Source organism: Nocardia sp., from assembly GCF_025465275.1.
Lineage (GTDB): Bacteria > Actinomycetota > Actinomycetes > Mycobacteriales > Mycobacteriaceae > Nocardia.
In genome coordinates this window covers 1-55,830 of record NZ_JAODNK010000063.1, presented here as the reverse complement: position 1 = coordinate 55,830, position 55,830 = coordinate 1, and the positions used below count along the sequence as shown (strand labels likewise).

Annotated in this window: 55 protein-coding genes and 3 pseudogenes (1 of these 58 only partly in view); 34 read left to right on the top strand and 24 right to left on the bottom strand. The window is 66.9% G+C overall.

The features are described 5' to 3' along the window. The 3 genes in view from JWN03_RS14475 to JWN03_RS14465 are tightly spaced (each overlapping or abutting the next) and all read right to left on the bottom strand, a layout consistent with a single transcriptional unit that may run on beyond the window. Positions 1-11, bottom strand: the 5' end (the start) of a protein-coding gene (locus JWN03_RS14475; RefSeq protein ID WP_297614620.1) for an NlpC/P60 family protein. 1,171 nt of this gene lie to the left of the window's left edge; 11 of the gene's 1,182 nt are visible here — the first part of the coding sequence; its start codon is at positions 9-11; the stop codon falls past the left edge of the window. Further along, entirely contained in the window at positions 8-202 is a 195-nt protein-coding gene (locus JWN03_RS14470) for a hypothetical protein (RefSeq protein WP_297614618.1), read from the bottom strand. Before JWN03_RS14470 ends, JWN03_RS14475 begins: the two co-directional genes overlap by 4 nt. Then, entirely contained in the window at positions 199-522 is a 324-nt protein-coding gene (locus tag JWN03_RS14465) for a type VII secretion target (protein WP_297614616.1), read from the bottom strand. The genes JWN03_RS14470 and JWN03_RS14465 overlap by 4 nt, the downstream gene beginning before the upstream one ends. 138 nt (positions 523-660) lie before the next feature. Between JWN03_RS14465 and upp the strand changes: the two genes are divergently transcribed. Continuing rightward, positions 661-1,284 carry a uracil phosphoribosyltransferase gene (gene upp / locus JWN03_RS14460; protein ID WP_297614614.1) on the top strand — a complete coding sequence of 208 codons (624 nt, stop codon included), beginning with the start codon at positions 661-663 and terminating at the stop codon, positions 1,282-1,284. Positions 1,285-1,312: 28 nt separating this feature from the next. Here upp and JWN03_RS14455 read toward each other — a convergent pair whose 3' ends face one another. The 3 genes from JWN03_RS14455 to JWN03_RS14445 all read right to left on the bottom strand — a co-directional run bounded on the left by JWN03_RS14455 (position 1,313) and on the right by JWN03_RS14445 (position 4,249). Then, positions 1,313-1,675: a hypothetical protein gene (locus JWN03_RS14455; protein ID WP_297614612.1), complete on the bottom strand. Its 363-nt coding sequence runs from the start codon at positions 1,673-1,675 to the stop codon at positions 1,313-1,315. A 104-nt stretch (positions 1,676-1,779) separates the two neighbouring features. Then, positions 1,780-3,327, bottom strand: coding sequence for a phospho-sugar mutase (locus JWN03_RS14450; protein WP_297614610.1), 1,548 nt, complete (start codon positions 3,325-3,327; stop codon positions 1,780-1,782). A gap of 139 nt (positions 3,328-3,466) precedes the next feature. After that, a complete protein-coding gene (locus JWN03_RS14445) occupies positions 3,467-4,249 on the bottom strand; it encodes a purine-nucleoside phosphorylase (protein WP_297614608.1) in 783 nt (260 codons plus the stop codon). Between the two features lie 147 nt (positions 4,250-4,396). Here JWN03_RS14445 and JWN03_RS14440 point away from each other — a divergent pair, with 147 nt between their 5' ends. From JWN03_RS14440 to JWN03_RS14430, 3 genes are all read left to right on the top strand, one after another. After that, entirely contained in the window at positions 4,397-5,104 is a 708-nt protein-coding gene (locus JWN03_RS14440) for an enoyl-CoA hydratase/isomerase family protein (RefSeq protein WP_297614606.1), read from the top strand. A gap of 286 nt (positions 5,105-5,390) precedes the next feature. After that, positions 5,391-6,599, top strand: coding sequence for a M20 family metallopeptidase (locus tag JWN03_RS14435; RefSeq protein WP_441342987.1), 1,209 nt, complete (start codon positions 5,391-5,393; stop codon positions 6,597-6,599). A 227-nt stretch (positions 6,600-6,826) separates the two neighbouring features. Next, on the top strand, positions 6,827-8,011 hold the full coding sequence (locus tag JWN03_RS14430; protein WP_297614604.1) for a M20 family metallopeptidase: 1,185 nt from the start codon (positions 6,827-6,829) through the stop codon (positions 8,009-8,011). Positions 8,012-8,134: 123 nt separating this feature from the next. Here the strand turns inward: JWN03_RS14430 and JWN03_RS14425 are convergent, their stop codons facing one another. Beyond that, positions 8,135-8,614, bottom strand: a complete 480-nt coding sequence (locus tag JWN03_RS14425) for a gamma-glutamylcyclotransferase (protein ID WP_297614602.1) — start codon at positions 8,612-8,614, stop codon at positions 8,135-8,137. A 226-nt stretch (positions 8,615-8,840) separates the two neighbouring features. Between JWN03_RS14425 and JWN03_RS14420 the strand changes: the two genes are divergently transcribed. The 3 genes from JWN03_RS14420 (at position 8,841) to JWN03_RS14410 (ending at position 13,076) form a co-directional block, all read left to right on the top strand. Further along, a complete protein-coding gene (locus tag JWN03_RS14420) occupies positions 8,841-10,244 on the top strand; it encodes an NAD(P)H-quinone dehydrogenase (protein WP_297614601.1) in 1,404 nt (467 codons plus the stop codon). Positions 10,245-10,442: 198 nt separating this feature from the next. Beyond that, entirely contained in the window at positions 10,443-11,585 is a 1,143-nt protein-coding gene (locus tag JWN03_RS14415; protein ID WP_297614599.1) for a hypothetical protein, read from the top strand. Positions 11,586-11,705: 120 nt separating this feature from the next. Further along, the gene (locus JWN03_RS14410; RefSeq protein WP_297614597.1) at positions 11,706-13,076 is read left to right on the top strand and encodes a hypothetical protein; all 1,371 of its coding nucleotides are present in this window, start codon (positions 11,706-11,708) and stop codon (positions 13,074-13,076) included. 39 nt (positions 13,077-13,115) lie between these two features. Here JWN03_RS14410 and JWN03_RS14405 read toward each other — a convergent pair whose 3' ends face one another. Continuing rightward, positions 13,116-13,322: a hypothetical protein gene (locus JWN03_RS14405; protein ID WP_297614595.1), complete on the bottom strand. Its 207-nt coding sequence runs from the start codon at positions 13,320-13,322 to the stop codon at positions 13,116-13,118. A gap of 82 nt (positions 13,323-13,404) precedes the next feature. Between JWN03_RS14405 and JWN03_RS14400 the strand changes: the two genes are divergently transcribed. Further along, positions 13,405-14,598 (top strand): aminotransferase-like domain-containing protein, encoded by a 1,194-nt coding sequence (locus JWN03_RS14400; protein ID WP_297614593.1) that lies wholly within the window; start codon positions 13,405-13,407, stop codon positions 14,596-14,598. Positions 14,599-14,900: 302 nt separating this feature from the next. Here JWN03_RS14400 and glpK read toward each other — a convergent pair whose 3' ends face one another. Then, positions 14,901-16,397 carry a glycerol kinase GlpK gene (glpK, locus tag JWN03_RS14395; protein WP_297614591.1) on the bottom strand — a complete coding sequence of 499 codons (1,497 nt, stop codon included), beginning with the start codon at positions 16,395-16,397 and terminating at the stop codon, positions 14,901-14,903. A 191-nt stretch (positions 16,398-16,588) separates the two neighbouring features. Here glpK and glpD point away from each other — a divergent pair, with 191 nt between their 5' ends. Beyond that, on the top strand, positions 16,589-18,325 hold the full coding sequence (gene glpD, locus JWN03_RS14390) for a glycerol-3-phosphate dehydrogenase (protein ID WP_297614590.1): 1,737 nt from the start codon (positions 16,589-16,591) through the stop codon (positions 18,323-18,325). A 105-nt stretch (positions 18,326-18,430) separates the two neighbouring features. Here the strand turns inward: glpD and JWN03_RS14385 are convergent, their stop codons facing one another. Then, complete coding sequence (locus JWN03_RS14385) at positions 18,431-18,937, bottom strand: Fur family transcriptional regulator (protein ID WP_297614588.1); 507 nt, start codon at positions 18,935-18,937, stop codon at positions 18,431-18,433. A gap of 124 nt (positions 18,938-19,061) precedes the next feature. Between JWN03_RS14385 and JWN03_RS14380 the strand changes: the two genes are divergently transcribed. Both JWN03_RS14380 and JWN03_RS14375 read left to right on the top strand, forming a co-directional pair. Further along, the gene (locus JWN03_RS14380; RefSeq protein WP_297614586.1) at positions 19,062-20,189 is read left to right on the top strand and encodes a HoxN/HupN/NixA family nickel/cobalt transporter; all 1,128 of its coding nucleotides are present in this window, start codon (positions 19,062-19,064) and stop codon (positions 20,187-20,189) included. Between the two features lie 28 nt (positions 20,190-20,217). Next, positions 20,218-20,829, top strand: coding sequence for a TenA family protein (locus tag JWN03_RS14375; RefSeq protein WP_297614584.1), 612 nt, complete (start codon positions 20,218-20,220; stop codon positions 20,827-20,829). Here the strand turns inward: JWN03_RS14375 and JWN03_RS14370 are convergent. The 3 genes and pseudogenes from JWN03_RS14370 to JWN03_RS45810 form a co-directional block, all read right to left on the bottom strand. Next, positions 20,816-21,583 carry a hypothetical protein gene (locus tag JWN03_RS14370; protein WP_297614582.1) on the bottom strand — a complete coding sequence of 256 codons (768 nt, stop codon included), beginning with the start codon at positions 21,581-21,583 and terminating at the stop codon, positions 20,816-20,818. The genes JWN03_RS14375 and JWN03_RS14370 overlap by 14 nt on opposite strands. A gap of 230 nt (positions 21,584-21,813) precedes the next feature. Beyond that, complete coding sequence (locus tag JWN03_RS14365) at positions 21,814-22,176, bottom strand: Scr1 family TA system antitoxin-like transcriptional regulator (RefSeq protein ID WP_297614580.1); 363 nt, start codon at positions 22,174-22,176, stop codon at positions 21,814-21,816. Between the two features lie 4 nt (positions 22,177-22,180). Beyond that, positions 22,181-22,240: pseudogene (locus JWN03_RS45810) on the bottom strand (hypothetical protein); the annotation flags it as partial. A 275-nt stretch (positions 22,241-22,515) separates the two neighbouring features. Here JWN03_RS45810 and JWN03_RS14360 point away from each other — a divergent pair. Further along, positions 22,516-22,764, top strand: coding sequence for a hypothetical protein (locus JWN03_RS14360; protein WP_297614578.1), 249 nt, complete (start codon positions 22,516-22,518; stop codon positions 22,762-22,764). Between the two features lie 30 nt (positions 22,765-22,794). On the opposite strand, the gene JWN03_RS14355 is transcribed toward JWN03_RS14360, so the two are convergent. From JWN03_RS14355 to JWN03_RS14345, 4 genes and pseudogenes are all read right to left on the bottom strand, one after another. After that, positions 22,795-23,010 carry a hypothetical protein gene (locus JWN03_RS14355; RefSeq protein ID WP_297614576.1) on the bottom strand — a complete coding sequence of 72 codons (216 nt, stop codon included), beginning with the start codon at positions 23,008-23,010 and terminating at the stop codon, positions 22,795-22,797. Between the two features lie 168 nt (positions 23,011-23,178). Next, positions 23,179-23,952 (bottom strand): DNA-formamidopyrimidine glycosylase family protein, encoded by a 774-nt coding sequence (locus JWN03_RS14350; RefSeq protein ID WP_297614574.1) that lies wholly within the window; start codon positions 23,950-23,952, stop codon positions 23,179-23,181. Between the two features lie 15 nt (positions 23,953-23,967). Continuing rightward, positions 23,968-24,975, bottom strand: a pseudogene (locus JWN03_RS45805) (Lhr family helicase); the annotation flags it as partial. A gap of 147 nt (positions 24,976-25,122) precedes the next feature. Continuing rightward, positions 25,123-29,055, bottom strand: a pseudogene (locus tag JWN03_RS14345) (ATP-dependent helicase); the annotation flags it as partial. Positions 29,056-29,291: 236 nt separating this feature from the next. On the opposite strand from JWN03_RS14345, the gene JWN03_RS14340 reads away from it, so the two are divergent. Further along, a complete protein-coding gene (locus JWN03_RS14340; RefSeq protein ID WP_297614570.1) occupies positions 29,292-29,837 on the top strand; it encodes a histidine phosphatase family protein in 546 nt (181 codons plus the stop codon). Between the two features lie 12 nt (positions 29,838-29,849). Here the strand turns inward: JWN03_RS14340 and JWN03_RS14335 are convergent, their stop codons facing one another. Further along, positions 29,850-30,449 carry a TetR/AcrR family transcriptional regulator gene (locus tag JWN03_RS14335; protein ID WP_297614568.1) on the bottom strand — a complete coding sequence of 200 codons (600 nt, stop codon included), beginning with the start codon at positions 30,447-30,449 and terminating at the stop codon, positions 29,850-29,852. Between the two features lie 89 nt (positions 30,450-30,538). Between JWN03_RS14335 and JWN03_RS14330 the strand changes: the two genes are divergently transcribed. After that, positions 30,539-31,498 (top strand): patatin-like phospholipase family protein, encoded by a 960-nt coding sequence (locus JWN03_RS14330; RefSeq protein ID WP_297614566.1) that lies wholly within the window; start codon positions 30,539-30,541, stop codon positions 31,496-31,498. 70 nt (positions 31,499-31,568) lie between these two features. Next, positions 31,569-32,420, top strand: coding sequence for an SDR family oxidoreductase (locus JWN03_RS14325; protein WP_297614564.1), 852 nt, complete (start codon positions 31,569-31,571; stop codon positions 32,418-32,420). A gap of 132 nt (positions 32,421-32,552) precedes the next feature. Here JWN03_RS14325 and amaB read toward each other — a convergent pair whose 3' ends face one another. Beyond that, positions 32,553-34,082, bottom strand: a complete 1,530-nt coding sequence (amaB, locus tag JWN03_RS14320; RefSeq protein ID WP_297614562.1) for an L-piperidine-6-carboxylate dehydrogenase — start codon at positions 34,080-34,082, stop codon at positions 32,553-32,555. 82 nt (positions 34,083-34,164) lie between these two features. On the opposite strand from amaB, the gene JWN03_RS14315 reads away from it, so the two are divergent. The 5 genes from JWN03_RS14315 to JWN03_RS14295 all read left to right on the top strand — a co-directional run bounded on the left by JWN03_RS14315 (position 34,165) and on the right by JWN03_RS14295 (position 39,191). Continuing rightward, complete coding sequence (locus JWN03_RS14315) at positions 34,165-34,617, top strand: Lrp/AsnC family transcriptional regulator (RefSeq protein WP_067562135.1); 453 nt, start codon at positions 34,165-34,167, stop codon at positions 34,615-34,617. Positions 34,618-34,723: 106 nt separating this feature from the next. Next, positions 34,724-36,037 (top strand): L-lysine 6-transaminase, encoded by a 1,314-nt coding sequence (lat, locus tag JWN03_RS14310; protein WP_297614660.1) that lies wholly within the window; start codon positions 34,724-34,726, stop codon positions 36,035-36,037. A gap of 220 nt (positions 36,038-36,257) precedes the next feature. Further along, the gene (locus tag JWN03_RS14305) at positions 36,258-37,898 is read left to right on the top strand and encodes an acyl-CoA carboxylase subunit beta (protein ID WP_297614558.1); all 1,641 of its coding nucleotides are present in this window, start codon (positions 36,258-36,260) and stop codon (positions 37,896-37,898) included. Positions 37,899-38,124: 226 nt separating this feature from the next. Then, complete coding sequence (locus tag JWN03_RS14300) at positions 38,125-38,436, top strand: acyl-CoA carboxylase subunit epsilon (RefSeq protein WP_297614657.1); 312 nt, start codon at positions 38,125-38,127, stop codon at positions 38,434-38,436. 119 nt (positions 38,437-38,555) lie between these two features. After that, positions 38,556-39,191, top strand: coding sequence for a Maf family protein (locus JWN03_RS14295; protein ID WP_297614556.1), 636 nt, complete (start codon positions 38,556-38,558; stop codon positions 39,189-39,191). On the opposite strand, the gene JWN03_RS14290 is transcribed toward JWN03_RS14295, so the two are convergent. Continuing rightward, the gene (locus tag JWN03_RS14290; RefSeq protein ID WP_297614554.1) at positions 39,117-39,887 is read right to left on the bottom strand and encodes a helix-turn-helix transcriptional regulator; all 771 of its coding nucleotides are present in this window, start codon (positions 39,885-39,887) and stop codon (positions 39,117-39,119) included. The two genes, JWN03_RS14295 and JWN03_RS14290, sit on opposite strands and share 75 nt — an antisense overlap. A 165-nt stretch (positions 39,888-40,052) precedes the next feature. Here JWN03_RS14290 and JWN03_RS14285 point away from each other — a divergent pair, with 165 nt between their 5' ends. The 5 genes from JWN03_RS14285 (at position 40,053) to JWN03_RS14265 (ending at position 45,005) form a co-directional block, all read left to right on the top strand. Continuing rightward, positions 40,053-40,928, top strand: coding sequence for a sulfurtransferase (locus JWN03_RS14285; protein ID WP_297614552.1), 876 nt, complete (start codon positions 40,053-40,055; stop codon positions 40,926-40,928). A gap of 99 nt (positions 40,929-41,027) precedes the next feature. Then, the gene (locus JWN03_RS14280; RefSeq protein ID WP_297614550.1) at positions 41,028-42,827 is read left to right on the top strand and encodes an acetyl-CoA carboxylase biotin carboxylase subunit; all 1,800 of its coding nucleotides are present in this window, start codon (positions 41,028-41,030) and stop codon (positions 42,825-42,827) included. Between the two features lie 244 nt (positions 42,828-43,071). After that, positions 43,072-43,497 carry a DUF1707 SHOCT-like domain-containing protein gene (locus JWN03_RS14275; protein ID WP_297614548.1) on the top strand — a complete coding sequence of 142 codons (426 nt, stop codon included), beginning with the start codon at positions 43,072-43,074 and terminating at the stop codon, positions 43,495-43,497. Beyond that, a complete protein-coding gene (locus JWN03_RS14270; RefSeq protein WP_297614546.1) occupies positions 43,497-43,844 on the top strand; it encodes a hypothetical protein in 348 nt (115 codons plus the stop codon). Before JWN03_RS14275 ends, JWN03_RS14270 begins: the two co-directional genes overlap by 1 nt. Positions 43,845-44,204: 360 nt before the next feature. Continuing rightward, the gene (locus JWN03_RS14265) at positions 44,205-45,005 is read left to right on the top strand and encodes a biotin--[acetyl-CoA-carboxylase] ligase (RefSeq protein ID WP_297614545.1); all 801 of its coding nucleotides are present in this window, start codon (positions 44,205-44,207) and stop codon (positions 45,003-45,005) included. A gap of 51 nt (positions 45,006-45,056) precedes the next feature. On the opposite strand, the gene JWN03_RS14260 is transcribed toward JWN03_RS14265, so the two are convergent. Then, the gene (locus tag JWN03_RS14260; RefSeq protein ID WP_297614543.1) at positions 45,057-46,010 is read right to left on the bottom strand and encodes an acyl-ACP desaturase; all 954 of its coding nucleotides are present in this window, start codon (positions 46,008-46,010) and stop codon (positions 45,057-45,059) included. Between the two features lie 185 nt (positions 46,011-46,195). Here JWN03_RS14260 and JWN03_RS14255 point away from each other — a divergent pair, with 185 nt between their 5' ends. The 6 genes from JWN03_RS14255 to JWN03_RS14230 all read left to right on the top strand — a co-directional run bounded on the left by JWN03_RS14255 (position 46,196) and on the right by JWN03_RS14230 (position 51,910). Next, complete coding sequence (locus JWN03_RS14255; RefSeq protein ID WP_297614541.1) at positions 46,196-46,741, top strand: PH domain-containing protein; 546 nt, start codon at positions 46,196-46,198, stop codon at positions 46,739-46,741. Positions 46,742-46,750: 9 nt separating this feature from the next. After that, the gene (locus JWN03_RS14250; protein WP_297614539.1) at positions 46,751-47,428 is read left to right on the top strand and encodes a response regulator transcription factor; all 678 of its coding nucleotides are present in this window, start codon (positions 46,751-46,753) and stop codon (positions 47,426-47,428) included. 78 nt (positions 47,429-47,506) lie between these two features. Next, positions 47,507-48,835, top strand: coding sequence for a sensor histidine kinase (locus tag JWN03_RS14245; protein WP_297614537.1), 1,329 nt, complete (start codon positions 47,507-47,509; stop codon positions 48,833-48,835). 339 nt (positions 48,836-49,174) lie between these two features. Next, positions 49,175-49,552 carry a hypothetical protein gene (locus JWN03_RS14240; protein WP_297614535.1) on the top strand — a complete coding sequence of 126 codons (378 nt, stop codon included), beginning with the start codon at positions 49,175-49,177 and terminating at the stop codon, positions 49,550-49,552. 179 nt (positions 49,553-49,731) lie between these two features. Further along, positions 49,732-50,433 carry a response regulator transcription factor gene (locus JWN03_RS14235; protein WP_297614655.1) on the top strand — a complete coding sequence of 234 codons (702 nt, stop codon included), beginning with the start codon at positions 49,732-49,734 and terminating at the stop codon, positions 50,431-50,433. 133 nt (positions 50,434-50,566) lie between these two features. After that, positions 50,567-51,910, top strand: coding sequence for a HAMP domain-containing sensor histidine kinase (locus JWN03_RS14230; RefSeq protein ID WP_297614533.1), 1,344 nt, complete (start codon positions 50,567-50,569; stop codon positions 51,908-51,910). 145 nt (positions 51,911-52,055) lie between these two features. On the opposite strand, the gene JWN03_RS14225 is transcribed toward JWN03_RS14230, so the two are convergent. Beyond that, on the bottom strand, positions 52,056-52,598 hold the full coding sequence (locus JWN03_RS14225; RefSeq protein WP_297614531.1) for a GtrA family protein: 543 nt from the start codon (positions 52,596-52,598) through the stop codon (positions 52,056-52,058). Between the two features lie 63 nt (positions 52,599-52,661). On the opposite strand from JWN03_RS14225, the gene JWN03_RS14220 reads away from it, so the two are divergent. Both JWN03_RS14220 and purE read left to right on the top strand, forming a co-directional pair. Beyond that, complete coding sequence (locus JWN03_RS14220) at positions 52,662-53,885, top strand: 5-(carboxyamino)imidazole ribonucleotide synthase (protein ID WP_366914398.1); 1,224 nt, start codon at positions 52,662-52,664, stop codon at positions 53,883-53,885. Further along, positions 53,878-54,381 carry a 5-(carboxyamino)imidazole ribonucleotide mutase gene (purE, locus tag JWN03_RS14215; RefSeq protein WP_297614529.1) on the top strand — a complete coding sequence of 168 codons (504 nt, stop codon included), beginning with the start codon at positions 53,878-53,880 and terminating at the stop codon, positions 54,379-54,381. Before JWN03_RS14220 ends, purE begins: the two co-directional genes overlap by 8 nt. A 2-nt stretch (positions 54,382-54,383) precedes the next feature. Here the strand turns inward: purE and JWN03_RS14210 are convergent, their stop codons facing one another. Beyond that, positions 54,384-54,878: a PIN domain-containing protein gene (locus JWN03_RS14210; RefSeq protein WP_297614527.1), complete on the bottom strand. Its 495-nt coding sequence runs from the start codon at positions 54,876-54,878 to the stop codon at positions 54,384-54,386. Between the two features lie 72 nt (positions 54,879-54,950). Next, on the bottom strand, positions 54,951-55,409 hold the full coding sequence (locus tag JWN03_RS14205) for a helix-turn-helix domain-containing protein (protein WP_297614525.1): 459 nt from the start codon (positions 55,407-55,409) through the stop codon (positions 54,951-54,953). Positions 55,410-55,513: 104 nt separating this feature from the next. Here JWN03_RS14205 and JWN03_RS14200 point away from each other — a divergent pair. Further along, a partial coding sequence (locus tag JWN03_RS14200) for a TetR family transcriptional regulator (RefSeq protein ID WP_297614523.1) occupies positions 55,514-55,830 on the top strand: 317 nt, incomplete at its 3' end.

Sequence of the window (55,830 nt, the reverse complement as noted above, 5' to 3'; positions counted from 1 at the left end):
CCGGTGCTCATTCGTCCACTCCCATCCAGAGCACGGCACAGATCTGCCGCGGCATTTTCTTGCCCAAGGCGTGACGGCGACCGTTGTGCGTATGGAATCTCGCGCTGCGCACTTCCGCCGAGATCGGTGTGCGCCGCGCAGTACCGGTCCGCGTGGTCGCTGTGCGCGGAATATGGCGCATCGCATCGAATGCTGTGCTCATTCGCCGAGTTCCGGCGTAGCGGCTTGCAAGGCGGTGGCGTAGGTCGTGTCGGTGGCGACGTAGGTGGTTGCGGCGCCGGTGGTGGCGGCGCCGAGGGTGGTCAGGACGGCGGCGAGGGAGGTGAGGGTGGTGAGGTGGCCGGTGTGGGCGGCTCGGTAGGTGGTGAGGAAATCGCTGCCGATGAGACCGAAGGCGGGGGCGAGTAGGAGGGGGTCGGCGGCTGCGGTGCGCGCAGCGGCCGCGGCGAGGGCGGCGGCCATGGTGGTGGCCGTGCTCGCGTAGGTGGTCAGGCCTGGTGGATCGATCGAGATCCGGTGCATGGATGCCCCCATCGTGCCGGTCGCTGGCTGATTACGTTCTGCAAGAGATTGGACGCGCGGTGCGGGGCGGCGGTTCCGGGCCGGTGGGAATCTGCGGGCTCGAACCGCGAATCAGCTGCACTGACCTATCGTTTTCTTATGCGCACTGACATCGTGGACCACCCGCTCGCTGCGGCATTGCTCACCACCATGCGCGATGCGCGCACCAGTAACCCGACATTCCGGGCGGCGCTGCGTGATCTGACCGGGCTGCTCGTCTACGAAGCCATGCGCGACGCACCCGTGACCAGGTTCCCCATCGCGACCCCGGTCGCGGCCGCCGAGGGCACCTGCCTCGCCTCCCCGCCGCTCCTGGTCCCGGTCCTGCGCGCCGGCCTCGGCATGGTGGAGACCGCGGAGAATCTGATCCCCGATGCCCGAATCGGTTTTGTCGGCGTCGCCCGCGACGAGACCACCCACCAGCCGACCCCGTATATGGAGTCGCTGCCCGAGGACCTCGCGGACACCCCCGTCATCGTCTTGGACCCCATGCTCGCCACCGGCGGCTCGATGGTCTTCACCCTGGACCTGCTGGCCACCCGAAATGCCCGCGACATCACCGTCATCTGCGTGGTCGCCGCCCCCGAAGGCATTGCCGCCCTGGAGAAGTCGGGGCATCCGGTGCGCCTGGTCACCGCTTCCATCGACCGGGGACTCAATTCCGACGCCTATATCGTCCCGGGTCTGGGCGATGCCGGGGACCGCCAATTCGGTCCCCGCTGAACGGAATTCACCGCCGAATCCGAAGGGGTCAGAAGCCGAACGAACCCGTGCCGTTCTGCGGGCCGGTGGCGGGGCCGCCCCGGCCGCCGTCGATGGCCCAGGTGCCGCAGTGCGAGGTCGCGAAGGTGGTGTCCTGGGACGTGATTCGCACGGTCTGGTTGCCATTGCCGCCATCACCGCGTTCGATGATGTCGCCGTCGGCGCCGAGCCGGACCCACTGGCAATCCGGTGCGGGGTTGTGCGTGGTGTAGTAACCCGCCGAAATATCGGTGTTCACCGTGTAGGGGCCGTCGTGATCCATGACGGAACCCGCTGCGGAAGCGGTTCCGGCGGTACCCAGCACGGCCGCCGCGGCGACTCCGAATCCGGTGAGCCACAGGGAATTACGCATATGCGGACAATCCTTTCATCGGTCTGACAGTCCCGGTCCACGCTAGTGTCCGGCGGGTAACCGGTATAGCCCCAGAATTGCGGGGTTCGCAGCGAACCCAGCGTTCAGAGTTTTTCGCAGAACGCCCGGATCTCGGAGAGCTGTTGCGCGGCGGCGGCTTTCGCAGCACCTAGATCGGCGTCCGTGGCGACCGGGTGGACAACCTCCACATAGCATTTGAGTTTCGGCTCGGTGCCGGACGGCCGGATCACCACCCGTAGCGATTCACCCTCGAAAACCAGTGCGTCGGTGCGCATCTGCCCGCGCAGCTGCGACATATCGGTGCAGGCCACCGCTTCTCCGGCAATCTCGGCAGGCGGATTCTCGCGCAGCCGGTCCACCACGGCGGCCGCCTCCGCCGCATCGGCGAGCCGCAGCGATATCTGATCACCCGCATGCACGCCGAATTCGATTGCGTAACCGTCGAGTACCTCGTCCACGGTGCGCCCGGCCGCCTTCAGCTGGGCGACCAGATCGGCGGCCAGCACGGCAGCCGAAATCCCGTCCTTGTCCCGCACGGCAACCGGATCCACACAGTGTCCGATGGCCTCCTCGTAGGCATACACCAGCCCGTCGCCCGCCCGCGCCAGCCATTTGAAACCGGTGAGGGTCTCGGCATAGCGCGCGCCCCGGGCCGCGGCCAACTTGCTCAACAGCCTGGACGACACGATCGTGGTGGCCACCAGCGACTCCGGGGCGGCGGTCCGCAGCATGAAATCGCCCAGCAGCACCCCGGTCTCATCGCCCCGCAGCATGCGCCACCCCGTCGGCCCGCGCACCCCCACCGCGCACCGATCCGCATCCGGATCCAGCGCAATGGCGATGTCCGCATCGAGCCGCTCGGCCAATGCCAGCAATAGATCCGAGGCCCCCGGCTCCTCCGGATTGGGGAACGCCACCGTCGGAAATTCCGGATCAGGCGTGAATTGCTCTGCCACCACCAGCACTTCGGTGAACCCGGCCGCCCGCAATGCCGCAACGCCCGGCTCGCCACCCACCCCGTGCATCGCCGTCAGCACCACCCGAATATCAGCCCGTGCTGCCGAGCCGCCGATGAGTTCGGGCAGGGTGGCGACCCGGGCCAGGTAGCGGCGCAGGATTTCCATGCCCATGTCCTCGATGGTGGCGGTCGCCGCGAGGCCGAGGGTCGCCGGATCCGGTGCTGTCGCAGTGGGATCGGAGCGGGGGATGCGGCCCCGGACCGCGTCGATGCACTGCTCGATTTCGGCGTCGGCGGGCGGCACCAGCTGGGAGCCGCCGTCGAGGTAGAGCTTGTAGCCGTTATCGGTGGCGGGGTTGTGCGAGGCGGTGATCTGCACTCCCGCGACCGCGCCCAGTGCCCGCACCGCGTAGGCGACGATGGGGGTGGGCAGCGGCCGGGGGAGTTCCAGTACCGAGAAGCCCGCTGCCGCAAATACTTCCGCGGTCGCGCGCGCGAATTCGGCGGAGCCGTGCCGGGCGTCGCGTCCCACGATGACCAATCCGCCACCGAGACAGCGATTCCGGAGCCAGTCGGCAATGCCCGCACTGGCCCGCGTGACGGTGTCCACATTCATGCCGTCCGGACCGTCCTGCAGCGGTCCGCGCAGCCCGGCCGTCCCGAAGCGCAGCATGCCATCTCCTCAAAGCGTGTCGGCCACGACGATCCGGGCTCTGTACTACGGGCCTCTCGTCGTCACCGCAGCGTAAGCCGTGCGGCGGATCGTTCAGAGGGGTTCGAGAACTCCGTTCGGGGGCGTTCGAGAACTCCGTTCAGAGGCGTTCGAGAACTCCGCGCAGGAGCTTGCCCAATCGCGGTGCGGCGGCGTGCCCTTCGGCCAGCACCTCGGCGTGCGAGAGGTGCGCGCCGGTGACTCCGGCGGCCAGATTGGTGACCAGCGAGATGCCCAGCACCCGCGCTCCGGCGGCGCGGCAGGCAATGGCCTCCAGCACCGTGGACATACCCACCAGATCCGCGCCGATGGTGCGCAGCATGCGGATTTCGGCCGGGGTCTCGTACTGCGGTCCGGTGAGGCCCGCGTACACGCCCTCGGTCAGGCTGGGGTCGATATCGCGTGCCAGCGCGCGCAATTCGGGATCCCAGGCGTCGACCAGATCGACGAAGTTCGCCCCGGTGACAGGCGTGCGCCCGGTGAGATTGAGGTGATCGCTGATCAGTACGGGCTCGCCGACGGAGAGCCCGTCCCGAATCCCGCCCGCGGCATTGGTGAGCAGCACGGTCTGCGCGCCCGCGGCAATCGCGGTGCGCACATTGTGGACAACCTGGGCGGGCTCGTAACCCTCGTACAGGTGCTGGCGTCCCATGAGCAACAGCACCGGCGCGTCATTCACGAGCACGGAGTGGATGGTGCCCTGGTGCCCCTGGGCGGTCGGCGAGCCGAAGCCCGGAACCTCACCCATGGGGACGGAGGTGGCGGGCTCACCGATTTCGGCGGCGGCTTCCTGCCATCCGGATCCGAGCACCACCGCGACCCGGTGGTTCTTTACTCCCGTACGTTCGGCTATCGCCTCCGCGGCGGCCTGTTCGGCTAGCATGTCGCCCACCCTAGTCGCAGGCGATCATCGGTGCGATGGCACGGCGTGGACCTGCCGGTTTCGCACCTTTTTCAGCTTTCGCAAAGCTCGCGAAGCAATGGCTACCCGCGAGTAGGTGTGCGTCCGCGCCCCCGCTAATCTGCACTCATGCCGTATTTGAAGCGTGATGGGGATGTGTTCGTCCTGTACCTCGGTGCCGAGGGCCAGAACATCGACAGCGAGAACCGCTTCCATCCCGATCTGATCACCGAGCTCCACGCGCTGCTCGACGAGGTCGAGGCCTCCGAGGGCCCGGCCGCGCTGGTCGTCACCGCCAACGGCAAGTTCTTCAGCAATGGCCTCGATACCGATTGGCTGTTCGGCAATTTCGACAAGAACTGCTGGTACCTCGACCGCGTGCACTCGCTGTACACCCGCCTGCTCGGCTTCCAGATGCCGACCGTCGCCGCGGTGAACGGGCACGCCTTCGGTGCGGGCGCCATGCTGGCCACCTCCTGCGATTTCCGCATCATGCGCGCCGACCGCGGCTACTGGTGCCTGCCCGAGGTGCACCTGGGCATGCCTTTCACGGTCGCCATGAATGCGCTGGTCACCGGCCGCCTCACCAATCAGGTGGCGGTCGAGGCCATGACCACCGGCCGCCGCTACGGCGCCGACGACGCCCTCGCCGCCCGGATCGTGGACGGCAAGGCCGACGCGGAGTCGCTGCTCGCCACCGCGGTCGCGCAGGCCGACGCGCTCAAGGGCAATCGCAAGCCCAATCTGCCGGTCATCAAGCGGGCCCTGCATCAGCACATCCTGGCGGGCCTCGCGGTCGAGACCACCCCGGAGAACCTGGCCTTCAACCCGGCCTGAGCCCGGGCGAAATGCCGACGGGTTGCTCGGAACGTGACAACTGATCTCGTTCGGTCCGGTAACTCGTCGGGTACGTCCAAAATCGGTGTCGTCCCTGACCGCGGGCACGCGTGCACGGCGGCTAACGGCTCCAAAGCTGCGCGCCAAAGTTACGGGGAGGCGGGACAGTGTAAGACTGTGTCTTATGCCACCATCGCGCAGCGGCGATGACCGGAAAATTTGCACATCCAGTGAACGGCACTCGGCGTCTGTGTCGGCGTTGAATGCTGCGCCGTCCAATCTTGCTGTGTCGCCTTTGAATACGACTACGGCGTCTGCCTCCGACGCTGCCATCGCTGACGCCCGCGAGCAGTTGATCGCACTCTCGCACTCGATTCACGCCGAGCCGGAGCTCGCTTTCGAGGAATTCCGCAGCGTAGCCAAGACCATCGAGCCCCTGCGCGAACGCGGCTTCCGCATCGAAACCGGTGTGGCCGATCTGAAGACCGCCTTCTCCGCCGAATTCGGCACCGGTGAGCTGGTGGTCGCGATCTGCGCCGAATACGACGCACTGCCAGAAATCGGACATGCGTGCGGGCACAACATCATTGCCGCCTCCGCGGTCGGCGCGGCGCTGGGGCTGGCCGCGGTCGCCGATGCCTGCGGTATCACCGTGAAGTTGCTCGGCACGCCCGCTGAGGAGAGCGGCGGCGGCAAGGTGCTCATGCTCGAGCGTGGCGTCTTCGACGATGTGGCCATGGCGCTCATGGTGCATCCGGGTCCGGAGGATATCGCCGGTGCGCATTCGCTCGCGCTGGCCGATCTGTCGGTGACCTACCGCGGCCGCGAATCGCATGCCAGCGCCGCGCCGCAGCACGGCCGAAACGCCGGGGACGCCGTCACTATCGCGCAAGTTGCCCTCGGTTTGCTCCGTCAACATCTCAGCCCCGGACAGCAGCTGCACGGTATAGTCGCGTCCGGCGGCGTAGCCCCCAATATCGTGCCCGGCCATGCGGAACTGCTGTATTACCTACGGGCAGTCGACTCCGCGAGCCTCGATGATCTGATGCAACGCGCATCGGCCTGTTTCGAGGCAGGCGCCCTCGCGACCGGATGTACCCATGACATTCGGAAGCTCGCGCCGACATATACCGAGCTCACGCCCGACAGCGCACTACTGTGTGCCTATCGCGAGCAGATCCGCGATCTCGGACGCGAGCCCATTGCCCCGGAACTCGAGGCCGCGCGGCCGCTTGGTTCTACGGATATGGGCAATGTCACCAATGTGATTCCCGGCATCCACCCGGTCATCGGCATCGACGCCGGGGGAGCGGTGACCCACCAGCCGGCGTTCGCGGCTGCTGCGGTGAACGTCTCCGCTGATCGAGCTGTCATCGATGGGGCAACGGCTTTGGCCCGCACCGCGATACAGATCGCAGGGGACGAATTTCATAGGGACAGGTTGTCGGAACGAGTCATGCAACGGCAGTTTCTTCGACAGGAGGACATTCGGTGAGCACAACCGGCCGGTCCACGGTGCGAGCATCGGGCCCCGAGGCGGCAGCTTGCGTAACCACGCAGGTCCACGCGAGTACCGTGGTGGATTCTGCGCGAGCGACGCTGGATACCGCCAGGGCTACGGGACCGTTAGCGGCCTGTAAGCCGGAAGGGGTTGCGAGCGTCGTGACGGGCAGCGCGGTGGGGGTCGATATGGGCTTTGAAATGGGCACGGTGAGTGTTGATATGGCTGAAATACCCGATGGTGAGATCAGTGGTCGAGACGTCGTGGACGCGTGGCTCGCCGAGCACGCGGACGACCTGGTTTCTTGGCGCCGGCACATCCACGCCAACCCGGAGCTGTCTCGCGCCGAGTTCGGTACCACCGAATTCATTGAAACCTGGCTGGTCAAGGCCGGTCTCGAGCCGCGCAAGCTACCGAACGGCACCGGCCTGATCTGCGATATCGGCCCGGACACCCCGCGCATCGGCCTGCGCGCCGATATGGACGCACTGCCGCTGCAGGAGTACACCGGCCTGCCGTTCGCCTCGACGGTGCCCGGCGTCTCGCATGCCTGTGGCCACGATGCGCACACCACGATCCTGCTCGGTACCGCCTTGGCGCTGGCCGAAGTTCCGAACCTTCCGGTCGGTGTGCGGCTGGTGTTCCAGCCCGCCGAAGAGGTCATGCCCGGCGGCGCCATCGATATGGTCGCCGCGGGCGCGATGGAAGACGTCTCGCGAATGTTCGCGGTGCACTGCGACCCTCGGCTCGAGGTCGGGCGGGTAGGTATTCGCGTCGGCGCCATCACCTCGGCGGCGGACACCGTCGAACTGGTCCTGGATTCGCCGGGCGGCCACACCTCGCGCCCGCACCTCACCAGTGATCTGGTGTACGCCATCGGCACCGTCATCACCGGCCTGCCGGGTCTGCTGAGCCGCCGTATCGACCCGCGTACCAGCACCGTCATGGTGTGGGGTGCGGTGTCGGCGGGCAAGGCGCCCAACGCGATTCCGCAGACCGGCATGCTCACCGGCACCGTTCGTACCGGCGATCACGCCACCTGGTCGCTGCTCGAGCCCATGGTGCGCGAGATCGTCGAGGGCCTGCTCGCCCCCACGGGCGTGCGCTGGCAGCTCAACTACAAGCGCGGCGTGCCCCCGGTCGTGAACGACGAACTGGCCGTGCGCATGTTCGAGGAGGCCATCCGCGAGGTCGGCCCCGATGCCCTCGCCGATACCCAGCAGTCCGGCGGCGGCGAGGACTTCTCCTGGTACCTGGAAGAGGTCCCGGGAGCCATGGCCCGCCTCGGCGTCTGGTCCGGCCAGGGCGAACAACTCGACCTGCACCAGCCCACCTTCGATATCGACGAGCGCGCCCTCGCCGTGGGCGTCCGCGTCATGACGAACATCGTGCTGAACGCGTACTGACCTACGCCTTCACCGGAAAACAAAACGCTGGGCCGCACCCGAGGGTGCGGCCCAGCTTCGTATGAATTCAGCTTCGTATGAATGCTGATAGCGAGCAATGAAGTCGATGGTGACCGGGAACTGTCAGGGCCCGAAGGTGCCCGGCCCGACGTTCTTGCTGTTGCGGGTGCGGAGGGCGTGCACGTATTCGCCGGGGGCACCGGCCTTTTCGGCGCCTTCGGCGATCACTCCCAGATAGCGGGCCGAGGGTAGGCCGCCCTCGTAGGCGTCCAGGACGTACAACCAGGCGAGCACCGGCTGCGTGGCATTGCCCTGACTGGGTGTGACGCGGAGCCGGATCTTCTTGTGGATGCCGAAGTCCGAGCCCTCCCAGCGGTCCAGGCTCGCCTCGTCCTCACCAGGTACGTCGTACAGGACGACGAATACCCGTGAGCCGGGCTCCTCGACCACGGTGGCAAGCGGTCCCTCCCAGCCGATGTCGTCCCCGGCGAAGGTCAGGCGCCAACCCTCCAGCCAGCCGGTTCCGGACACAGGGGAGTGCGGACAGCGCTTGAGCATCTGCTCGGGATCCATGTTGGACCCGTAGGCGGCGTAAATCGGCACTGTGAGAGCGTATCGAACAATCCCCGGCAACCTCCCCCGATCCCGATCCTCAGCGGTTCGCGAGTAGTTCGGCCGGTCCCTCCGGACCTGCTCCGACCGTGATCGAGACGGTCGCGGAATGTGACGAAGCCGTCTCCAGATGCGGTTCCAGCTGCGCGGACCTGAGCCGATAACGTTGGGGTGCGGCATCGGAGATCCCGATAGCCCACCCAGAAGCGAGGGAACAATGACCCGCATTGCGATCATCGGAGGCGGCCCCGCCGGTTACGAAGCGGCATTGGTCGCCGCACAGCACGGGGCGCCGGTCACGCTGATCGACAGTGACGGCATCGGCGGAGCCTGTGTGCTCTGGGACTGTGTGCCCTCGAAGACCTTCATCGCCTCCACCGGCGTGCGCACCGATCTGCGCCGCGCCCGCGACCTCGGCATCACCGTGCATCCCTCGCAGGCGCAGGTGAGTCTGGGCGAGGTGAATTCGCGCGTGAAGGCGCTCGCGCAGGCGCAGTCCTCCGATATCAAGGTCAAGTTGCAGGCCGCCGGCGTGACCGTGCTGGCCGGCCACGGCGAGCTCATCGACCAGGCGCCGGGCCTGGCCACCCACCTGGTGAAGGCGACCCTCGCAGACGGGCAGCAGCAGGTGATCGAGGCCGAGGTGGTACTCATTGCCACCGGCGCCAGCCCGCGCGTGCTGGAGGGCGCTGAGCCGGACGGCGAGCGCATCCTGAACTGGCGCCAGCTCTACGACCTCAAGGAACTGCCCGAGACGCTCGTGGTGGTCGGTTCCGGCGTGACCGGCGCCGAATTCGTCTCCGCCTATACCGAAATGGGCGTGCAGGTGAAGTTGGTCTCCAGCCGCGACCGCGTGCTGCCCGGCGAGGATGCCGATGCCGCGCTGGTGCTGGAGGACGCGCTCGCCGAACGCGGTGTGGAACTGGTCAAGCACGCGCGCGCCGATGCGGTCGAGCGCACCGCCGACGGCATCGTGGTGAAGCTGTCCGACGGCCGCACGGTGACCGGCTCGCATGCGCTCATGACCGTCGGCTCGGTGCCCAATACCCAGAATCTCGGCCTGGCTCGCCTGGGCATCGAGCTGGACAAGGGCGGATACCTGCGTGTGGACCGGGTTTCGCGCACCACCGCCACCGGTGTGTACGCGGCCGGTGACTGCACCGGACTGCTGCCGCTGGCCTCTGTGGCCGCCATGCAGGGCCGAATTGCCATGTACCACGCACTCGGTGAGGGTGTGCAGCCCATTCGCCTGAAAACCGTTGCCTCCGCGGTGTTCACACGTCCGGAGATCGCCACCGTCGGCGTCAGCCAGACCGCCATCGACAATGGTGAGGTCCCGGCCCGCACGGTCATGCTGCCGCTCAACACCAATCCGCGCGCCAAGATGTCGGGGCTGCGCCGGGGTTTCGTGAAGATCTTCTGCCGTCCGGCCACCGGGGTGGTCATCGGCGGAGTAGTGGTGGCGCCCATCGCTTCCGAGCTCATCCTGCCAATCGCCCTTGCGGTGCAGAACAATCTGACCGTCAACGATCTTGCGCAGACCTTCTCGGTCTATCCTTCGCTGACCGGTTCCGTCACGGAGGCCGCGCGCCAGCTCATGCGGCACGACGATCTCGACTGACGGATGAACTTCCGGTGATGTGAGGGGCTTCGCCTTGCCCCACTTACGCCGGTGTGATTCACTTCGCGACGGGAAGCGATCGGCAGGGCGATCGCGAGAATGTCGGTGGGTCAACCCTTTCCGGGTCAGCCGGTGTACAGCTCGTACTCGCCCGCACGTCCGTTCGTGGTGATGAGGGACGAAGGAATAGGGCGAAAAGTGAAGCACCGCAAGCCGAATCGGATCAAGGCCACCACCTCCCTGTCGCTGGTGGGCGCGGCCGCCGTGGTCAGCCTCCTGGGCAGTCCTGCGAATGCGGCCCCCGCCGACCCGGGCGCGGTCCCGGCGGCCCCCGGGCAGCAGCCGAGCACCGACGGTCAGCCGGGCGCCACCGATGGTAGCCAGGCGGCGGCACCGACGACCGAGCAGCCTGTCCCCGTCGACCCCAAGATCGGGTCGATCCCGGCGCCCAAGCCGGATACCACCAAACCGGACGCCACCAAGCCACAGCCGAGCCAGCCGGGTGTCACCACCCCCGGTTCGCCCAAGCCGGATACCAACGCGCCCGCGGGTGACGCCCCGACGGACGGCACCACGCCCAAGCCCGATACGCAGCCGGCCGGTGTCGCGCCGCAGGACGGTCCGAAGTCGAAGCCGACGCAGCCGGGTGTGACCGTGCCGCGCGTCGCGCCGCTGCCGGTGCCCGGCCAGACGGTGCCCGCCATTCCGGTGCAGGTGCCCAATCAGCCGAACCAGCAGACGGTTCCGGGTCAGGCGAACCAGCCGGCCAAGCCGGGTACCACGCAGCCGGACACGGTCGCCCCGACCCAGCCGGATACCACCTCGGTGGACACGCTGACCGGTGAGCCGACCGTGCAGAAGCCGCAGTGGCAGTCCCCGGCCGTCGAGACCGCCCCGGCCGCGCCGGTGGTCGCGATGACCGGTCCGCACACCGAGATCGGTGCGAACGTCGACGGCGGTGTCGCGCTGCCCGGCTGGGCCGCCAACACCCACCACTTCAGCAATCTGGACGGTTACGTCGGCACCATCGGCTACACCACGCCGGGTGGTACCGGTGAGGCCGGTGTGTCGATGGACTACACCACGGTCAACCAGATCAAGGTGACGGCCTTCGCCAGCGCGGGCGCCGGCGATGATCGCAAGCTCGAATTCGTGCTCGACAGCACCGGCGCCAATGCCGCCAAGGCGGACGCCGAGAACTTCGTGCGCCTGCTCCCCGGTGGCGGCACCATCCTGGACGCGCTCGGCCAGATTGGTAAGCTCCCCGAGGGGGATATCCCCGGCCAGACCTCCGACGTCGGCGGTGTGACCACGCAGTTGGGTGGTTCGGTCCAGTACTGAGCGAAACCGGCCGAATTTATTGCCGGCGGAGAGTTGAAATTCGGTGCCGGCAGGAGTTGAGTCGTCGCGTGGGGCGGTCGTAAACGACCGCCCCACGCGTGTGTGGCGAAAGGACGGGTGATGGATTCCGGCAAGGACGAGTCGGCGGACCGCCCCGAGGCCACTCCCGGCGCCGAACCGGCGCCCCGGGGAGCGCACGAGCCGCCGCAGGACGGGGCTCCGCAGGCGGACTCGGGATCGCCGTTCGGGTCCGGGCCGGGAGCCGTCGGCGGATCCGACTTCGGGCCGCCGCTCTCGGAATTCGGCCCGTCGCTGAACGAATTCGGGCCGCCGATCTCGGTATTCGGCCCGACGACCGATACCTACAGTGTGCAGGGGAACGACTTCGGTGCGCCGCTGAACGAGTTCGGTTCGGCAGCACCGGGTTTCGGTGCACCGCCGAGCGATTTCGGTGCCGAGGCCGGTGCGCCCGGGTGGGCGCCGCCGGCGGTCCCGGCCAGCCCCGAGCTGGCGTGGCGGCCGGCCGGCGGCGAATATCTGGCGCCGGACTCCTCGGTGCCGCCGTCGCAGGACACGACCGGTGACGATGCGTTGTACGGCACTGAATTCGGCGACCCAGAGAGCGTCGAGGAGACCGTGCGCTACAACGTCGAACCGGCCCCGCCCGCCAAGAAACCGTCGGCGGGCTGGGCTCGGGGCGGTGGCATCAGTACCGCCGCGTTCGCCGGGCGGGAATCGGCGTGGCTGCGTTCCGCCGATGCCGGAATGCCTCCGGACGCACCGGAATCGGCTGCGCCGCAGCAGGAATCGCTGTCGTGGGCGGACGATCCCATCGGCCGCATGCTGATGCCCAAGAAGACCGAGCCGAAATCGGAGTCGCTGTCCTGGGCCGACGATCCGATCGCACAGCGATTGGCTCCGAAATCTGCTGCGCCGCAGGACAAGCCGAAGACGTCGCGGAAGCCGATCCTGATCGGCGCTGGTGTCGTGGTGGTACTGGCCGCCGTTGCGGCGGTGGTGGTCGCACTCACCGGTGGCGGGGACAAGTCCGATTCGGCGGCCGCCTCCTCCAATTCCGACGGCTTGGTGACGACCGCCGCCCCCACCACGGTGGCCGCGCTGAGCTGCCCGACCAAGCGGGACGGCCCACTGACTATCGGTAATGGCGCGGGCGGTACCGAGACCGGCGCGGATGCCATCCTCGGCTTCCAGCACGCCTTTTATTCGGACCGCAATGGTGTGAAGGCCCGCGCCTTCGTCGCCCCCGATGCGGCCAATGTGTCTCAGGCCGACACGATTCAGCAGGCGATCAATGACGTGATCCCGATCGGCACCAGCTACTGCCTGCGCATTACCGACGCGGGCCCGGACGTCTACGACGCCGACCTCACCGAGCACCGCCCCGACGGCACCACCACGGTCTACCGCCAGCACATCCTCACTGTGAACAAAGACGGCAAACACCTGATCTTCGCCATCGACGAGCGCTGACACCCACTGCGGCAGTCGAGGTCGGGGCCGGCTCTGCGATTACCGCAGACGGGTGGAGAACGACTGGTCTCGCTGAGTGTCGGCAGACGGCCCATCGGCGGTGCGAACCCCGTCGGTGGCCAGGGCCTGAGCCTGGGCGTCGGCGATGTGGTCGACCTCGACTGGAAACTCGCGGGCGTCGTGTGCGGTGGGGCCGCGATGTTCACCTGTGGTGGTGTCGGTCTCATTGCGGGGAATTCGTCCCATGATCTGGGACCCGGGTTTCACCTCGTGGTTTGGCTGTGACACAGTGGAATTTCGCATACCCCGGCGTTCCTCGGAGGTTCTCATGTCCGCGATAACTCCACCGCTGTCTCGAAGGCTCGATGGCCTGCAGAGTTCGGCGATTCGCGACCTGCTCAAACTCACCGCGCGCGCCGATATCATCAGCCTGGCCGGTGGCCTCCCGGATGCCGAGCTAATGCCCCGTGATCGCATTGCGGCTGCGGCCGAGGCGGCGCTGGCCGACCGGTCGGTCCTGCAATACACCGAATCGCCGGGCTGGGGACCGCTGCGTGAGGTGCTCGCCGCCCGCGAGTCGGCGCGGCTGGGCCGCCCGGTGCCGGTGGACGAGGTCTTCGTCACGCACGGCTCGCAGCAGGCACTGTCACTGCTGGCCGAGGTGCTGCTCGATCCGGGTGCGCTGGTCGTGGTGGAGGATCCGGCGTATATCGGTGCGCTGCAGGTGTTCCGGTCCGCCGGAGCCCGTATCGTCGCGGTCCCGCTGGATGCCGAGGGCATGCGCGTGGACGTCCTGCGTGAACTGCTGGCCACGGGGGAGCGCCCGGCCTTCGTGCACACCGTCAGCAACTTCCACAATCCGGGCGGCGTCACCATGAGTGTGCAGCGCCGCATGGAACTGGCGGAACTCGCTACGGCACACGGCTTCTGGGTCATCGAGGACGATCCGTACGGCGAACTCTGGTTCGACAGCCCCGCCCCCGCGCCGGTGGCGACGTACTCGCCCAATGCGATTCGCCTGTCCAGCGCCTCCAAGATCCTCGCCCCCAGCCTGCGTGTGGGCTGGATGGTCGCGCCCACCCAGGTGTGCCGCGCGGTGGAACTCCTCAAGCAGGGCGCCGACCTCTGCGGCTCCGCCCTCACTCAGCAGATCACCGCCGACCTGCTGTCGGACACCGATTGGCTGGCCGCCCATGTCGATTCGGTCCGCAAGATCTACAGCGAGCGCGCCCACGCCCTCGTCGACGCCGTCCGCACCAGCTTCGGCGACCGCATCGTCACCACCGACGCCACCGGCGGCATGTTCGTGTGGGCCGACTTCACCGACGGCACCGACACCCAATCCCTCCTCCCACACGCCCTCGACGCCGGCGTCGCCTACGTCCACGGCTCGGCCTTCGCCGTCACCACCGACTACACCCACTCCATGCGCCTGTGCTTCACCACCTCGGACACCACCGTCCTGCGGGAAGCGGTCGACCGCTTGGCCCAAGCCCACGCGTCCGCCCCCGCCCGGGTCTAGCCACTGGACCGCTGCTTCGCCGGGTCTACCCCCAAGATCACGGCTCGCAGGCATCCGATGAATTGTTGTTCGCGGCATCCCGCTCCGTCATCCCGCATGTTTTTGGCCGGGATCCACACCCGCAATGGTGTGGCGGGTCGCGGTGGATCCCGGCCAAAAGCGCGCCGGGATGACGAGGGGAATCCGTCCGCTGGGCATCCGTTCCGGGGCATCGCCCGGGCCTGGTCGCGGGCACCAAGATCATCAGGAAATGGTGGCGGCATTGTGCGAGTGGCCGCCGCCCTCAGTTCCTGGTCGGTGGCTCAGGCCCAGTTGTAGGTGCGTTCGACTGCCTTGTTCCACTCGTGGAGGAGGTGGTCGCGGGTTTCGTCGGACATCGTCGAGTTCCAGCGCTTGTCTTCGGCCCAGTTGTCGCGAATGTCGTCGGGGGAGGCCCAGTAGCCGACGGCCAGTCCGGCGGCGTAGGCCGCGCCGAGCGCGGTGGTTTCGGTGACAACCGGGCGCACCACGGGGGCGTCGAGGATGTCGGACTGGAATTGCATGAGCAGTTCGTTGATCACCATGCCGCCGTCGACCTTGAGGGTCACTTTTTCGACGTCCAGATGTTGTGCGGCGGCATCGGCGCGCATGGCGTCGATGACCTCGCGGGTCTGGAATGCGGTGGCCTCCAACACTGCTCGGGCGATGTGCCCGCGATTCACGAAGCGGGTGAGGCCGGCGAATACGCCGCGTGCGTCGGGCCGCCAGCGCGGGGCGAAGAGGCCGGAGAAGGCCGGGACGATATAGCAGCCGCCATTGTCGTCGACGGTGCGGGCGAGCGGCTCGATCTCCTCGGCGGCCCCGATCATCCCCAGGTTGTCGCGCAGCCACTGCACCAGCGAACCGGTGACGGCGATGGACCCTTCGAGCGCGTACACGGCGGGTTGGTCGCCGAGGCGATAGCACACCGTGGTCAGCAGTCCGTGCTCACTGAATACCGGTGTGGTGCCGGTGTTCATGAGCATGAAATTGCCGGTGCCGTAGGTGTTCTTGGTATCACCGGGCGACAGGCAGGCCTGTCCGAAGGTCGCCGCCTGCTGATCGCCGAGAATGCCCGCGATCGGCACTCCCGCCAGCGCGGTGGTGGTGATGTCGCCGTACACCTCCGACGAGCTGCGGATGGTCGGCAGCACGGCCATGGGCACCCCGAAATCGGCGCAGATCTGCGGATCCCATTGCAGTGAGCGAAGATCCATCAGCATGGTGCGCGAGGCATTGGTGACATCGGTGAGGTGCTGCCCGGTGAGATTCCACAGCACCCAGCTGTCGATGGTGCCGAAGCAGAGCTCCCCGTCCTCGGCGCGCTGCCGTGCGCCCGGGACGCGATCGAGGATCCACCGCAGTTTGGGCCCGGCGAAGTAGGTGGACAGCGGCAGTCCGGTGCGGTCGGCGTAGCGGTTCGGGCCGTCGGAACCGGCCAGCTCGACGGTGAGATCGGCGGTGCGGGTGTCCTGCCAGACGATGGCATTGTGAATCGGCTTGCCGCTGGCGCGTTCCCACACCACAGTGGTCTCACGCTGATTGGTGACACCGACCGCGGTAATATCGCCCGCGCCGATCCCGAGCTTCTCCAGCACCTCGGCGATCACGAGTTCGGTATTGCGCCAGATGGTTTCGGCATCGTGCTCGACCCAGCCCGGCTGCGGGAAGATCTGCTCGTGCTCACGTTGCGCGACCCCCACTATGAGGCCGTGGTGATCGAAGACGATGCACCGGCTGGAGGTCGTACCGGAATCGATGGCAGCCACATATCGACGCATTCGAGCAGGCTACTCGCCGCGAATGCGCGCCCGGCGCCATGACGCGCGCTGCCACGGACACCACGGGGCGGGGTCGCACGGTGAGCCATTAGTGTGGACTACGGTTGCTCCCGAGTAGCTGAGCTTCGACCAGAGCGTCATCGATACGAGCGCCGCATCGTCGATACCGCGGCGGGCCGGAGGAGTCGAGCATGACGAAGAACCCGCGATCGCAGTTTCTGGGCCCCGAGCAGCGCGAGGAGGCCTGGGCACGGCTGGGCAAGGACACCTTCGATGTGGTGGTGATCGGCGGTGGCGTGGTCGGCGCCGGAATCGCCCTCGATGCCGCCACCCGTGGCCTGGAGGTCGCGCTAGTCGAGGCCCGCGATCTGGCCTCCGGCACCTCCAGTCGCTCGTCGAAGATGTTCCACGGCGGCCTGCGCTATCTGGAGATGATGGAGTTCGGGCTGGTGCGCGAGGCGCTGCACGAGCGCGAACTGTCGTTGTCCAAGCTGGCGCCGCACCTGGTGAAGCCGCTGAAATTCCTGTACCCGCTCACCCACTACGGCTGGGAGCGGCCCTACGTGGCCGCCGGCCTGACCCTCTACGACACCATGGGTGGGTCTAAATCCGTTCCGGGACAGCATCATCTGACCAAGTCGGGGGCACTGCGGCTGGCTCCGGCGCTCAAGAGCGATGCGCTCACCGGCGGGCTCACGTACTACGACACGGTGGTCGACGATGCCCGGCACACCATGACGCTGGCCCGCACTGCCGCCCACTACGGCGCGGTCATTCGCACGTCCACGCAGGTGGTCGGCTTCCTGCGGGAGGCGGACCGGGTGGTGGGTGTGAGGGTGCACGACAGTGAGGACGGCCGCCGGACCGAGGTTCGCGCGAGTGTCGTCATCAATGCGACCGGTGTGTGGACCGATGAACTGCAAGCTCTCGCGCATCAGCGCGGTCGATTCCATGTGCGTGCGTCCAAGGGTGTGCACATTGTGGTCCCGCGCGACCGCATTGCCAGCGACACCTCGATCATTCTCCGCACGCCGACCTCGGTACTGTTCGTCATCATGTGGGGCACCGATCACTGGTTGATCGGCACCACCGACACCGACTGGAATCTGGATCTCGCGCATCCGGCCGCCACCAAGAACGACATCGACTATCTACTCGAACACGTCAATTCGGTGCTGGTCACACCGCTCACGCATGGCGATATCACCGGCGTCTACGCGGGTCTGCGGCCGCTGCTGGCGGGGGAGAGCGATCAGACCTCCAAGCTCTCCCGTGAGCATGCCGTCGCCCGGATCGCACCGGGCCTGGTCGCCATCGCGGGCGGTAAGTACACCACCTACCGCGTCATGGCCTACGACGCCGTCGACGAAGCGGCACAGGACATTCCGCGCCAGGTGCCGCCCACCATCACCGACAAGGTGCCGCTGCTCGGCGCGGACGGCTACCACGCCCTGCTGAATCAGACCCCGCACCTGGCCGAGAAATACGGGGTGCACCCGTACCGAATCCAGCACCTGCTCAACAGGTACGGCTCCCTCATCGACGAGGTGCTCGGCCTCGCCGACGGCAAACCCGATCTGCTGCAACCGATCGAAGCGTCCCCCGGCTATCTGCAGGTCGAGGTGGTCTACGCCGCCGCCGCGGAAGCCGCCCTGCACCTGGAAGACATCCTTGCCCGCCGCACCCGCATCTCCATCGAATACGCGCACCGCGGCGTCGACTGCGCCGACCAGGTCGCCCGCCTCGTCGCCCCGGTCCTCGGCTGGGACGACGCCGAAACCGCCCGCGAAATAGCCACCTACGTAGCCCGAGTCACCGCCGAAATCGAATCCCAGACCCAACCCGACGATGCCTCCGCCGACGCCCTCCGCATAGCCGCCCCCGAACCCCGCCCCCAAATCCTGGAGCCGGTCCCCGTCGAAAAGTAGCTTCCGCCAGCACAACTGAGTGCCCGTGGCATTGATGACGAGCTCCGCACGCGCGGCCGCCTCGGCCGGATCGCTCGCACTCAGGGTCGGGAGCTCCGGCGGGAATCAATGCACGCCGGCGGTGGCGTCGTGTGCCTGCTGGCAGTCCGGGCACAGGCCGTGCAGGGTCAGCCCGGCGTGCTCGGAGAGGGCGAACGAGCTGCCCAGGCTGGCTTGGGCCAGTGCGGTGCTCAATCGGTCGGCGGGGACTTCGATCATGGTGGCGCATCGGGTGCAGATGGCGTGGTGGTGCGGGTGGTCGGCCAAACCGTAGGTCGTGACGTGCTCGTCGAGCGTCAGCGCATGCAGCACTCCGACCTCCACCAGCGTCGATACCGTCCGATACACCGTGGTCACATCGACCTCGCGGCCCTGCTCGGCGAGCCGCCGATGGATCTGCCCGGCGCTGAGATGTCCGACGGGCGGGTCGATGTCCAGGACGGACAGCACCGCCAGTCGTGGTGTCGTACAACGCAATCCGTGCTCCCGAAGCAGCCTGCGCACCCGGTCTTCGTGATGGCCGGGAGCGGTCCCTGAACCCACTGCGCCGATCTGGTGCCCTGCTCCTGTCATGAGACCAGTGTTGCGCCCAATGCCGTTTGCCGCCAACCCTCTTGTTGCCATCGAGTTGCAACAAGCATGGGGCGAAGTTACCGTTGATTCGTTCGATTCCAACGGTCCTGTGGGAGGGCGCACCATGACAACCACGGAGATCGGGCGGAAGCCTTCGCGGCTGGAAACCATCCGCACGGCACTGACCCGCCGGGAATGGGCGCGGGTCGCCGCCATGGTCGGGGTGGTCGTCGCCCTGCACGTGATCGGCTGGGTCACCCTGGTGGCCATTGTCGCGCCGCAGCATTTCAGCCTCGGTGACAAGACCCTCGGCATCGGTGTCGGTTTGACCGCGTACACCCTCGGCCTGCGGCACGCCTTCGACGCCGATCACATCTCCGCGATCGACAACACCACCCGCAAACTCATGAACGACGGGCAGCGTCCGCTGTCGGTGGGATTCTTCTTCTCCCTCGGCCACTCCACCGTCGTCTTCGTGCTCGCGCTGCTGCTGTCGGTCGGGGTGAAGGCGGTCGTCGGACCGGTCCAGGACGATTCGTCCTCGCTGCACCACTACACCGGGCTGATCGGCACCACCGTGTCCGGCACGTTCCTCTACATCATCGCGATCATCAATATCGTTGTCCTGGTGGGGATCCTGCGCGTATTCCGGAATATGCGCTCGGGCCGATACGACGAAGACGAACTCGAAAAGCAGCTCGACAACCGCGGATTCATGAACCGCTTCTTCGGCGGAGCCATGAAGTCGATCACCAAGCCCTGGCAGATGTACCCCGTAGGCATCCTTTTCGGACTCGGCTTCGACACCGCCACCGAGGTAGCCCTGCTCGTCCTGGCCGGCACCAGCGCCGCCGCCGGACTGCCCTGGTACGCAATCCTCTGCCTGCCGATCCTTTTCGCCGCCGGCATGAGCCTGCTCGACACCATCGACGGCTCATTCATGAACTTCGCCTACGGCTGGGCCTTCTCCAAACCGGTCCGCAAGGTCTACTACAACATCACCATCACCGGTCTGTCCGTAGCAGTAGCCCTCATCATCGGCACCGTCGAACTGCTCGGCCTCCTCGCCGACCAACTCGGCTGGACCGGCGGCATCTGGGACTGGATAGGCGGCCTGAACCTCAATATCCTCGGCTTCGTCATAGTCGCCCTCTTCATCCTGACTTGGCTTGCCGCACTACTCATCTGGCGCTTCGCCCGCATCGAGGAAAAGTGGACCGTCGCACTCGCAGATCAGCCGAGCAGCACCTGAACTCACGCAATCGGAAGAGACGTCTCGTATGAGTCTTGCAGCACATCTGGAGCAGCTCGGCCGCCCGCTGGTCGAGGAGCAGCTGGCGCACCCGACCGTGGCAGGGATCGCGAAAGGCACCCTCGCCGAGCCGGTGTTCCGCTCCTGGCTGGAACAGGACTATCTGTTCCTGCTCGACTACGTCCGCGTCTTCTCCCGCCTCGCCTGGCAGGCCCCCGCCGCCCACCTCGGCGACCTGGTCGACCTCGCGCACGGCACTTTCCACGACGAACTCTCGCTGCACCGCAGTCTCGCCGCGGAGTTCGGCGCCGACCTCGACGGTGCCGCGAAGGGCGAACCGTGCACGAAATACACTGCGTTCCTGCTGGATTCGGCCGCGAACTACGCCGACGGCCTAGCCGCCCTCTACCCCTGCATGTGGGGTTATTCGACGCTCGGCACCATCCTCGCGGCAAACCCGCCCGCCGACCCGCGCTACCAGCGCTGGATCGACACCTACGCCGACCCCGGCTTCGCGGCGCTCACCGCCCGCTGCGCCCAGATGCTCGACGAAGCGGGCGGCGACAATGCGGAGGAGCTGTTCCTGACCGGCATGCGCCACGAACTCGCGTTCTGGGATGTGCCGTTCAGCTGCGAGTGAACCGGTAGGTCATATCGGTGAGCGGGCCGACCTCGATCTGCGAGATCCCGGCGATGCCCAGGTCCATGCAGTGATCCAGGACCAAATAGGTGGGGGCGGAACCGTTGGTGGCGCCGAGCAGCGCGTAATAGTCGGGGCTACCCGACACTCGCGGGCCGACGGCGACCGTGTTGTCCCGCGCGGGATTGAGCTGAATCATGTACTGATAGAGCTCGATCGCCTCGCCGGCGCCCGCATTCTCGGTCCACATGTAGTTCATGAGCGGCAGCACATAGTCGGTGACATCTTTGTCGGTGGCTTCATCAGAGGCGGCCAGCCGGTACTGATGGAACAAGATATCGGAATTGCTGAGCTTCTCCCCGTCTTCGCGCTCTGCGTTCCAGAGCAGGATGGCGCCCTCGTCCGGGATCGGAGTAGCCAGGTATTCGAAGGAATCTTTGGTCGCCGCCGTCCACGTGGTGCGCATGACCCGCCCGGTCGCCGATTTGGGCCAGTCTTGCATAGCCGAACCGTAGAACTTCTCGAACAGAGCCCTCCGATCGGCAAGGGTCTTGATGTGCGCTTCGGTGCGCGCGCCGGCGGCCCTGGCGACCGCGTCCATCTTGGCGGCCCGGTCCTTGCCCTTCTGCACGCATTTGTCGTACACGGCCTTGAGTTTCGCGGCATTGGCCTGTGTGACGTGCTCGTCCTCGGGGATGGCGACCACGTCATCGCCCGGGGCATCGGGAATATCGAACGGTTCGATGTCTGTCATAACACTGCCTTGTGATCAGATGAATCCCCCTCGATGGCAGTGTGCGCCGACCGCATCGGCCGCACGCGGCAATCTGCAAACAAACCGCGGGGTCAATGACCTTCTGCGGGTGGCTGTTTCACCTGGTTCGGTCAGGCGACGACCGTCCGGCACGGTGCGTAAGACAGCAGCCCGATTTTGCTCGGTCATCAACGCTGTAGGTGGACTTGATCCATTCGGCTCGGTTCAGGTCAACGGTCACTGTCGTACTCCCTTGCTACTTCTCGAATCAAGTCTCGGCTGAGTCGGGTGTCCAGCGTGGCACGCTGAACTTTCTTGAACGCTTCGCGATATATCCCGACCTCAATCTGGCGCTCAAAATACATTGCCCCAGCGAAGCTTTCAGCAAACACAACCGTTGGCTCCGACAGCTTCCCCCGGGCGTCCTTCCCGAACAGAAAGATGGTGAACGGAGTCAGCGGCATACCCAGCGGGAATCCCGCATAGAAGGGGAGCACCCGTACCTCGATGTTCTGTCTGCTCTGTGAGCGCCTTCGCGGCGGCGATCGTCTCCTCGTCGAGTCCGAACACCTGGCACAAGCCCAGAACGTCACGGACTCTGACCTTTTCGGTGAGTCCGCGTTCTAATCGGCTGAGGGTGGATTTGTTCCATTCCATCAGTGTGGCGGCCTGCTCGACGGTAAGCCCGGCCTGTTCCCGGGCATCTCGAGAAATCGGCCAAGTTGCCTGCGGGGCAGGGTGCTATCCGTCTCCGCTGGTTCGTCCTCATCAGTCACGGCCGCTCGCCTCCTGTTGCATTCTGGGGCCGAGATTTGTTGCGGAATGCACCGAGAGTAGGCCGCATTGCGCAACACGACCTGGGGATTCGCGCGATTTTCCTCAGGTCGATGGATCCGTCTGTTCCAGCAACGGCGCGGGCACATCCTCGGTGCATGACCTTCTCTTGCCGGCTCGATCAAGCGCAGATCGCGGTGCTGGAAGCACTCGATCCCGGTGGGGTTCTCGCAGTGGACAGCCTTGCGAAATCGGCGGCGCTCACCCTGTGGCGCACCCGAAGTGCGGTATCGAAGCTCTCTTCGCGCGGGCTGATCATGGGGCGGAAGCGAGGTGGGCGCGGCATGTGGGAAATCACCGATCGCGGCCGGAGAACGCTCTCCGCGCGCGGCCGGTACTACCGCTAGCTGTATCGCCCCTGACGAGCGTCACCGAGACTATCTGCCGCCCAATGCCGCAACCGACATCGCTTCGAGGGGGTTTTCATGCCCGCACCAGCTCAACTCCTGGTTTTCCTGCTGTCCTACGTCGGCGTGGTGGCTGCCGTTCGATGGGGGATTTCCGGTGATCGGTCGCACCCGTCCGCCCCTGACGAGCTTCTTCTCGTCGCCGATGGGCACCCGTTCCGCCGCGTCCCGGTTCGCAATCTGCATCGCTTGCATGGGAGGCATCGCGCTTGAGCCGCTAGGTGTGCGGCGCGGGTGTATTCGGCCGCGGGTGTGTAGGGCCTCGGCCTGCCGCCGACGATTCCGGCTTCCACACCACGAAGAGTAGTGAATGTCGTTACCCGGCAGCGAATTCCGCTATCGGTTGAACCTGGATCAGGTGCCGTGCGGTGCGGGCTGGCAGCGTGGGCAGAAGTAGATGCCGCGGTCTGCGCGCGGTAGGGCTGGGTCGTCGGCTAGTAGGTGGACGACCATGTTCGTGCCGCAGCGTCGGCAAGGGCGGCGCTGGCGGCCGTAAGCGAGTGCGCGCCACGGTGGTTGGTGTGCGGCCTGGGTGAGTACGCGGTGCGCTTCGGTGACCAGGCCGGGTAGGTCCGCGATGTCGCCGACCGGTGTCGCCGGGTGGATGCGGCGCAGGAAGCAGATTTCGCTGCGGTAGATATTGCCGATGCCTGCGAGGTTTCGCTGGTCCAGTAGGGCCAGGCCGATGGGTTGTTCGGGTTTCTCCGACAGTCTTCGTACTGCTTCTGCCGCATCCCAGTTCGGGCCGAGTAGATCGGGGCCGAGGTGATCGGTGGCGGTGTGTTCGTCGGGGCGGCGCAGGACCTCCACCAGGCCGAGGGCGAAACCTACGGCCTCCGAGTCGGCGGTGGCGAGGATCAGGCGGGCGGTGAAACCCGGCTTGGTCCAGCGCTGTCCGGGGGTGTAGACCCGCCATTCGCCCTCCATCTTCAGATGGGTGTGAATGCTGAGGTCGGGGGTGCGTACGAACAGGTGCTTGCCGTAGGCGCCGACACTCTCCACCTGCCGGCCGCGCAGGTCGAGGGTGGCGTACTTCGGTACGCGGAAGTCGCTGCGGGTCAGCACCTTTCCCTCCAGGGCACGTCGAAGGCGTGCTGCCGTCAGGAAAACGGTATCGCCCTCAGGCATGGGGAAGTCGCCGGATCACGGGCGGCTCCGCAGTCGGAAACCCTTGGGGGTGGCGGCGAAACCGGCTTGGGTGAGGAAGTCGGCGAAGGTATTGCCGTGCACGGACTCACCGTTCACGCGGTCGATGACCAGCGAATCGACGCGCCGATCGTGCACCAGCCCCGCCAAGGCCGTGGCCGCTGCCGCCCGGGCCGCCGGATCCTCGGTGAAGGTGAGCAGCGTTTTACCCCCGCGCTCCAGATACAGCGCTAGCTCGCCGTCCACCAGCACCACCAGCGCACCCGCCTTGCGACCCGGTCGATGCCCCGCGCCCTCGACGGCCGACTTCGGCCAAGGTAGCGCCGCCCCATACGAATTCGCCGGATCACAGGCAGCGAGCACCAGCGACTTTCCAGCGCTGTCGGCGGAGTAGCTCCCGCCCTGGCCGGCGTAGCCCTCGCCTTCGCCGGCGTAACTCGCGCCCACATCGGCGCGGCGCGGCCGGTCGTTCTCGAACGACCGCAGCCGATCCACCACATCCGTCGTCGAAAACTGTGCCCCACCCAGCGAATCCACGAAATACCCGCGCCGGCACCGCCCCCGATCCTCGAACTCGGTGAGCACCCGATACATCAGCGCGAACCCGCCCCGCACCCCCTCACTCTGCACCGACCCCTTGGTCAGCACCCCGTACCGCTCCAACAGCACATCCGCCGTGGCATGCGCGCGCACCGTATTGTCGGCCACCCGCTCGGGTAGCAGCGCCCACCGCCCCGCCACACTGGGCGGACTCGTCCGCACCGGAATCCCTGTGCGCGGCAGGTACATCCGCCCCCGCGGCGCCCGCCTAGGCGTCCGATGCGCCGTCGTAGTCCGCGCCGTCCCCGCCAGCAGCGCCCGTACCGGCGCAAACGTATCCCCGCCGATATACCCCGCCCACACCAACTCCCACAGCGCCGTAACCACCGCCGACTCGTCCTCCATCCCACTGGCATCAACCAGCTGCCGGAAGAAGTACGCCCCGCCCCCGGCCGTATCCACCACCTGAAATCCGGATCCCGTTGCGAGCGAGCCGATCCTCCGGCGACCAGAGCCCGAATCCGAGCCGGACCGAGCGCCGGAGTGTGCGTCCGAGCTCGAAGCGGAGGTTGAGCCCGACCCGGAGATCGCGTCCTCGGCGGCGGTCCGCGCACGACGGCGATCTGGTGCGATGACGTCGGCTTCGTGCCCGGCTCGCTTTGTGGCTGCGGAAATGTCGGTGGGGTCGTCGGTGCTGGTCGGGCTGTCGAGCTCGGCTGCCTCGGGAGGTGCGGCGCCGCCGATGACTGTGGCGCCCAGGGCCATCAGGAGGCTGATGTGGGTTTCGGTGAGATCGAGGTCGTCGGGTGGGGGGAGGGTGAGGGCGGCCTGGTCGGCGGGGTGCAGGGCCAGCCAGCCGTCTTTGGCGGTGATGGAGCCGTGGCCGGACCAGAGCACCTCGCCGGTGGCCATGAGTTCGTCGAGCATGGCGGGGGAGTAGTCGCGCACGCGGGCGGGAAGGATGAGCGATTCCCAGGCGGAGGCCGGGATCGGTACGCCCGCAAGCTGTTCCACCACGGCGGCGACGCCGTCCACCCCGCGCAGTTCGCCGGTGCCGATGTGCTGCCAGGCCGGGAGGAAGCGGGCCAGGGCGGCGGTGGCGACCGGCTCCACCTCCTTGCGGGCCGCTGCCAGGGAACGGCGGCGCAGGCGGCGCAGTACCTCGCTGTCGCACCATTCGGCGCCGGCCGAACCGGGGGTGAATTCGCCTTCCACCACACGTTTTTCGAGGGCCAGTCGATGCAGGCCGGTGGCGACCACGGCCGTGCCCAGCCCGAATCGCTGTGCGGCCGCGGTCAGCGTGAACGGTCCGTGCGTGCGGGCATATCGGCCGATCAGATCGCCGAGCGGATCGGCGACCGGCTCGATGAAGGCGGCCGGAACACCGATGGGCAGCGGCACACCCAGGGCATCCCGCAGCCGGGCCGCATCCTCGACCGCCACCCACCACCGCGAGCCCGCGAAGGAAACCTCCAGGGCCCGATGAGCTTTCACCAGCTCGGCGAACCACGACCGCGGATCATCGGTGCAGCGCTCGGCGGCCTCCTCGGCGGTGAGCGGCCCGAGCAGCCGCAAGAGATCGGCCAGCCCTTCCATATCCCGCGCATGCCGCTCCGGTGTCAGCCGCTGCAATTCCCGCGCGGTCTGCTCCAGGACCGCGGCATCCAGGAGTTCGCGCAGTTCCACCCGGCCCAGCAGTTCCGCGAGCAGGCTGGAGTCCAGCGACAGCGCCGCCGCCCGGCGCTCCGCGAGCGGACTGTCGCCCTCGTACATGAACTGCCCGATGTAATCGAACAGCAGCGAATTCGCGAACGGCGACGGCGTAGCCGTCTCGACCTCCACCAATCGCACCTGCCTGCGCGCCACCCGGCCCAGCAGATGTCGCAGCGAAGGCAGGTCGTACACATCCTGCAGGCACTCCCGCACCGTCTCCAGCAGGATCGGAAAGTCCGGGAATTTCCTTGCCACATCCAGCAATTGCGCGGCCCGCTGCCGCTGCTGCCACAGCGGTGCCCGCTTCCCCGGATCCCGGCGCGGCAGCAGCAGCGCCCGCGCCGCACACTCCCGGAACCGCGAGGCGAACAGCGCCGACCCACCCACCTGCTCGGTCACCACATCGTCGATCTCATCCGGCTCGAATACGAACAACTCCGCCCCCGGCGGCTCATCCGTGGTGTCCGGCAAGCGCACCACAATCCCGTCATCGGAAGCCGTGGGCGCCGCATCCACCCCGAACCGCTCCCGCAACCGAGCTCCCACCGCCAGCGCCCACGGCGCATGCACCGGCAACCCGTACGGCGAATGCAATACCACCCGCCAGTCCCCGAGCTCATCCCGGAACCGCTCCACCAGCAGCGTCCGATCCGTCGGCAACTGCCCCGTAGCCGCCCGCTGCTCTTGTAGCAGCGCAACCAAATTCGCCGTCGCATTCGAATCCAGCCCGGCCGCCGAAGTAACCCGCTCCAACTCGGTTTCGGGTCGAGCGGCCTTCGCGCGACCAGCGGACTTGCTGCCGCCCTGCCCATTTCGCTTGCTTCGGGAGCCCTTGGTTTCAGCGTCGCGCGTGAGCTCCTGCAGCACCGTGCCGAGTTCGACGGGGTCGGCGGCGCTGACCGGGACCGGCGCGGTAGTCGAGCGCACCGCCTCCGTGCCGTGCTGCTCCACCGCTTTGCCGGCGGTGCGGACGAATTCGCCCAGGGCTGCGCCCAATTCGGCGGGGCGGCCGAGGGAGTCGCCGTGCCAGAAGGGGAGTCGGCCGGGGAGGCCGAAGGCCGGGGTGACGAGGACTCGGTCGAAGGTGATTTCTTCTATGCGCCAGCTGGTGGCGCCGAGGGCGAAGATATCGCCTACGCGCGATTCGTAGACCATTTCCTCGTCGAGTTCGCCTACCCGGGAGGCCTTTTCGCCGACCATGAAGACCGGGAACAAGCCGCGGTCGGGAATGGCGCCGCCGGAGGTGACGGCCAGCCGCTGGGCGCCCGGACGGCCGGTGAGGGTGCCGGCGTCGCGGTCCCACACGATGCGGGGGCGGAGCTCGGCGAATTCGTCGGAGGGGTAGCGGCCGGCCAGCAGATCCAGCACCGAGTCGTAGGCCGAACGGGGGAGGGCGCCATAGCTTCCTGTGCTGCGTACGGTGTCGAACCAGGTTTCGGCGTCGATGGCCTCCAGAGCGCACGCCGCGACAGTTTGCTGGGCGAGGATATCGAGCGGATGCAGCGGAATCTTCAGTTCCTCGATCTGCCCGGCGGTCATGCGCTGCGATGCCACCGCGCAGTGGATGACATCGGTCCGATGCTTCGGGAAGATCACCCCGCGCGAGATCTCACCGACCTGATGCCCGGCCCGGCCCACTCGCTGCAGGCCGCTGGCAACCGAGGGCGGCGCCTCCACCTGCACCACCAATTCGACCGCGCCCATATCGATTCCGAGCTCCAGGCTGCTGGTGGCGACCACACAGCGCAGCCGGCCACTCTTGAGGTCATCCTCGATGAGCGCCCGCTGTTCCTTGCTCACCGAGCCGTGATGCGCGCGCGCCAGCAGCGGTGGCGCACCGTGAATCACCTCGGTGGACGCACCCAATTGCGCGGGCGGCGCATGCTCGGTGTCCACTTCCGCGCCGATGCGCCCGGCGTACTCCTCGTTCAAGCGTGCGGTCAGCCGCTCGGCCAGCCGCCGCGAATTCGCGAACACGATGGAGGACCGATACTCGAGCACCAGATCAACGATGGCCTCGTCCACATGCGGCCAGATGGAGCCCGGCTGATCCGAATCCTCGCCACCCGCATCGGGTTCGGTCATATCCGCCACCGGCACCCGGACCGACAGATCGAACGTCTTGGGCGAGGGCGGATTCACAATCGTGATCGGTGCGCTACCGACCAGGAACCGACCCACCTCGGCAGGCGGCCGCACCGTCGCCGACAGCCCGATCCGTTGCGCCGGACGTTCGAAAGCCGGCGATCCCGAACGCAGTGCATCCAGCCGAGCCAGCGAAAGTGCCAGGTGCGCACCGCGTTTGGACCCGGCAATGGCATGCACCTCATCCACGATCACGGTGTGCACCTCGCTCAGCGTCTCCCGCGCCGCCGAGGTGAGCATGAGGAACAGCGATTCCGGCGTGGTGATCAGAATGTCCGGCGGCGTGCGCAGCAACCCGCGCCGATCGGCCGGACTGGTATCGCCGGACCGCACACCCACACTGATCTCCGGCACCGGCAATTCCAGCCGCTTGGCCGTCTGCGTGATCCCCACCAGCGGCGCCCGCAGATTCCGCTCCACATCCACCGCCAGCGCCTTCAGTGGCGAGATGTACAGCACCGAGGTCTTGCGCTTCTCACCCTTCGCCTTCGGCGGCGCCGGCTCCCGGGTGGCCAGCCGGTCGATGGCCCACAGGAATGCCGACAGCGTCTTACCCGACCCGGTGGGCGCGACGACCAGGGTGTGCTCGCCCGCCGCAATGGCCTGCCAGGCCCCCAGCTGTGCGGCGGTCGGCGCCGGGAAGGCGCCGTCGAACCACTGTCGGGTGGCGGGAGAGAACCGATCCATCGCCCCAGTCTGCACCGGCCCACCGACACTCATTAGCGGCACCCACAGTGATCAAAGGACCCCGTCTGCATCCACCCCAGGTTCGCGGCCCGTCTCGTTCTGGACTGACGGAGCGGGGAGCGAAGCGGAGGAGCGGAGGAGGGAAGAACGAGACATCAGGGGCCGCGAACAGCCGTAGCGAAGCGGAGGCAAATAAACGCCATACGGGCGCTTTCGCCGCGCGTAAGGTTCGAACGGTGCAGAAGGTGCTCCGACTCGATCTGGTCAGTCACGGGATGACCGAGGCGATGCGCAAAGCACGATTTCCGGTCGACGAACCGCTCACCGAGGCCGGTCGCCGCGCGGTCGCCGCCTGTGGCCGCCTGCATGCCGCCCGGGTGCTGACCGCCCCCGAACGCCGGGCCGTCGAGACCGCCACCGTCATGGGCCTCACGGGCGACGAGGATTCGCGACTACGTGATCTGGATGCCGGAGCCTGGCGCGGCGGCGAGCTCATGTCGGTCCCCAAGGAGGACCTCTACCTCTGGCTCACCGATCCGGGTTATCGCGGCCACGGCGGCGAATCGGTGGCCGATGTGGTCGAGCGAACCGGCGAATGGATGGCCGATATCGCGGTCGAGGGCGAGCCCACCATTGCCATCACCCACCCCGCGATCATCCGCGCCGCCCTGCTCGTCACCCTCGACGCGCCCGCAAAATCGTTCTGGCGCATAGACGTTCCCCCGGTCAGCGTGACGCGGCTGCACTATCGCGGCGAATGGACCCTGCACTTCCGGCCGTGAGTCGCAGGCCGATCAGGTGCTGAGCTCGCTGCGCACCATGGCCCGCACCGCATCGGTGATCAACCGCGCGGACAGACTCGGATCGATGGCGCGCTGAATGCCGAGACCCAGACCGAGGCTCAGGACGGCGGTCGCCGCGTCCTCGGCGGGTAGCGGCAGCGTGAGGCCCGTGGAATCCGCCAGCACCTGCAATTGCGCCGCGACGGTGCCGCGTACCAATCCCAGGCTGGAGACGAGGGCGGCCTGCAGCGCCGGATCATCGCGCGCCACGATGGCGAATTCGAATTCGAGCATGGTCCACCCGATATCGCCGAGCGTGCGCTCGGCCCAGCTCTGAAAGCGCTCCAACCGCGCCTCGAGGCTGTCCTCGCCCTCGATCAGTTCGGTGACCTCGCCGAACTTGGTCTCGTGGATGAGTCCCAGCACTTCCAGGCACAGGGCCGATTTGGTCTTGAAGTTCGAGTACACCGCGCCCTTGGAGTACCCGGCCTCCTCGGCGACCCGCTCCAGGCTGGTTTTGGCGTACCCCTCGGTGAGGAACAGGTCGCGCGCGGTCACCAGCAGGTCCGTGCGGGTGCGGGCCTGGCTCTCGGACCGGGTCAGTCGTGCCATGGGAGTGATTCTATGTACTGAAAGATTTGGGATACCATCGGTATCTGGAATCTAGCCGCAGGGAGGTGGAGGCGGTAGTGTTCGAAACCATGAGTAACAGGAACGGGTCACATCGACGTGGCCTGGCCATCGGCTGCGGCGGCACCCTCGGCGCGGCGTGGATCGTGGCGGCGCTGGCCGCCGCGCGCGACGTGCTGAACTGGGATCCCCGCGAAGCCGACGTCATGATCGGCACCTCGGCCGGCGCCGAAATGCTGACCATGCTCGGCAGCGGCATCGGCGTCGACGAGCTGGTGGCCATGCAGGACGGCACCTCCACCAACCCGATCCTGACCGCCCATATGCGCTGCGAGCCCGGGCGTTTCCCGCCGCTGCCGCATGCCCGCCTCGGCGCGCCTGCCCGTGCGGTACGTGAACTGCTCGCCCGCCCCGGCAACGGCCACGCCCTGCTGACCGCCGGCAGCGGCCTGCTCCCGCAGGGCAGCGGTGACGCCGCCTGGCTGCAGCGCCTCGCGGACCGGCTGAATCCGGACCGCAGCTGGGTGCCGCATCCCGCCACCTGGCTGGTGTCCATGAACGCCGCCACCGGTGAGCGCGTGGCCTTCGGCTCACCCTCCGCACCTGACGCGAGTCTCGGTGCGGCACTGCGGGCTTCGTGGGGCGTCCCCGGCTGGTTCCCGGCCGTGCCGATCGCGGGCAGCACCTTCATCGACGGCGGCGCGGCCTCCACCGCCTCGGTGGATCTGCTCATCCCGGCGCAGCTCGACGAGGTGGTGGTGCTCGCGCCGATGGCCTCCACCGGCCGGCTGCCCGCGACCAGCGCAGGTCACTTCCTCGAGCGGCAGATGCGAAATCGCATGAGCGAGAAGCTCGATGCCGAGATCGCCCTGCTGCGCGCCGGCGGCACCAAGGTGCTGCGCCTGGACGCCACCGCCGAGGACCTCGAGGTCATGGGCCCCAATTTCATGGACGGCCGCCGCCGTCTCGCCACTTTCGAACACAGCCTGCGCAGCACCCGCAAGGCCATGGAGCAAGGAGTCTTCGCGTGAGTGGTCAAGCCCGGAGGCGGCAGCGAAGCGTAACCATGCAGGGCTCCACTCACGCGAAAAAGGAAACAGCATGACCATTCTCGGAAAGAACTACCCGGCAATCGATCTCAACGGTGCGCGGGTGCTGATCACCGGCGCGGGCCGCGGCATCGGCCAGTGCACCGCCGAGCTGTTCATCAGCAAAGGCGCTGAGGTGGCCATCGCGGATGTGGACACGACCGCCGCCCAGGCCACCGCAGCCGCCCTGGGGGCGAAGGCATTCGAGCTGGATGTGCGCAATCGCGAGCAGTGGGACAAGGTCGTCGCCGACTTCGGCCGCATCGACATCCTGGTCAACAATGCCGGTGTCATGCCCGCCGGTGCCTTCCTGGACGAACCGGATGCCGTGGGCCACACCACCATCGACGTCAATGTGTGGGGGCTCATCCACGGCATGCGCGCCGTCGCGCCCGCCATGGTCGAGCGCGGCCAGGGGCACATCGTGAATGTCGCCTCGCTCGCCGGCAAGATCCCGATCCCGGGCCTGGCCGTCTACAACGCCAGCAAGTTCGCGGCCGTAGGCCTTTCCGCCGCAACCCGTTTGGAGTTCGCGCCGTACGGCGTCAGCGTCAGCACCGTCATGCCGTCGGCCGTCCGCACCCGCCTGTCCTCCGGCCTCGCACTCGGTGCGGGAATGCCCACCGTCGAGCCCGAAGACGTGGCAGCCGCCGTCGTCAACACCGTCCGCACCCGCAAGGCCGAGGTCGCCGTACCGAACTACCTCGGCCCCATCGACGCCCTCTTCGCCGCGACACCGGAGCCCGCCATCCGCCTGGTCCGCCGCCTCATCAACGGCGACCGTGCGCTGCACCCCTCCGATGAAACGACCCGCGCCCAGTACGAGGCCCAGATCCGCGCCATCGCCACCGACGACCGCGACTGACGCCGAACCATCGAACAGCCCGAACCGTAGGGGGGTTCGGGCCGTTGCCGTGCAGCGGACCTCCGCACGAGTCAGTCACCCTCGTCTGGGACGAGCCTCTGTGCGGGGTGTATCACCGACCGGGTGAGCCGCCTACTCGAACCGAATACCTTGGGCCAGCGGAAGTTCGGTGGAGTAGTTGACCGTGTTGGTGGCGCGGCGCATATAGGACTTCCAGGAGTCCGAACCGGATTCGCGGCCGCCGCCGGTCTGCTTCTCGCCGCCGAAGGCGCCGCCGATCTCCGCGCCCGAGGTGCCGATATTGACATTGGCGATACCGCAGTCGGAGCCGTCGGCGGCCAGGAAACGTTCGGCCTCACGCTGGTTCTGCGTGAAGATCGCCGACGAAAGGCCCTGCGGGACACCATTGTGCAGGTCGATGGCGGCATCGAGATCGCGGTAGGTGAGGACGTAGAGGATCGGCGCGAAGGTCTCCTCGCGGACCACCGCGCTCTGCGCCGGCATGCGGACGATAGCCGGGCGGACGTAGTACGCATCCTCGCCGAAGCCCTCGACTCGTTCACCACCGCAGATCAATTCACCGCCGTCCTCCTGAGCGCGCCGCAGCGCCTCCTGCATGCCCGTGTACGCCCGGCCATTGATCAGCGGCCCGACCAGCACACCGTCATCGAGCGGATTACCCACGTGCAGTTGGCGATACGCGGAGGCGATGCGATCCAGCAGCGGCCCGGCCACATCCACATGCACGATCAGCCGCCGCAGCGAGGTGCACCGCTGCCCCGCGGTGCCTGCCGCCGAGAACACGATGCCCCGCGCGGCAAGATCCAGATCAGCCGAAGGTGTCACCACCGCACCGTTATTGCCACCCAGCTCCAACAGGCAGCGGCCGAAGCGCGCGGCCACGCGCGGTGCGACGGTCCGGCCCATCCGCACCGATCCGGTCGCGCTGACCAGCGCCACCCGCGCATCGTCGACCAGCTGCTCGCCGACCTCGACCGCACCCTGAATAAGCTGGTGCACTTCGGGATTCGCACCCACGTCCACCGCCGCCCGGCGCAGCAGCGTATGGCAGGCCAGCGCCGTCAGCGGTGTCGTCTCCGACGGTTTCCACACCACGGTGTCCCCGCACACCAGCGCGAGCGCGGTATTCCACGCCCACACCGCGACCGGGAAATTGAAGGCCGAGATCACGCCCACCACACCCAGCGGATGCCAGGTCTCCATGAGCCGGTGCCCGGGGCGCTCCGACGGCATGGTGCGCCCGTACAGCTGCCGCGACAAGCCGATGGCGAACTCGCAGATATCGATCATTTCCTGGACTTCGCCGCGGGCCTCCGCACCGATCTTCCCGGCTTCGAGAGTGACCAGTTCGCCCAGCTCAGCCTGGTGTTCGGTGAGCAGCTGCGCCAGCCGCCGGACCACGGCCGCACGCTGCGGCGCGGGCACCGTGCGCCAGCCGTCGAAAGCGGCGGCGGCCCGCCCGATGGCGCTGTCCACCTCGTCGGTAGTACTCGCTCGCAGGCTGGTCAGATCGCCGCCGGTGATCGGCGTACGAGCCGAGAGTGCGCCCGGTTCGGGTGATTCCACGCCGAGGCCGCGTAGTAGCGCCTCCGTGCGGGTGCGCAGTTCAGGTGTGATGTCTGCGGTCAGTGCGGGCGTCATCGACTGCTCCCTGCTCGATAGCGGCATGCGCCGGGTGATGGGTTCCGGCCACGAGTTCGGTTCGCTGCGTTAGCCTTCGCTGATGGCGGATACACCGGCGAAACCACAACTCGACGACATCGATCGTCTGCTGATCCGCGAGCTGATTGCCGATGGCCGCGCCACATTGTCGAATCTGGCCGAGAAGGCCAATCTGTCGGTCTCCGCGGTGCAGTCGCGAGTCCGGCGGCTGGAGGCGCGAGGCGTGATCCGCGGCTACACAGCCAATGTCGATCCGGAAGCCCTGGGGCAGATGCTGTCGGCATTCGTAGCCATCACTCCTCTCGACCCGTCGCAGCCCGATGATGCGCCCGCGCTGCTGCAGCACATCCCCGGCATCGAAGCCTGCCACTCGGTGGCCGGTGACGAGAGCTACATGCTGCTGGTGCGTGTCGCCTCGCCCCGGCATCTGGAGCAGCTGCTGCAGGAGATTCGCGCGACGGCCAACGTCCGGACTCGAAGCACCATCATTCTGCAGACATTCTATGACAAGTAGATCTCACTCGTAATTACTTCGAAATTTACGGACAAAACCGTAAAGATTCCCTTACCCTGGGGGAGTGACCCTCGAATTCGATCGGCTCGGGGCGGTTGCCGAAACGCTGAAAACTCGACGTGAGTTGGTCACCCCCGCCCGGGTGCATGAAATCCTGTCCGCGAGCATCCTCGCCGACGGCTTCGATCTGGTGCTGGACCTGCAAAAGTCCAGCGGTCGAAGACTTGTCGACGCGCTCGACGGCTCGGCCTACCTGGATATGTTCGGCTTCTTCGCCTCCTCGGCGCTGGGCATGAACCATCCGGCGCTGACCGGTGACCGTCACTTCCTGGCGAATCTCGCCGCCGCGGCCCTCAACAAGCCCAGCAACTCCGACGTCTACACCGTCGAAATGGCGCGCTTCGTGGACACTTTCGCGCGTGTCCTCGGCGATCCGCGGCTACCGCACCTGTTCTTCATCGACGGTGGCGCGCTGGCGGTCGAGAACGCGCTCAAGGCGGCCTTCGACTGGAAGTCCCGGCACAATGAAATGCACGGGCGCGCACCGGAACTCGGCACCAAGGTGCTGCATCTGACCGGTGCGTTCCACGGCCGCACCGGGTACACGCTGTCGCTGACCAATACCGATCCGGTCAAGACCGACAGGTTCCCGAAGTTCGGCTGGCCGCGCATCGACACCCCGTACGTGGGCACCGATCACCCGGATATCGAGGCGGCCGAACGGCACGCCCTCGACCAGGCCGCGCGCGCCTTCGCCGAAAACCCGCACGACATAGCGTGTTTCATTGCCGAACCCATTCAGGGCGAGGGCGGCGACCGGCATCTGCGCCCGCAATTCCTGCGGGCCATGCAGCAGCTCTGCCACGACAACGACGCCCTGTTCATCCTCGACGAGGTGCAGACCGGCGTCGGCATGACCGGCAGTGTGTGGGCCTATCAGCAACTCGGCCTGGAGCCGGACGTGGTGGCCTTCGGCAAGAAGACCCAGGTGTGCGGGATCATGGCCGGCGGGCGCATCGACGAGGTGCCCGACAATGTTTTCCACGTCAGTTCACGGCTCAACTCCACCTGGGGTGGGAATCTCACCGATATGGTGCGCTCCCGCCGCATTCTCGAGGTGATCGAGCACGAGGGACTCGTGGAGCGCGCCGGACGGCTCGGGACGCACCTGCTGGGGCGGCTCACCGAATTGGCGGACGCCCGTCTCGAAGTCACCGAGCCGCGCGGACGCGGGCTCATGTGCGCCATCACACTCGAGACGGCGCAATTGCGCGACTCGGTGGTGACCGCGCTGCGCGAGGAAGAGCACGTCCTGATCCTCGGCACGGGGGAGCGCGGTATCCGTTTCCGGCCGCCGCTCACCGTCACGGTCGCGGAGCTGGACGAGGCCGTCGACGCACTGGACCGCGTATTGCCTTGAGCCGCACGGCGATCTACTCGAACCGCCCGGAACCGTCCGGGCGGTTCGTGTCTGCTCACCCTTGGCCGGGCGCCGATTTTTTTCGCCGTCTCCGTGGCGCTGCGGCCTGCATAATCGGGTATCTACCTGCGGATATTTACTGGCAGGTAGTCAATAAACGTACTCACGAGTAGCCATTCCTGGATTACCAGAGGGCACTGGCACTGGTTACACTCCGGGCATGACGAGTGTCCAGCAGCAGCCTTCGCCGGGGTCGGCGGGCGCCCCCGATATCCACACCACCGCCGGCAAGCTTGCTGACCTGCGTAACAGGCTGGAAGAGGCCAAGCACCCGATGGGTGAGGCCGCGGTCGACAAGGTGCACGCCAAGGGCAAGATGACCGCGCGCGAGCGCATTCTCGCCCTCGTGGACGAAGGCTCGTTCGTGGAACTCGACGCGCTCGCCCGGCACCGCAGCGTCAATTTCGGCCTGGAGAACCAGCGTCCGCTCGGCGACGGCGTGGTGACCGGTTACGGCACCATCGACGGCCGCGACGTCTGCCTCTTCTCCCAGGACGTCACCGTCTTCGGTGGCTCGCTCGGTGAGGTGTACGGCGAGAAGATCGTCAAGGTCATGGACCTGGCGCTGAAGACCGGCCGCCCGCTGGTCGGCATCAACGAGGGCGCTGGCGCACGCATCCAGGAAGGCGTTGTCTCCCTGGGGCATTACGGTGAGATCTTCCACCGCAATATCCAGGCGTCCGGCGTGATTCCGCAGATCTCGCTCATCATGGGCCCGGCCGCCGGCGGCCACGTGTACTCCCCGGCGCTCACCGACTTCGTGGTCATGGTCGATCAGACCAGCCAGATGTTCGTCACCGGCCCCGACGTGATCAAGACCGTCACCGGTGAGGAAGTCACCATGGAGGAGCTGGGCGGCGCCCACACCCACATGGTGAAGTCCGGTGTCGCGCACTACGTCGCCTCCGGCGAGCAGGACGCCCTCGACTACGTCAAGGACCTGCTCAACTACCTGCCGAGCAACAACCGCGCCGAGGCGCCGCGCTTCCCGGCCACCGATCCGATCGTCGGCGCCATCGAGGACTCGCTCACCGCCGAGGACCTCGAGCTCGACAGCATCGTCCCGGATTCGCCGAACCAGCCGTACGACATGCACGAGGTCATCAAGCGCCTGGTGGACGACGGCGAGTTCCTGGAGGTGCAGGCCGAGCGCGCGATGAACATCATCATCGGCTTCGCCCGCATCGACGGCCGCAGCGTCGGCTTCGTGGCCAACCAGCCCTCGCAGTTCGCGGGCTGCCTGGATATCGACGCCTCGGAGAAGGCCGCACGCTTCGTGCGCACCTGCGACGCCTTCAATATCCCGATCATCACGCTGGTCGACGTTCCGGGCTTCCTGCCCGGCACCGGCCAGGAGTTCAACGGCATCATTCGCCGTGGCGCCAAGCTGCTCTATGCCTACGGCGAGGCCACTGTGGGTAAGATCACAATCATCACCCGCAAGGCATACGGCGGCGCCTACGACGTCATGGGTTCCAAGCACATGGGCGCCGATGTGAACCTCGCGTGGCCGACCGCTCAGATCGCCGTCATGGGTGCTTCGGGCGCAGTCGGATTCGTCTACCGCAAGCAGCTCAAGGACGCGGCCGCCGAAGGCGCCGATGTCGACGCGCTGCGCCTCGAGCTCCAGAACGAGTACGAGGACACACTGGTCAACCCGTACGTGGCGGCCGAGCGCGGCTACGTCGACGCGGTCATCCCGCCCTCGCACACCCGCGGCCAGATCGTTTCGGCGCTGCGTCTGCTGGAACGCAAGATGGTGACCATGCCGCCGAAGAAGCACGGCAACATTCCACTCTGATTCGACGATAAGCGCGGTGTGAGGCGCACACTGAGGCTAGGGTCCGGCATGCTTCGTGCCGGTTCCCCGTACCGCGCAGGAACGCCTCATCCGAGTAAAGATGGTAGGAACCGGCCCTCGACGTAGAGGGTCGAAACTATTACCGTTTGCGGACTTGAACCACTTTCCGTGAACAGCCGCGCTACCCGCGCGGCAATTGGACAGGAGGACTGGCGCTGTGACGACCATGGCTGACGAAGAAGTACTGCGCGCCGCCGAACTGGATCTGGCCGTCGATGGATTGACGGAAGCGGTCGATACGGCAGTAGCCGAGACTGAACCGTCGAATATCGGCCCGGTCATCCAGGTTGTGAAGGGCAATCCGAGCGACGTCGAACTGGCTGCCCTGGTGGCTGTTTTCGCCGCCGCCTCGAGCGCTCCCGGTGGTTCCGCCGACAACGGCCCCGCCGATATGTGGGGTCGCCCCACACTGCTGCACCGCGGCTCGTCGCCGTTCTCGCCGTACGCATTTCCCGCACTGTCGCATCAGCGCGACTGACTCCGCGGGTAGTCAGGGCATGGGGGCGCCGCGCCGCCTCCCCGCCGCTGACGTGCGTTCCCCTGTAGTACCTTCTCGCAGTGCCCTTGCCTCCGACCCGTCGAAATGAGACAGCGCCTGTGACGACTTTCGTATTGGCGTCCCAATCTCCCGCTCGGCTCGGTGTACTCCGCAATGCGGGTATCGAACCGGTGGTCCGGGTATCGAACGTGGACGAGGACGCTGTTGCCGCGGCGCTGCCCGCAGGCACCGCACCGGATCAGGTCGTGATCGAACTGGCCCGCGCCAAGGCGCGCGATGTCGCTCCCACACTGGCCGGTGCATTCCCCGATTCCGTTGTGGTGGGCTGTGACTCGATGCTGCTCGTCGACGGTGTGCTGCAGGGCAAACCGCTGACCGCCGAGGTCGCGCGGGCACGCTGGTCCGAGATGGCCGGGCGCAGTGCCGATCTGCTCACCGGGCACTGCGTGCTGCGCTTGCGCGACGGTGAGATCGTCGCCGAGGCCGCCGATTGCAGCTCCACCACAGTGCATTTCGCCAAACCCGACGCCGATGAGCTGGATGCCTACATCGCCACGGGTGAACCGCTGCAGGTGGCCGGCGCCTTCACGCTGGACGGCCGCGGCGCCTGGTTCGTCGATCGCATCGAGGGTGATCCCTCCAGCGTGATCGGTATCGGTCTACCGCTGGTTCGTCGACTGCTTGCCGAGGTGGGCGTCGGGGCTACGCAATTGTGGAGCGACGCGATTCGTTGAGGTCGCGAGCCGGGGTTCTTCGGCATCGCTGTTCACGCCGGGCACGCCCTCGGCTGTCCGGGCCGTGAGCAGTTCCAGTCGCGCCACGCACAATTCGGGCTCCACGAACGGATGCAGGCGGACGGAAACGGTATCGCGGGCGCCGTTGTGGTCCAGCACTTCGCGCATGAGTCCCAGATGGACGCCGCACACCACTTCGGAATGGGTGCGCGCGAGTTCGCGCAGCGGGCAGGCGGTGAGCCGGATCAGGGATTGCTCATCGGTTTCACCGGCGTGGTCGCGTTCGGGTGCGAATCCGAGTTCGGAGGCGACGGTAATGGTGAGATCCCGGGCGTCGTCGAGAGTCTCGATCGGCTGATCCACCGATTCCAGTTTCGAACCCCAGACGCGTCCGGCCGAAATGGCGGCGTCGGAGCGGCGGCGCGGATCACTACCGAGCTGGTCAGCGAGTACCTGTGCCAATTCCTGATAACCGACGGATCGCTGCACGGCGGTATAGCCGATGCGCGGGCGGCCGCGACCCCGTGGGGGTTGCTGAAATTGCCGTACCAGCGATTCCCGGGTGAGGACATCCAAATGGAAACGCACCGTAGTCACATGCTGACCGGTGACACGGGCCAGTTCCTGCGCATCGAGAGGCTCGCTTGCGCCACGTAGGATCGCGAGCAGTCGTCGTCGCGGCCAAGAATCGGACATAGCTCACCCCTCCTCTCGGGAGACTTTATCGGATGAAGCTGCGCTTAATTCGCTCAATCACCCGATTCGTGATCTGAAACGAGTTTCGTTGCCGCTACTTGCCTACGATCGGTGCTGAGATTCGAACCGCCAACACCCAACCCACCACGCGTGAAGGACCACACTGTGCCCGTTGCCCCGGATCCGCATCCCTCGTTCGGTTCCTTCGCACATCCTCACCGACTAGTAACCACAGAATGGCTGTCGGCAAACATCGGCGCGCCGGGACTCAAGATCATCGAGTCCAACGAAGACATATTGCTATACGACATCGGGCATGTCCCGGGCGCCATCAAGATCGATTGGCGAACCGAGTTGATGGATCCCCGGAAACGCGATGTCGTCGACGGTGAAACCTTCGCCGCGCTCATGCGCGCCAAAGGTATCGGACGCGACGACACCGTGGTTATCTACGGCGATCGGGCCAATGGCACCGCGGCCGCCGCCCTGTGGGTGTTCGACCTCTTCGGACACGAGGATGTGCGCCTGCTGGACGGTGGCCGGGATGCCTGGATCTCCGAGGCCCGCGACACCACCTTCGAGGTGCCGTATCCGGTCCACGGCGAGTACCCGGTGGTGGAGCGTGACGACAAGACCGCGCGCGCGTTCCGCGCGGACGTGGTGGCCCATCTGGGCGGCCCGCTGATCGACGCCCGCGAGTTCGGCGAGTACACCGGCGAACTGGTGGTGCTGGACCGCCCGGAGGAGCAGGCCCTGCGCGCCGGCCATATTCCGACGGCCGTCAGCATCCCGTGGAGCGCCTCGGTCGGTGCGGATTCTCGATTCCGCCCCCGCGCCGAGCTGGATGTGATTTACGGTGGGGTGTCCGAGGGGATTCCACCGCTGGTGTACTCCCGCATCGGCCGGTGGGCAGCGCTCACCTGGTTCGTCCTGACCTACCTCGTCGGTGTGCAGGGCGTCCGTAACTACGACGGTTCCTGGACCGAGTGGGCAAACGCCGTCGGCGCACCCATACTCGTCGGAGAAGACCCCGGCCAGTAATTTCGGGCCTACCCATGGGTAGCCCTATCCCGGTTCGGCGGTTGTTGGCACACTGCCTACACTCGCCCAAGACGAAGTTTTCAGAGCACAGGAGGCTCAGTGCCCAACCATGCCAACGCGCAGATCACCAAGGTCCTCGTAGCCAACCGAGGCGAGATCGCCGTGCGCGTGATCCGGGCTGCCAAGGACGCCGGTATCGGCAGCGTCGCGGTGTACGCGGAGCCGGATGCCGATGCGCCGTTCGTGAAGCTTGCCGACGAGGCGTTCGCGCTCGGTGGCCAGACTTCCGCCGAGTCGTACCTGGTGTTCGCCAAGATTCTCGAGGCCGCCTCGAAGTCCGGCGCCGACGCGATCCACCCGGGCTACGGCTTCCTTTCGGAGAACGCCGAATTCGCGCAGGCCGTGATCGATGCCGGTCTCATCTGGATCGGCCCCTCGCCGCAGTCCATTCGCGACCTGGGTGACAAGGTCACCGCGCGCCACATCGCGCAGCGTGCCAATGCTCCGATGGCCGCGGGCACCAAGGATCCGGTGAAGAACGCCGACGAGGTGGTCGCGTTCGCCAAGGAGTACGGCGTTCCGGTGGCCATCAAGGCCGCCTTCGGTGGTGGTGGTCGCGGTATGAAGGTCGCGCAGACCATCGAGGAGATCCCGGAGCTGTTCGAGTCCGCCACCCGTGAGGCCATTGCCGCCTTCGGTCGCGGCGAATGCTTCGTGGAGCAGTACCTGGACAAGGCCCGCCACGTCGAGGCGCAGGTGCTCGCCGACAAGCACGGCAACGTGATCGTCGTCGGTACCCGCGACTGCTCGCTGCAGCGCCGCTTCCAGAAGTTGGTCGAGGAGGCCCCCGCGCCGTTCCTCTCCGACGAGGTGCGCGGCAAGATCCACGCCTCCGCCAAGGCCATCTGCAAGGAGGCCGAGTACTACGGCGCCGGCACGGTGGAGTACCTGGTGCAGGGCGAGACGGTGTCCTTCCTCGAGGTGAACACCCGCCTGCAGGTCGAGCACCCGGTGACGGAGGAAACGGCCGGCATTGATCTTGTGCGCCAGCAGTTCCGCATCGCCGAGGGCCACGAGCTCTCGATCAAGGAAGACCCGACTCCGCGCGGGCACTCGTTCGAGTTCCGCATCAATGGTGAGGACGCGGGCCGCGGCTTCATGCCCGCCCCCGGCCCGGTCGTCGTCTACAAGGAGCCCGCGGGCCCCGGTGTGCGCGTCGATTCCGGTGTGGTCGAGGGCAGTGTCATCGGCGGCCAGTTCGACTCCATGCTGGCCAAGCTGATCGTCACCGGCGAGAACCGGGAGCAGGCGCTGCAGCGTGCCGCTCGCGCTCTGGCCGAGTACCAGATCGAGGGCCTGGCAACGGTTCTCCCGTTCCATCGCCACATTGTCGAGAACCCCGCGTTCATCGGCGACGGCACCAAGTTCGACGTCTACACCAAGTGGATCGAGAACGACTGGGACAACACCATCGAGCCGTACACCGGTGGCGTCGCGATCGATGAGGACGAAGAGGGCCCCCGCCAGAAGGTGGTCGTCGAGGTCGGCGGCCGTCGCCTCGAGGTCTCCCTGCCCGGCCAGTTCTCGGTCGGCGCCGCTGCTGCCCCCGCCGGTAATGGTGCGGGTGTCATCCGCAAGAAGCCGAAGCCGCGCAAGCGTGGTGGCGCGGCCGGCGCCGGTGCGTCCGGCGACTCGGTGACCGCGCCCATGCAGGGCACCGTCGTCAAGGTCGCCGTCGAAGAGGGCCAGACCGTCGAGATCGGCGACCTGGTCGTCGTGCTCGAGGCCATGAAGATGGAAAACCCCGTCACCGCACACAAGGCCGGCGTCATCACCGGTCTGTCGGTGGAGGCGGGCGCCGCCATCACCCAGGGCACCGTCCTGGCCGAGATCAAGTGATCTCCCGCCGGATCTGACCGTCCGGCAACATCTTTCCCGTTTGGGCCGCTCACTTGTGAGCGGCCCAAACGCATTCCAGGGTGCGTCAGGCTGCTTTCACCGAGGGGGTTAGGGGGCTTGTCCCCGAGTTCTCTCTCCGGGGGTTCGGAGGCGGCGCCCCCGCGAACCCGCTACCCCTCGCAGCGAGGGGCGATTACGCCTTGCGGCGGACGCGGGGCTCGACCGGGCGCGATAAGGTCGACATATGGCTGAACCACCGGACATTCGCATCGGCACCGCGGAGCGGGAGGAGGCCATGAAGCGGCTATCGGACAACTTCGCGGCGGGCCGGCTCAGCGTGGCCGAATTCGATGAGCGCAGTGGGATTGTCGCGGCGGCGATGACGCGCGGGGATCTGGAGACGGTGTTCACGGATCTGCCTGCGGTGGTGAGCGATAGCGCTGTGCCCGCGAAGCGTGAGTCCCGGTTCGGGACGAACTGGCCGGAGCGCATCATGCCGGTGGTCCCGATCGTGGCGGTGATCCTTTTCTTCATCACCAGTCAGTGGTGGGTGTTCCTGCTGATCCCGCTCGCCGGTGCGCTGCTGTTCGGTGAGAGCAGTCGGGAGCGGAAGAGTCTGCAGCGGGAATTACGGCGGGATGATCGCCGGGATCGCAGGCGTGGGCGCTGATGGAACCCATGGAGATCAACGCGGGCAATTGGTATCTGCGGGCCCTGCGCGCGGATGAGCGGATCGATGATCGGCCCGCGCTGGCGGACGGTGGCATCACCGATCCGGAGTACGTGGCGCGGCGGACCGCGGAATGGGCCGACGAGACGCACTTCTCGTGGGCGGTGTGCGTACCGACAACCGCCGAGATGGTCGCCGAGATCGGCGTGACGCCCGGCGGCGACGGCACCGCCGAGGTGTCCGGCTGGGTGCGGGCCGGGTATCAGGAGGCGCTCGACGACGGCTTGCTCGCGGTGCACCGCTTCACGTCCGGATTCCTCGGATTGCAGCCGCGCGCGACCGTCTGATTCACTACTGAAAGCCCAGCTCATCGCCTTGCCATCGGTTGTTCCATGGCAAAAATCGCTGGTGCCCAACCACATTGCAAGGGACCCTGGAGTCGCATCCGAAACCGGCGACAGGGGAGACGGTCATGTGGAACTGGGGTAGTCACCAGGCAGAGAGAGCTGCGGTATCGGCGGTCACGAGTTGGAAGGTCACCGAGCCGCAGCCGACGATCACCGATCCGGGCCATTACACGGGGACCGACAGCGATCAGGGCGAGCGTCCGAATGGCGGGGACGGCGCGTCCGCCGGTAACAGCGGGCGCGCCGCGGCGGACTTCGGTGGCGATATGTCCGGTGCTTCCCGTGGAGTAGCCTGCGGGCATGAACAGGCCAGCCTTGGATATCGCCCGGTTGCGCAGCACTCTCGCCGAGTCGCCGGAGCGGGCGTTCTTCACCGAGATCGACGTGGTGGAGTCGACCGGTTCGACGAATGCGGATCTGGTTGCCCGTGCGGCCGATTCGCACAACGATCACCTGGTGCTGATCGCCGAGGCGCAGGAGCGGGGCCGCGGCCGGCACGAGCGGACCTGGGTGAGCCCGCCGCGCGCGCAGATCGCCATGTCGCTGCTGGTGCGGGCGCGCGGTATCGATCCGGCGGTGCTGGGCTGGCTGCCCCTACTGACCGGAGTGGCGGTGGTCGACGCGGTGCGCGCGGCGACCGGGGTGAAGGCAATTCTGAAGTGGCCCAATGACATTCTGGTCGATGGGCGCAAGCTGGCGGGCATTCTCGCCGAGATCGCCGCTGCGGGCAGTGATCCCGCGGTGGTGGTCGGCGTCGGCCTGAACGTGAGCCTGACCGAGGCGGAACTGCCTGTCCCGCATGCCACTTCGCTGGTGCTGTCCGGCGATCTGGAACCGGATCGCACCGCGCTGGCGGCGGCCATCCTGCGCGAGTTCGCCCGCCGCTTCACCACCTGGGAAGCCACGGGCTGGGATATCGGCGACCTGTCGGCGGACTACCGCGACCGCTGCTCCACCATCGGCGCACAGGTCCGCGCCGAACTCCCCGGCGGTGAGGTGCTCACCGGAATCGCCACCGGCGTAGACGAACACGGCCGCCTGCTGATCGGCGACCGCGCCGTCGCCGCCGGCGATGTCACCCACCTGCGCGCCGAGTACTGACAGCGGTGCACCCCCGTCATCGCGAGATGACGGGGACTGTTCGAATAGGTGCTAGACGCTCAGCAACTCCGCGCGCGCGGCCTCGCGGGCGAGCAGCCGGTCGCGCTGCTCCTCGAACTTCACGACATCGCCTTCGAGCTTCTCGACATAGGCGGCGAGGGTGTCGCGATCGGCTTCGCCCTGGGCGGTGAAGTCGTTGCGCTCGAAGATATTCCAGTTCTTGAGCACCGGCTTGATCACCTCTTCGAGGTGCTGGCGCAGGTCGTAGATGCCGTGCTTGGCCATCATGGCGCCATTTCGCCGGAAGTTCGGCATGCCGTACCCGGGCATGACGAAGTTGGTGAGCACCTTGGTGATCGCCGCCATGGCCTGATCGGGCACCAGGTCCAGGCCCGCGCCGCAGAGGGTGCGGTAGAAGATCATGTGCAGGTTCTCGTCGGTGGCGATGCGCTGCAGCATGCGGTCGGCCAGCGGGTCGTCGCAGACCCGGCCGGTATTGCGGTGCGAGACACGGGTGGCGAGCTCCTGGAAGGTCACGTACGCCACGTTCTCCAGGAAGCCGCCCCAATCGTCGGGGGACTGGGCGCCATTGGTCATGTGGATCATGCGCGCCTCTTCGAGCGCCACCGGATCGACGCCACGGGTCACCACGAGGTAGTCGCGAATGACGATGCCGTGCCGGTTCTCCTCGGCGGTCCAGCGGCCGACCCAGGTGCCCCAGGCGCCGTCCTGGGAGAAGTTCTCGGCGATCTCCCGGTGGTACGAGGGCAGATTGTCCTCGGTGAGCAGGTTCGTCACCATGGCGATCTTGGCGACCTCGGTGAGCGTGGACTGGGACGGATCCCAGTCCTCGCCGCCCATGGCGGCGAAATTGCGGCCCTGGTCCCACGGCACGTAGTCGTGCGGGTACCAGTCCTTCGCAATGGACAGGTGGCGGTTCAAATTCTCTTCGGCCACGGGTTCGAGTTCTTGCAGGATCTGCAGCTGGGTCAACGATCGGGTCACACACGCCTCCTGAGTCATGCGCCGGGGATCGAAAAGATACGGCGGGGCCGGAATGGTGTTGCGCGGGACAGCTCGACGAAAGGCAGTTCTGTGGTCGCCGATGCTACGCGGATGCCGCACGATTGTGCGCCAGAGCGCTGCTCGGCGTGAGGCATTCTGACATCTCCGCGCGGTACGGTGCTCGTATGGGTTATCCGGAGGAGGCACTGGCGCCGGAGGAGCACTTGGTGCTGCATCGCCATCCGCATTGGAAGATGTTGTTCTGGCCCGCTGTAACTTTCATCCTTATCACCGCATTGGCCGGGTTCGGTGCGGGTGTTGCTTCGCGCAATACCGACGGCACACTGCGGTCGGGTCTGCTGATCGCCATTCTGGTGGTGTGGCTGGCGATCGTGTTGTGGCGCAGCGTCACCCCGCTGCTGCGCTGGAAGTCGACGCACTTCATCATTACCGATCGGCGTGTCCTGATCCGGCAGGGTGTACTCACGCACACCGGTATCGACATTCCGATGAACCGCATCTCGAATGTGCAGTTCCGGCACCGGTTGTTCGATCGAATGCTGGGGACGGGCACGCTGATCATCGGGTCGGCGTCGGAGGATCCGTTGGAGTACGACGATATTCCGCATGTGCAGCAGGTGCACGCGCTGCTCTACCACCAGGTCTTCGATGTGGTGCAAAACGATCCGCGAGGTGGTGGCTATCCCGGTTCGCCGCCCGTGTACCCGTAGGCTTGCCCCGTGACCGCTGTTCTCCTGGCCGAAGACGACGAGGCCATTGCCGCTCCGCTGTCGCGTGCGCTGGGGCGTGAAGGCTATTCGGTGACCGTCGAGAGTTACGGTCCCGCCGTATTGGAACGCGCCCTCGAGGGCGGCCATGATCTGCTGATTCTCGATCTCGGCCTACCGGGCATGGATGGCCTCGAGGTGTGCCGTCAGGTGCGGGCGCGCGGGGCCGATCTGGCCGTGCTGATGCTCACCGCGCGCACCGATGAGGTGGATTTCGTGGTGGGCCTGGACGCCGGCGCCGACGACTATGTGGGTAAGCCGTTCCGGCTCGCCGAGCTCCTCGCCCGGGTTCGAGCGCTGTTGCGGCGCAGCGGAATCGGTGACGAGACGGTGGAGGTCGGCGGTATCCGGCTGGAGCCGGCCGCGCGCCGGGTGCTGGTGAACGGCCTCGAGGTGAATCTGGCCAACAAGGAGTACGAGCTGCTGAAGGTGCTCATCGATCGTGCGGGTCAGGTGGTCTCGCGCGAGACCATTCTGCGCGAGGTGTGGGGTGATGCGGATCTGCGCGGCTCGAAGACCCTGGATATGCATATGTCCTGGTTGCGCCGCAAGATCGGTGACGAGGGGCCGGTGGCGGAGCGCCGGATCGTGACGGTGCGCGGCGTAGGCTTCCGCTTCAACACCGACTAGCGGCCTGTGCTCTCTGAGAACGACCCCGCGCCGTGGCGCGCCCGTATCGCAAGCCGAGCGAAGCGAGGCATATCTACGATGAGACGCCGGATCCTGCTGTCGATGGTGGCCGCGCTCACCCTCACCACGCTGATTCTCGGTGTGCCGCTGTCCTTCACGGCCTGGCAGTGGGTCGAGGACATCACCCGCAACGAACTTCGCAATCGCCTCGATCGGATCGCGGTGGAGGTGGTGGCGCAGGAGAAGGACGACGGCCTGGTGCACGGGGAACTCGACCTGCGCTCGGTGCGGCCGCTGATTCCGGAGGACGGGCAGCTGACCATCGTCTATCCGACGCCGCAGGACAATGCCTCCCGTGTCGATGTCGGCGCCACCGAGGTATCGGATCCGCTGGCGGAATCCCTCGCCATGGGCACCTCCGGTTCGCTGCGGCTGGAAACGCCTGCCGCGCCGATGCATTCGATGCAGCGGCAGGCGCTGGGCGCGGTGGCGGCGCTGGTGCTCATCTCGCTGGGCGCGGGTATCGCGGTGGCGGTGGTGACCGCGCGCCGGGTGGCCGATCCGCTGCGTGATGTGGCGGCGCGTGCGGCGCGCTTGGCCATGGGTGATTTCCGCGCCGATTCGCGCAGGCACGGCATCACCGAACTGGATCGCGTGTCGGATGTGCTGGATTCGGCGACAGTCGAAATCGCGGGCCGCCTGCAGCGTGAGCACGCGCTGGTCGCGGATGTGTCGCATCAGCTGCGCAGCCGGCTGACCGCGGTGCGGCTGCGCCTGGACGAACTCTCCACGCACAGCGATCCGGCGGTGGTGCACGAGGCGGAAGAGGCCATGGCACAGGTGGATCGGCTCACCGGCGCCATCGACGAACTCGTGCGGGCCTCCCGCGACGAGGGTGCGGCCGATCGCGATCCGGTGCCTGTGGTGGCGGAATTGCGTGGCGTGGTGGCGGAATGGCGGCATCCCTTCGCCGAGGCGGGCCGCAAACTGGTGTTGCTCGGTGATCCGACACTGCGCGCGCCGGTGACCGGTTCCCGGCTGCGCGAGGCGCTCGCGGTGCTGGTCGACAATGCCCTCATGCACGGCGGCGGCACCTGCACGGTCTCGGTGCGCACGGTCACCGGCGGCATCGCCGATCGCGAACCGCTGGTCTGTGTCGAAGTCGCCGACGAAGGTGACGGCGTGCGTGACGAACTCGCCCCGCACATCTTCGACCGCGGCTTCTCGGCCGCCGGATCCACCGGTGTGGGACTGGCTTTGGCGCGCGCCCTCATCGAAGCCGACGGCGGCCGCATGGAACTACAGCGCCGCCGCCCCGCCCTCTTCGCAGTCTTCCTCGGCTCCACCGGTGGCTCGGCAGCCAGCGCCACCCGCGCCGCCACCGGCCCCATCACCGAACCGCGCTGACGCACCGCGCACGAATTCCCACCCCGTGCGCGAACTCGTACGCCCTGAGCGTCTGCGCACCCTAGCGGGCCACCGGCCAGCCGCGCACCCGGCCGACGAAGAACATGCCGCGCGCCTTGCGCGAACTCGCACGTTGGGCACGAACTCGGACGCCGCGCACGAGTTGGGTTGCCGCGCAGGAAATAGCCGCAGATTCCGTGCGCGGCAGGCGACGCAGTGCGCCGGCTTCGGCGGCCGGTCGGTTTCTATCGGTTCTCTAACCATTCGTTAGTGGGGGCTGAGGAGTTGCTGCATACCTTCGGATTCGTCAGGACAGGCAGGCGAGACGAAGGAGCAGTTATGCAGAAGTCCACAGTACGGCGCGGAGCGATTGCCGGCGGGTTTGCGGGAGTCGCTTTGATTGCCGCGTTGATGGTTCCGGCGGCGGCGAATGCGGCCGAGCCCGAGGTGAATTCGGGTGTCGCGCAGGTGACTCAGCCGGGTGCGGCCGTCCAGCTGGATCCGGGTCAGTACCTGCCTGGCGATCCGTCGCAGACCGTGACTGTGACCCAGGACCGCGACGGCAATGTCACGGTGCTGCAGCCGGGTCAGTTGCCGCCCGGTGCGGTCCTGGCCACCCCGATGCCCGGTGACCAGCCCCGGGTGACCCTGGTTCCGCGCGACAGCATCCCGGCCCAGCCCACCTACCCGGCTCCGTCCACCGGCAGCGCGGGCTGAGTCATCCCACAGGACGGTCTGAGCGACTGCTCGGCGCTGAGTCCCTGGGAGCGCGAGCTGAGTCACCTGCGACGCTGGGCGGGGTGACCGCCGATGCGTGATAATCGGCCGGTGGCCCGGAATCACCGATCGCACGGGCCGATCGGTTCGCTGACAGTTGGCTCACGGGTCGCGTCCGTATCGTCGGTGCCGTGAACAATCCGCTGATCCTGGTTGTGGATGACGATGCCCGGGTGCTGGCATCGGTGGCGCGGGGGCTGCGGCTGTCCGGTTTCGAGGTCGAGACCGCGACGGACGGGGCCGCCGCGCTACAGCGCATTACGGCGAGCGCGCCGCAGGCCATGGTGCTGGATCTGAATATGCCGCAATTGGACGGGGTGCAGGTGGTGACGGCGCTGCGCTCGTTCGGCAATGACATTCCGATCTGTGTGCTGAGCGCACGCGCGGAGGTGACCGATCGGATCGGTGCGCTCGAGGCCGGAGCCGACGACTATCTGACCAAGCCCTTCGATCTGGGTGAACTGGTGGCGCGCCTGCGGGCCATGCTGCGCCGGGCACCCGCGCCCGCCCACACGTCCGATCGAATTGTGGTGGGCCCGCTCACCATTCATCCCAGTGCTCGTCGCGCCTATGCCAACGATGTGCTGCTGGATCTGACCAAACGCGAATTCGACCTGCTGGCAGCGCTTTCCGCCGCACCGGGCCAGGTCTTCACTCGTGCCCAGCTGCTGGATCGTGTGTGGGGCTACGACTTCGAAACCCAGACGAAAGTGGTCGACGTGTTCGTCTCCTATCTGCGCCGCAAGATCGAGGCCACCGGCTGCCCGCGGTTGGTCCACACCGTGCATGGCGTCGGTTTCGTTCTGCGGATGGACGCATGAACCCCGGGTACGCGCGGCCTGCTCACCCCGGGGTGTCCGGCGGTCGCGGTGCGCAGCGCCCCGGTGGTCCCGCGAGGCGCGGCGTGATCGATCCGGTCGGCGCTGCTACACCGGTCGCGCAGGGAGTTTCGAAGTGAACCGGCAGTTGTCGCTGCGCACGCGCGTCGCACTGGCGAGTGCGGCTACAGCGGCGGTTGTGGTGGCGGTGATGAGCGTCGTGTTGTTCGCGGTCGCGAGCAGTGATGCGCGTTCGCAGGTCGGCTCGGTGGTGGACGCCATTGCCATCAACCCGGCGCAGACCATTGTCACCACCGAAGGGCCGAATGGTGCGGGCGCCGGAACGGCGGCCCCGGCCTTACCGGCCGCGCCCGGACAGTGGCAGGAGAGCCAACAGCATCCGCAGACGTCCGCACCGAACCCCGCAATGACCGCACCGAGTCCAGCGGTACTCGCACCGGGTTCGGAGTACGCGCGCACGTTGCCCGTGGACGGTCAGACCGTGGTGCTGGCTGTACCCCGCACGGTGGCAACGGATTCGGCGGCCAAACAGCGCACCCGAATCATCGGTATCGGCCTGGCGGGAACCGCACTGGCCGCCCTGCTCGGCTGGTTCTTCGCCTCGCGGGCGGTGGCCCCCCTGCGCCGTCTGACGGCCGAGACCGCTGAGCTCGGTGATCGGCTCACCCTCGACCCGCCGCGGCATCCGGTGGCAAGCGAGACAACGGAATTGGCCGAGGCCATGAACTCCATGCTGGGCCGGATCTCCGCGGAACGCCGTCACACCGGCGAAGCACTGGTCACCGCAAGGGATTTCGCCGCAACCGCCGCACACGAATTGCGCACGCCGCTCACCGCGATGCGCACCGATCTGCAGGTGCTGCGATCCATGCCGCTGTCGGAGGCCGAGCGCATGGAGATCCTGGACGAAGTACTCGCCGGACAGCAGGCGGTGGAGTCGGCGCTGTATGCCTTGGAGCGCTTGGCAGTCGGCGATCTGACGACCGAATCCGATTGGGAAGACGTCGATCTGGGTCAGCTGGTCGACCAAGTGGTCGAGGATGCCCGCCGCCTGAACCCCGGGGTATCCCTCACCGCAGACGGCGTCGAGTCGATCCGCCTGCGCGGACTGGCCGCAGGGCTGCGCTCGGTCATCGAGAATGCCGTCACCAATGCGATCCGGCACGGCGACGCCACCCGTATCGAGATCGCCGCGCACCCAATGGCTGACACCGTCGTCCTGACCATCGACGATGACGGCTCCGGCATCCCCGAACCGGACCGCACCCGAGTCTTCGACCGCTTCCACCGCGCCAGCCCCACCCCCGGCAGCGGCCTGGGCCTGGCCCTGGTAGCCCAGCAGGCCCGCCTGCACGGCGGCACCGCTTCAATCAGCGACAGCCCTTTGGGCGGTGCCAGGCTCGTCGTGACTTTGGCGGTCCGGTCACCGAATCTCGGTGTGACGCAACGACTGATCTAGTTTGTGTCGGGGTAACTCCCGGGGTACCCCCCAGAACTTTCTTCGCGCCTGACAGCAAGTGCGCGAATGGAACTTTCGTGGCTCTTAGCCGTGCGCTGAAGTTTCGGGGAGGCGGGCGGTCGCGGGCTGCACTAGGTCTCAGTTACTAGCTGTGCCCGAGTTGTTCCTCGTTGATGAGGTCTTCGAACTCTTCGGTGAGTTCCTTCATTTCATCCGGGAACACCCAGCGGCGCATGGCGTAGAAGCGGAATGCCATCTGTAGCAGATTGCCGATGATGAAGGCGCTGAAGAAGTCCGCGACGTTCTCGACGGTGAAACTCACATTCGGCTGCCGCAGGTCGAACACGTAGCTGGAGATATAGAGCGGGAGGCTGGCCAGTAGTACGCCGATACCGCTGACGACGAAGAACAGCAGCGCCTCGTGATGTTTCTCGCGGCCGCCGCGCTTGTCGAAGGTCCATTCGCGATTGAGGATGTACGACACGATGACCGCGATGGTGCCCGAGAGGATGCGGGCGATCGTCGGCTTGGTGTCCAGTACGGTCCACTTGAGCAGGTAGAAAATGCCGGCGTCGATAACGAAGGTGGTCGCACCGACAATGGCGAACTTGAGCAGTTCGGAATGCCGGTCTGCGAGGTCCCGCAACGGTGTGGGCAGGACGTTTATGACCTTGTCGACAAATGACACCTGACGAGTCTACGTCGCTCATCGATGCTGAGACCAACCCGCGGGGGGTACCGGGTGGGTGCCATGACAACATTTACGAACGTGAGCGCACGTTCCTTCGATTCTTCCGCGATGCCCACCGTCACCATGATCGGTGGCGGTCAGCTCGCGCGCATGACCCATCAGGCGGCCATTGCGCTGGGTCAACGGTTGCGTGTCCTGGCCGAACGGCCCGACGACCCGGCCGCGCAGGTGACGCCGGATGTGGTCTACGGCAGTCACCACGATCTGGCGGCGCTGCGCAAGGCCGCAGTCGGTTCGAATGCCCTGACCTTCGACCACGAGGGTGTGCCCACCGAACATCTCGAGGCGCTCATCGCGGAGGGCGTGAATGTGCAGCCGCCGCCGAGCGCGCTCATCTTCGCCCAGGACAAGCTGGTCATGCGCCGCAAGCTGGCCGAGCTGGGTGTGCCGATTCCGGCGTTTGTCGACGTCTCCGCGGCCGCCGACGCCGTGGCGTTCGGCAATGAACACGGCTGGCCCTTCGTGCTGAAGGCCACGCGCGGCGGTTATGACGGCCGCGGCGTGTGGATGCCCACCGATGCCGCCGAGACCGAGCGCATTGTGGCCGATCAGCTGGCGCACGGTGTTTCGCTGCTCGCGGAGGCCAAGGTGGATCTGCGGCGCGAGTTGTCGGCCATGGTGGCCCGGTCCCCGTTCGGTCAGGCCGCCGCCTGGCCGGTGGTGGAGACCGTGCAGCGCAATGGTCAGTGCGCAGTGGTCATCGCACCCGCGCCCGGCCTGTCCGAGCGCAAGGCGACCGAAGCCGAGGCCCTGGCGCTGCGCCTGGCGGCCGAACTCGGTGTCACCGGAGCCATGGCCGTCGAACTCTTCGAAACCCACTCCGGTGAGCTGCTGGTGAACGAGCTGGCCATGCGCCCGCACAATTCCGGGCACTGGGGTATGGACGGCGCCTGCACCGGTCAGTTCGAGCAGCATCTGCGGGCGGTGCTGGACTATCCGCTCGGTTCGACCGCCGCGCTGGCTCCGGTCACCGTGATGTCGAACATTCTCGGTGCGGCCGAGGCCCCCGAGATGTCCATGGACGAGCGCCTGCACCACCTGGCGGCTCGCCTGCCGGAGGCGAAGGTGCACCTCTACGGCAAGGGCGAGCGCCCCGATCGCAAGATCGGCCACATCAATATTCTCGGCGACGACCTCGACATCACTCGCGAGAAGGCGGAGCGCGCGGCGTACTGGATGTCGCACGCGATTTGGACCGACGGATGGGATCCGCATCATGACTGAGACCGCGCAGGTAGGCCTGATCATGGGCAGCGACTCCGACTGGCCCACCATGGTGGCAGCGGCAGAAGCCTTGGCCGAGTTCGGAATTCGCTTCGAGGTCGGTGTCGTTTCCGCGCACCGCACCCCCCAGCGCATGCTCGACTACGCCAAGGAGGCCGCGGGCCGCGGCATCCAGGTCATCATCGCCGGCGCGGGCGGCGCAGCCCACCTGCCCGGCATGGTCGCCTCCGCCACCCCCCTGCCCGTCATCGGCGTCCCCGTCCCCCTCAAGCACCTCGACGGCATGGACTCCCTCCTGTCCATCGTCCAGATGCCCGGCGGCGTCCCGGTAGCCACCGTCTCCATCGGCGGCGCCCGCAACGCGGGCCTGCTCGCAGTCCGCATCCTCGGCGCCACCGACCCCGAATTGCGTTCCCGCATGGCGCAATTCCAGGCCGACCTGGAAAAGATGGTCATCGAGAAGGACGCCGCCCTCCGCGCCCAGCTCCTGGGCTGACGTCAGATCAGTCGGCCGTCGCGCAGGGCGGCGACCGATTCGACCAGCCCGGCGCGTTCCAGCGCGTCGAGAACATCCTCGACGGTTTCGGGTGGATGAAGTCGTGAGTCAGCGATCTGCTGCACACAGGCCCAGACCACCCGATCATCGAGCGTGATTTGGTCCAGGACGAAGTCGTCCGGGCTCTTGGCCTCGACGTTCCAGGAAGCCAGTGCGTCCGCGGGGAAGTCTTTGAGATTCGATGTCACGATGACCTGCGCCCCCGCTTTGCTCGCCGCGGCGAGGACATGCCGATCGTCCGGGTCCGGCAACTTCAGTCCTTCGATGAGGGGCTCGTAGTCGGTGACCAGGCAATCCGGGACGGCGTCGATGATGAGCTGCCGCAGCCGAGTGAGCTTGTCCGGAGGGATATCCGGACGTTTGGCGGCCAGACTGCGAATGGCCTCGTCGAGGATTCGGATGACTCCATTTGGCCTGTACGACGCCTGACCGCGCAAGGCGAATCATCATGTCGCGCACCGTGTTGCCGTAGAGCACGTTCGCGTCGTACATCACCACAAAAGCCGTGGTCAGATTCCCAGCTCCTGGCCGAGTCGGTTCAGTTCGTCCGCCGCCGATCTGCTCTTGGACTCGCTGCGCTGGTGGTAGGTCTTGAGGTCGTCGTATCGAATGCGGCGATGAGTGCCGACGAGTCGATACGGGATCTCGCCGGATTCCAGCAGATTGATCACGAATGGGCGTGAGACGTTCAGCATTGCGGCTGCCTGCTGGGTTGTCAGTTCGGCGTGCGACGGGACCACCGATACCCCACGCCCTTCGGCGGCCTGCGCCAGGATGAATGCCAGCATGCTCACCGCCTCACGTGGTAGCACCAGGGCGTCCTCGCTGCCGACCTCCCCGGTTACGGGAATCACCTCCTCATCGGGGTGACGCATGAGGTAGTCCTTGATCCGTCTCATCGCTCGCGCGGCCATCTCGGCATCGATCGCACCCGGTTCGGAGCGCTTCACGGCTTCCATCCCTGCCATAGCACGCCTCCTGTTCTATTCGCATTATACGAAATAAACGCAATAAGTGAAGAGTTTCCGAGTGGATGTCGGGAGGCGGCGGTCTGGGTCGATACGGTTGGCTGATGCCCACCGATCTGCCCGCCCACGCCCGCATCGATGCGGATGCGACTGCCCGGCGGCTGACCGTCGTCGATCAGGCGTTGCAGTTGTTTGCCGAGAAGGGTTATGAGGCAACGACTGTCGAGGAGATCGCGGAGGCTGCGGGGATGTCCCGCCGTACCTTCTTCCGGCAGTTCCGATCAAAGGAGGACGTGGTCTTCGCAGATCACGAATCGCAGTTGGCGCAGGCGCGGGCGTTCCTCGACGGCGCTGCGGGCGATCCGTGGGATGCGGTGATCGAGGCGGTTGTCGCGGTGTTCGAGCGGTTCACCCAGTGGCG

Excerpts from the sequence above, each read along its gene's own strand:
- JWN03_RS14265 (WP_297614545.1), top strand. The coding sequence starts at position 44,205 with ATGAACAGGCCAGCCTTGGATATCGCCCGGTTGCGCAGCACTCTCGCC.
- JWN03_RS14275 (WP_297614548.1), top strand. The coding sequence starts at position 43,072 with ATGGCTGAACCACCGGACATTCGCATCGGCACCGCGGAGCGGGAGGAG.
- JWN03_RS14400 (WP_297614593.1), top strand. The coding sequence starts at position 13,405 with ATGTCCGCGATAACTCCACCGCTGTCTCGAAGGCTCGATGGCCTGCAG.
- JWN03_RS14255 (WP_297614541.1), top strand. The coding sequence starts at position 46,196 with ATGGGTTATCCGGAGGAGGCACTGGCGCCGGAGGAGCACTTGGTGCTG.
- JWN03_RS14370 (WP_297614582.1), bottom strand. The coding sequence starts at position 21,583 with ATGACAGACATCGAACCGTTCGATATTCCCGATGCCCCGGGCGATGAC.
- JWN03_RS14420 (WP_297614601.1), top strand. The coding sequence starts at position 8,841 with ATGACCCGCATTGCGATCATCGGAGGCGGCCCCGCCGGTTACGAAGCG.
- JWN03_RS14350 (WP_297614574.1), bottom strand. The coding sequence starts at position 23,952 with ATGCCTGAGGGCGATACCGTTTTCCTGACGGCAGCACGCCTTCGACGT.
- JWN03_RS14300 (WP_297614657.1), top strand. The coding sequence starts at position 38,125 with ATGGCTGACGAAGAAGTACTGCGCGCCGCCGAACTGGATCTGGCCGTC.
- JWN03_RS14380 (WP_297614586.1), top strand. The coding sequence starts at position 19,062 with ATGACAACCACGGAGATCGGGCGGAAGCCTTCGCGGCTGGAAACCATC.
- JWN03_RS14405 (WP_297614595.1), bottom strand. The coding sequence starts at position 13,322 with ATGGGACGAATTCCCCGCAATGAGACCGACACCACCACAGGTGAACAT.
- JWN03_RS14410 (WP_297614597.1), top strand. The coding sequence starts at position 11,706 with ATGGATTCCGGCAAGGACGAGTCGGCGGACCGCCCCGAGGCCACTCCC.
- JWN03_RS14305 (WP_297614558.1), top strand. The coding sequence starts at position 36,258 with ATGACGAGTGTCCAGCAGCAGCCTTCGCCGGGGTCGGCGGGCGCCCCC.
- JWN03_RS14450 (WP_297614610.1), bottom strand. The coding sequence starts at position 3,327 with ATGCTGCGCTTCGGGACGGCCGGGCTGCGCGGACCGCTGCAGGACGGT.
- glpK (WP_297614591.1), bottom strand. The coding sequence starts at position 16,397 with ATGCGTCGATATGTGGCTGCCATCGATTCCGGTACGACCTCCAGCCGG.
- JWN03_RS14430 (WP_297614604.1), top strand. The coding sequence starts at position 6,827 with ATGGCTGAAATACCCGATGGTGAGATCAGTGGTCGAGACGTCGTGGAC.
- JWN03_RS14330 (WP_297614566.1), top strand. The coding sequence starts at position 30,539 with ATGAGTAACAGGAACGGGTCACATCGACGTGGCCTGGCCATCGGCTGC.
- JWN03_RS14220 (WP_366914398.1), top strand. The coding sequence starts at position 52,662 with ATGACAACATTTACGAACGTGAGCGCACGTTCCTTCGATTCTTCCGCG.
- JWN03_RS14455 (WP_297614612.1), bottom strand. The coding sequence starts at position 1,675 with ATGCGTAATTCCCTGTGGCTCACCGGATTCGGAGTCGCCGCGGCGGCC.
- glpD (WP_297614590.1), top strand. The coding sequence starts at position 16,589 with ATGACGAAGAACCCGCGATCGCAGTTTCTGGGCCCCGAGCAGCGCGAG.
- JWN03_RS14245 (WP_297614537.1), top strand. The coding sequence starts at position 47,507 with ATGAGACGCCGGATCCTGCTGTCGATGGTGGCCGCGCTCACCCTCACC.
- JWN03_RS14440 (WP_297614606.1), top strand. The coding sequence starts at position 4,397 with ATGCCGTATTTGAAGCGTGATGGGGATGTGTTCGTCCTGTACCTCGGT.
- JWN03_RS14375 (WP_297614584.1), top strand. The coding sequence starts at position 20,218 with ATGAGTCTTGCAGCACATCTGGAGCAGCTCGGCCGCCCGCTGGTCGAG.
- JWN03_RS14290 (WP_297614554.1), bottom strand. The coding sequence starts at position 39,887 with ATGTCCGATTCTTGGCCGCGACGACGACTGCTCGCGATCCTACGTGGC.
- JWN03_RS14360 (WP_297614578.1), top strand. The coding sequence starts at position 22,516 with ATGACCTTCTCTTGCCGGCTCGATCAAGCGCAGATCGCGGTGCTGGAA.
- amaB (WP_297614562.1), bottom strand. The coding sequence starts at position 34,082 with ATGACGCCCGCACTGACCGCAGACATCACACCTGAACTGCGCACCCGC.
- JWN03_RS14205 (WP_297614525.1), bottom strand. The coding sequence starts at position 55,409 with ATGGCAGGGATGGAAGCCGTGAAGCGCTCCGAACCGGGTGCGATCGAT.
- JWN03_RS14445 (WP_297614608.1), bottom strand. The coding sequence starts at position 4,249 with ATGCTAGCCGAACAGGCCGCCGCGGAGGCGATAGCCGAACGTACGGGA.
- JWN03_RS14385 (WP_297614588.1), bottom strand. The coding sequence starts at position 18,937 with ATGACAGGAGCAGGGCACCAGATCGGCGCAGTGGGTTCAGGGACCGCT.
- upp (WP_297614614.1), top strand. The coding sequence starts at position 661 with ATGCGCACTGACATCGTGGACCACCCGCTCGCTGCGGCATTGCTCACC.
- purE (WP_297614529.1), top strand. The coding sequence starts at position 53,878 with ATGACTGAGACCGCGCAGGTAGGCCTGATCATGGGCAGCGACTCCGAC.
- JWN03_RS14355 (WP_297614576.1), bottom strand. The coding sequence starts at position 23,010 with ATGCAGATTGCGAACCGGGACGCGGCGGAACGGGTGCCCATCGGCGAC.
- JWN03_RS14325 (WP_297614564.1), top strand. The coding sequence starts at position 31,569 with ATGACCATTCTCGGAAAGAACTACCCGGCAATCGATCTCAACGGTGCG.
- JWN03_RS14270 (WP_297614546.1), top strand. The coding sequence starts at position 43,497 with ATGGAACCCATGGAGATCAACGCGGGCAATTGGTATCTGCGGGCCCTG.
- JWN03_RS14335 (WP_297614568.1), bottom strand. The coding sequence starts at position 30,449 with ATGGCACGACTGACCCGGTCCGAGAGCCAGGCCCGCACCCGCACGGAC.
- JWN03_RS14240 (WP_297614535.1), top strand. The coding sequence starts at position 49,175 with ATGCAGAAGTCCACAGTACGGCGCGGAGCGATTGCCGGCGGGTTTGCG.
- JWN03_RS14465 (WP_297614616.1), bottom strand. The coding sequence starts at position 522 with ATGCACCGGATCTCGATCGATCCACCAGGCCTGACCACCTACGCGAGC.
- JWN03_RS14470 (WP_297614618.1), bottom strand. The coding sequence starts at position 202 with ATGAGCACAGCATTCGATGCGATGCGCCATATTCCGCGCACAGCGACC.
- JWN03_RS14315 (WP_067562135.1), top strand. The coding sequence starts at position 34,165 with ATGGCGGATACACCGGCGAAACCACAACTCGACGACATCGATCGTCTG.